Source organism: Streptomyces panaciradicis (genome assembly GCF_023516615.1).
Taxonomy (GTDB): Bacteria; Actinomycetota; Actinomycetes; order Streptomycetales; family Streptomycetaceae; genus Streptomyces; species Streptomyces panaciradicis.
On record NZ_JAMGBF010000129.1, the window covers coordinates 1 to 54,340 of the forward strand.

At 73.1% G+C, this 54,340-nt stretch carries 47 protein-coding genes and 1 pseudogene; 28 read left to right on the forward strand and 20 right to left on the reverse strand.

Going from position 1 to position 54,340, the window contains the following annotated elements; all coding sequences use genetic code 11:
* The 17 genes and pseudogenes from M8J74_RS33550 to M8J74_RS33630 form a co-directional block, all read left to right on the forward strand.
* Positions 1–255, forward strand: a pseudogene (locus M8J74_RS33550) (DUF1963 domain-containing protein); the annotation flags it as partial.
* A gap of 728 nt (positions 256–983) precedes the next feature.
* On the forward strand, positions 984–2,309 hold the full coding sequence (locus M8J74_RS33555) for a tryptophan 2,3-dioxygenase (protein WP_249840044.1): 1,326 nt from the start codon (positions 984–986) through the stop codon (positions 2,307–2,309).
* Between the two features lie 57 nt (positions 2,310–2,366).
* On the forward strand, positions 2,367–3,230 hold the full coding sequence (locus M8J74_RS33560) for a hypothetical protein (RefSeq protein ID WP_249840045.1): 864 nt from the start codon (positions 2,367–2,369) through the stop codon (positions 3,228–3,230).
* Between the two features lie 79 nt (positions 3,231–3,309).
* A complete protein-coding gene (locus M8J74_RS33565) occupies positions 3,310–3,597 on the forward strand; it encodes an acyl carrier protein (RefSeq protein WP_249840046.1) in 288 nt (95 codons plus the stop codon).
* A complete protein-coding gene (locus M8J74_RS33570) occupies positions 3,594–8,045 on the forward strand; it encodes a non-ribosomal peptide synthetase (RefSeq protein WP_249840047.1) in 4,452 nt (1,483 codons plus the stop codon). Before M8J74_RS33565 ends, M8J74_RS33570 begins: the two co-directional genes overlap by 4 nt.
* Positions 8,046–8,183: 138 nt before the next feature.
* Positions 8,184–9,500: a CurL C-terminal domain-containing protein gene (locus M8J74_RS33575; RefSeq protein WP_249840048.1), complete on the forward strand. Its 1,317-nt coding sequence runs from the start codon at positions 8,184–8,186 to the stop codon at positions 9,498–9,500.
* A 47-nt stretch (positions 9,501–9,547) separates the two neighbouring features.
* Entirely contained in the window at positions 9,548–10,630 is a 1,083-nt protein-coding gene (locus M8J74_RS33580; RefSeq protein WP_249840049.1) for a class I SAM-dependent methyltransferase, read from the forward strand.
* The gene (locus tag M8J74_RS33585; protein ID WP_249840050.1) at positions 10,627–12,015 is read left to right on the forward strand and encodes an MFS transporter; all 1,389 of its coding nucleotides are present in this window, start codon (positions 10,627–10,629) and stop codon (positions 12,013–12,015) included. Before M8J74_RS33580 ends, M8J74_RS33585 begins: the two co-directional genes overlap by 4 nt.
* A 72-nt stretch (positions 12,016–12,087) precedes the next feature.
* Positions 12,088–12,831 (forward strand): GNAT family N-acetyltransferase, encoded by a 744-nt coding sequence (locus M8J74_RS33590; protein ID WP_308406150.1) that lies wholly within the window; start codon positions 12,088–12,090, stop codon positions 12,829–12,831.
* A gap of 9 nt (positions 12,832–12,840) precedes the next feature.
* Positions 12,841–14,253 carry an ATP-grasp domain-containing protein gene (locus M8J74_RS33595; RefSeq protein ID WP_249840051.1) on the forward strand — a complete coding sequence of 471 codons (1,413 nt, stop codon included), beginning with the start codon at positions 12,841–12,843 and terminating at the stop codon, positions 14,251–14,253.
* A gap of 10 nt (positions 14,254–14,263) precedes the next feature.
* Positions 14,264–14,686: a cupin domain-containing protein gene (locus M8J74_RS33600; protein ID WP_249840052.1), complete on the forward strand. Its 423-nt coding sequence runs from the start codon at positions 14,264–14,266 to the stop codon at positions 14,684–14,686.
* Positions 14,683–15,753 carry a pyridoxal phosphate-dependent aminotransferase gene (locus tag M8J74_RS33605; RefSeq protein ID WP_249840053.1) on the forward strand — a complete coding sequence of 357 codons (1,071 nt, stop codon included), beginning with the start codon at positions 14,683–14,685 and terminating at the stop codon, positions 15,751–15,753. The genes M8J74_RS33600 and M8J74_RS33605 overlap by 4 nt, the downstream gene beginning before the upstream one ends.
* A 78-nt stretch (positions 15,754–15,831) precedes the next feature.
* Positions 15,832–16,455, forward strand: coding sequence for a GNAT family N-acetyltransferase (locus M8J74_RS33610; protein WP_249840054.1), 624 nt, complete (start codon positions 15,832–15,834; stop codon positions 16,453–16,455).
* Positions 16,456–16,570: 115 nt separating this feature from the next.
* Complete coding sequence (locus tag M8J74_RS33615) at positions 16,571–18,004, forward strand: KamA family radical SAM protein (protein ID WP_249840055.1); 1,434 nt, start codon at positions 16,571–16,573, stop codon at positions 18,002–18,004.
* Positions 18,001–20,808, forward strand: coding sequence for a lysine 5,6-aminomutase subunit alpha (gene kamD, locus M8J74_RS33620; RefSeq protein WP_249840056.1), 2,808 nt, complete (start codon positions 18,001–18,003; stop codon positions 20,806–20,808). The genes M8J74_RS33615 and kamD overlap by 4 nt, the downstream gene beginning before the upstream one ends.
* Positions 20,805–21,620, forward strand: a complete 816-nt coding sequence (kamE, locus tag M8J74_RS33625) for a lysine 5,6-aminomutase subunit beta (RefSeq protein WP_249840057.1) — start codon at positions 20,805–20,807, stop codon at positions 21,618–21,620. Before kamD ends, kamE begins: the two co-directional genes overlap by 4 nt.
* The gene (locus M8J74_RS33630) at positions 21,617–23,224 is read left to right on the forward strand and encodes an amino acid adenylation domain-containing protein (RefSeq protein WP_249840058.1); all 1,608 of its coding nucleotides are present in this window, start codon (positions 21,617–21,619) and stop codon (positions 23,222–23,224) included. The genes kamE and M8J74_RS33630 overlap by 4 nt, the downstream gene beginning before the upstream one ends.
* 23 nt (positions 23,225–23,247) lie before the next feature.
* Here M8J74_RS33630 and M8J74_RS33635 read toward each other — a convergent pair whose 3' ends face one another.
* Both M8J74_RS33635 and M8J74_RS33640 read right to left on the reverse strand, forming a co-directional pair.
* Positions 23,248–23,490 carry a response regulator transcription factor gene (locus M8J74_RS33635; RefSeq protein WP_249840059.1) on the reverse strand — a complete coding sequence of 81 codons (243 nt, stop codon included), beginning with the start codon at positions 23,488–23,490 and terminating at the stop codon, positions 23,248–23,250.
* Between the two features lie 254 nt (positions 23,491–23,744).
* On the reverse strand, positions 23,745–24,155 hold the full coding sequence (locus tag M8J74_RS33640; RefSeq protein ID WP_249840060.1) for a hypothetical protein: 411 nt from the start codon (positions 24,153–24,155) through the stop codon (positions 23,745–23,747).
* Positions 24,156–24,379: 224 nt separating this feature from the next.
* On the opposite strand from M8J74_RS33640, the gene M8J74_RS33645 reads away from it, so the two are divergent.
* From M8J74_RS33645 to M8J74_RS33655, 3 genes are all read left to right on the forward strand, one after another.
* Entirely contained in the window at positions 24,380–25,336 is a 957-nt protein-coding gene (locus M8J74_RS33645) for a helix-turn-helix transcriptional regulator (protein WP_249840061.1), read from the forward strand.
* A 338-nt stretch (positions 25,337–25,674) separates the two neighbouring features.
* Positions 25,675–26,214, forward strand: a complete 540-nt coding sequence (locus tag M8J74_RS33650) for a hypothetical protein (RefSeq protein ID WP_249840062.1) — start codon at positions 25,675–25,677, stop codon at positions 26,212–26,214.
* Positions 26,215–26,316: 102 nt separating this feature from the next.
* Positions 26,317–27,159, forward strand: a complete 843-nt coding sequence (locus M8J74_RS33655; RefSeq protein WP_249840063.1) for an AfsR/SARP family transcriptional regulator — start codon at positions 26,317–26,319, stop codon at positions 27,157–27,159.
* Here the strand turns inward: M8J74_RS33655 and M8J74_RS33660 are convergent.
* The 17 genes from M8J74_RS33660 to M8J74_RS33740 form a co-directional block, all read right to left on the reverse strand.
* Positions 27,146–27,964, reverse strand: coding sequence for a thioesterase II family protein (locus M8J74_RS33660; protein ID WP_249840064.1), 819 nt, complete (start codon positions 27,962–27,964; stop codon positions 27,146–27,148). The two genes, M8J74_RS33655 and M8J74_RS33660, sit on opposite strands and share 14 nt — an antisense overlap.
* Positions 27,961–29,250, reverse strand: a complete 1,290-nt coding sequence (locus M8J74_RS33665) for an MFS transporter (RefSeq protein WP_249840065.1) — start codon at positions 29,248–29,250, stop codon at positions 27,961–27,963. Before M8J74_RS33665 ends, M8J74_RS33660 begins: the two co-directional genes overlap by 4 nt.
* Positions 29,247–29,783 carry a flavin reductase family protein gene (locus M8J74_RS33670; protein WP_249840066.1) on the reverse strand — a complete coding sequence of 179 codons (537 nt, stop codon included), beginning with the start codon at positions 29,781–29,783 and terminating at the stop codon, positions 29,247–29,249. Before M8J74_RS33670 ends, M8J74_RS33665 begins: the two co-directional genes overlap by 4 nt.
* A 49-nt stretch (positions 29,784–29,832) precedes the next feature.
* Positions 29,833–31,440 carry an amino acid adenylation domain-containing protein gene (locus M8J74_RS33675; protein WP_249840067.1) on the reverse strand — a complete coding sequence of 536 codons (1,608 nt, stop codon included), beginning with the start codon at positions 31,438–31,440 and terminating at the stop codon, positions 29,833–29,835.
* On the reverse strand, positions 31,430–32,380 hold the full coding sequence (locus M8J74_RS33680) for a hypothetical protein (RefSeq protein WP_249840068.1): 951 nt from the start codon (positions 32,378–32,380) through the stop codon (positions 31,430–31,432). Before M8J74_RS33680 ends, M8J74_RS33675 begins: the two co-directional genes overlap by 11 nt.
* Positions 32,377–33,066, reverse strand: a complete 690-nt coding sequence (locus tag M8J74_RS33685) for a 4'-phosphopantetheinyl transferase family protein (protein WP_249840069.1) — start codon at positions 33,064–33,066, stop codon at positions 32,377–32,379. The genes M8J74_RS33680 and M8J74_RS33685 overlap by 4 nt, the downstream gene beginning before the upstream one ends.
* On the reverse strand, positions 33,063–34,157 hold the full coding sequence (locus tag M8J74_RS33690) for an acyl-CoA dehydrogenase family protein (protein WP_249840070.1): 1,095 nt from the start codon (positions 34,155–34,157) through the stop codon (positions 33,063–33,065). The genes M8J74_RS33685 and M8J74_RS33690 overlap by 4 nt, the downstream gene beginning before the upstream one ends.
* Positions 34,150–35,361, reverse strand: a complete 1,212-nt coding sequence (locus M8J74_RS33695) for an acyl-CoA dehydrogenase family protein (protein ID WP_249840071.1) — start codon at positions 35,359–35,361, stop codon at positions 34,150–34,152. The genes M8J74_RS33690 and M8J74_RS33695 overlap by 8 nt, the downstream gene beginning before the upstream one ends.
* Entirely contained in the window at positions 35,358–35,624 is a 267-nt protein-coding gene (locus tag M8J74_RS33700; protein WP_249840072.1) for an acyl carrier protein, read from the reverse strand. The genes M8J74_RS33695 and M8J74_RS33700 overlap by 4 nt, the downstream gene beginning before the upstream one ends.
* A 43-nt stretch (positions 35,625–35,667) precedes the next feature.
* Positions 35,668–36,858: an acyl carrier protein gene (locus M8J74_RS33705; protein ID WP_249840073.1), complete on the reverse strand. Its 1,191-nt coding sequence runs from the start codon at positions 36,856–36,858 to the stop codon at positions 35,668–35,670.
* Complete coding sequence (locus M8J74_RS33710; protein ID WP_249840074.1) at positions 36,855–38,261, reverse strand: TrpB-like pyridoxal phosphate-dependent enzyme; 1,407 nt, start codon at positions 38,259–38,261, stop codon at positions 36,855–36,857. Before M8J74_RS33710 ends, M8J74_RS33705 begins: the two co-directional genes overlap by 4 nt.
* A complete protein-coding gene (locus tag M8J74_RS33715; protein ID WP_249840075.1) occupies positions 38,258–38,572 on the reverse strand; it encodes an acyl carrier protein in 315 nt (104 codons plus the stop codon). Before M8J74_RS33715 ends, M8J74_RS33710 begins: the two co-directional genes overlap by 4 nt.
* 77 nt (positions 38,573–38,649) lie before the next feature.
* Positions 38,650–39,924, reverse strand: a complete 1,275-nt coding sequence (locus M8J74_RS33720) for a glutamate-5-semialdehyde dehydrogenase (RefSeq protein WP_249840076.1) — start codon at positions 39,922–39,924, stop codon at positions 38,650–38,652.
* Between the two features lie 6 nt (positions 39,925–39,930).
* On the reverse strand, positions 39,931–40,704 hold the full coding sequence (locus M8J74_RS33725) for an SDR family NAD(P)-dependent oxidoreductase (protein WP_249840077.1): 774 nt from the start codon (positions 40,702–40,704) through the stop codon (positions 39,931–39,933).
* On the reverse strand, positions 40,701–42,251 hold the full coding sequence (locus M8J74_RS33730; RefSeq protein ID WP_249840078.1) for an amino acid adenylation domain-containing protein: 1,551 nt from the start codon (positions 42,249–42,251) through the stop codon (positions 40,701–40,703). The genes M8J74_RS33725 and M8J74_RS33730 overlap by 4 nt, the downstream gene beginning before the upstream one ends.
* A gap of 3 nt (positions 42,252–42,254) precedes the next feature.
* Entirely contained in the window at positions 42,255–45,491 is a 3,237-nt protein-coding gene (locus M8J74_RS33735; RefSeq protein WP_249840079.1) for a non-ribosomal peptide synthetase, read from the reverse strand.
* The gene (locus tag M8J74_RS33740; protein ID WP_249840080.1) at positions 45,488–45,724 is read right to left on the reverse strand and encodes an acyl carrier protein; all 237 of its coding nucleotides are present in this window, start codon (positions 45,722–45,724) and stop codon (positions 45,488–45,490) included. The genes M8J74_RS33735 and M8J74_RS33740 overlap by 4 nt, the downstream gene beginning before the upstream one ends.
* Positions 45,725–45,995: 271 nt before the next feature.
* On the opposite strand from M8J74_RS33740, the gene M8J74_RS33745 reads away from it, so the two are divergent.
* The 8 genes from M8J74_RS33745 (at position 45,996) to M8J74_RS33780 (ending at position 53,763) form a co-directional block, all read left to right on the forward strand.
* Positions 45,996–47,543 carry an AMP-binding protein gene (locus tag M8J74_RS33745; RefSeq protein WP_372500347.1) on the forward strand — a complete coding sequence of 516 codons (1,548 nt, stop codon included), beginning with the start codon at positions 45,996–45,998 and terminating at the stop codon, positions 47,541–47,543.
* Entirely contained in the window at positions 47,540–48,790 is a 1,251-nt protein-coding gene (locus M8J74_RS33750; protein ID WP_249840081.1) for a type III PLP-dependent enzyme domain-containing protein, read from the forward strand. Before M8J74_RS33745 ends, M8J74_RS33750 begins: the two co-directional genes overlap by 4 nt.
* On the forward strand, positions 48,783–49,328 hold the full coding sequence (locus M8J74_RS33755; RefSeq protein ID WP_249840082.1) for a cobalamin B12-binding domain-containing protein: 546 nt from the start codon (positions 48,783–48,785) through the stop codon (positions 49,326–49,328). Before M8J74_RS33750 ends, M8J74_RS33755 begins: the two co-directional genes overlap by 8 nt.
* A complete protein-coding gene (locus tag M8J74_RS33760) occupies positions 49,325–50,743 on the forward strand; it encodes a methylaspartate mutase (RefSeq protein WP_283948926.1) in 1,419 nt (472 codons plus the stop codon). Before M8J74_RS33755 ends, M8J74_RS33760 begins: the two co-directional genes overlap by 4 nt.
* Positions 50,744–50,818: 75 nt before the next feature.
* Positions 50,819–51,652 (forward strand): DUF4397 domain-containing protein, encoded by an 834-nt coding sequence (locus tag M8J74_RS33765; RefSeq protein WP_249840084.1) that lies wholly within the window; start codon positions 50,819–50,821, stop codon positions 51,650–51,652.
* A gap of 77 nt (positions 51,653–51,729) precedes the next feature.
* Positions 51,730–52,422 (forward strand): class F sortase, encoded by a 693-nt coding sequence (locus M8J74_RS33770; protein WP_249840085.1) that lies wholly within the window; start codon positions 51,730–51,732, stop codon positions 52,420–52,422.
* A gap of 47 nt (positions 52,423–52,469) precedes the next feature.
* Positions 52,470–53,027 (forward strand): sigma-70 family RNA polymerase sigma factor, encoded by a 558-nt coding sequence (locus M8J74_RS33775; RefSeq protein WP_249840086.1) that lies wholly within the window; start codon positions 52,470–52,472, stop codon positions 53,025–53,027.
* A gap of 319 nt (positions 53,028–53,346) precedes the next feature.
* Positions 53,347–53,763 carry an anti-sigma factor gene (locus tag M8J74_RS33780; protein ID WP_372500349.1) on the forward strand — a complete coding sequence of 139 codons (417 nt, stop codon included), beginning with the start codon at positions 53,347–53,349 and terminating at the stop codon, positions 53,761–53,763.
* Between the two features lie 27 nt (positions 53,764–53,790).
* Here M8J74_RS33780 and M8J74_RS33785 read toward each other — a convergent pair whose 3' ends face one another.
* Positions 53,791–54,321 (reverse strand): NUDIX domain-containing protein, encoded by a 531-nt coding sequence (locus M8J74_RS33785; RefSeq protein WP_249840087.1) that lies wholly within the window; start codon positions 54,319–54,321, stop codon positions 53,791–53,793.
* Between the last annotated feature and the right edge of the window lie 19 nt (positions 54,322–54,340).

Consider the following 54,340-nt stretch of genomic DNA (forward strand, 5'->3'; position numbering starts at 1 on the left):
GACATCCTGGACCGTTTCGAGGATGCCGCCCGGGACGCGGCAGCAGGCGGCGCTTCGCACGGAGTCTCCATCCAACTCGGCGGCTGCTCGAGCCCCTGGCAGTTGGCACCGGACGAGGGCGACCTCGTTCTCCTGGCCCAGATCCACGGCCAGTCCATCGACTCAAACGTCTACACCCAGACCCTGATCGTCGGCACCCGCGAGGACATCGCAGAGCGCCGGTACGAAGCCCTGGAGTACGCGCAGCAGGTGTGAGCAGCCCCTGGTTTGCTCCCTGCGGTGTGTTAACAGCCTTCAAGTGACAGCGCCATGCCGACCGGTGGCAAGAGGGGCCGAAGCCCCCGGCTTTGTCGCCCCTGGCAACGGCAAAGGCCCCGCGGAAGCTCGGGGCACCACCGCCACATGGGATGCAGCGGGATGGGCCAGGAAGTCCTCAACCTCTTCGCTCCAGGGGACCGGATGGGAGCCGTGCGGTAGGCCGGGGGGCTCGCCGACAAGCGCACACGGACGTCACCCGCCGGCCGGCATGTCGGCCACCGTCCGCAAGTGAAATCCGTGCAACCGTCCCGACGAAGCCACCGCGCATCAAGCAGGGCAGATGCGCCAGATGGACCCGGCAGGAACCATGCTCTTCCACCTCCACGGGACGTAGCGACAGAGCAGCTGGAGGGCGCAAGGTCTGCGGAAAAGGGCGTAGTCGACGAACCGACCTTCACCGTCAAGCCCGCCGAGGGGCCTGGTCGTCAGCCTGGTAGGGCGGGCCCGGCACGTCGGCACGTCCCGCTCGTCACGCGGTTCCGTGACCGAAAAGCGGTGACTGTTTCAGGCTCTGTGACGGGTGGAGGATCGGTGGCGCACAAGGAGATCAGCGCCGGGCCCCTCGGAGAGGGCCCCTGGTCTTCGAGTGCCACCGCCTGCCTTCCTGAGAGAGGCCCACCCATGCCCGTCAGCCCTTCCGTTCGCGATCCCGAGAGGACCGGACGATGACTTCGGTGCCCGCCGTCACGGCGCCCGCACCGACGGACTCACTCGCCGACACCATGCGCGCGCTCGACCTCTGGCAGCGCACCGCCGAACCCCACGCCTTCCCCTACCTCACGCTCCTGGGCCATCTGCGCGCCGTGGGCAAGCACTTCCTGGCCGAGGAACTGCTCGAGCAACTGGCCCTGTTACGTGGCACCCTGCCTCGCGTCGCGTCCCTGGACGCTTCTGCGTCGGGCGGCACGGCCCAGGAGAGGCAGCCCTCAGGCCGATTCCTGCGCACCTTCCTCGACGTCGTCCTGGACAAACACGACCACCGCTACGACTACCCCAGCTACATAGCCCTGCCGCTGCTCGCCCGGCCCTCGGCCGTCCCCTGGCAAGAGGCGCGCCGGCTGCGCGACGAGACGCTGCTTCTGCTCCTCGCCGACCTCGTGCACTTCGAGCAGCAGGCCCTGGGCGACGATCCCGCAGCTCCTCACGGCATGCCGCCCGGGGCGGACCTCGTGGCCAAGCGCATCCGGCTGGCCGTCCGTGTCATGGAGCCGGCGGCGCTGCGCATCCTGCCCCCAGGGGTCGTGGACCCGGCAGCGGTGGCGGCCGTGCCGGGCCGCAGTCCGGGGTTGCCCCTGGCCCGCGCCGTACTGCGCACCGCCACGGCACACGACGAACTGATGCTCTCGGCCACCATGCAGCCGGTGTACGTGCTGCACGACGAGTACCTCTTCCTGCGGACCCTGCAGTCCTTCGAGACGACGTTCTCGTTCATGTCGGCTTCCCTGGCCGCGGCCGTGCGCTGCCTCGGCGAGAACCGTCCCGAGCAGGCCGCTGCCCGCGTCGGCGCGGTGGCCGACGTACTCAAGGAATCCCTGCCGCTGTTCTCCCTGCTCGCCACCATGCGCCCGGAGGCCTTCCGCACGTTCCGCGACTTCACCGAGGGCGCCAGCGCCATCCAGTCCGCGGGCTACAAGACCTTCGAGTCCCTCTGCTCCACCCCGGCCGCCGCCCGCCTGGACTCGCCCGCCTTCACCTCCGTGCCCTCCGTGCGCGCCCGCGTGCTGCACGGTCGGCCCACCGTGCAGGGCACCTGGTCCGACCTCGCGGCCGCGCACCGGCTGACGCCGGAGGCGGAGACGGCACTGGACACCGCCGCCGCCCGGCTGGAAGCGGTGCACCAGCGGTGGAAGCAGACGCACTACCGCCTGGCCGTGCGGATGCTCGGGGAACGCACCGGCACCGGCTACACCCAGGGCGTGCCGTACCTCGCGTCGGTCCTGGACAACCGTCTCTTCCCTGCCGGCGACCGCGACAGCGCCCTGGTCGGCTGATCTCTCCTCCCCCCGACCCCTCCTCCCCACGACCCCTCACCCGGAGCGTCCACCACCATGAGCAAGCGTGCCCAGATCGGGCGGCCCGGGCCGGCCCGCCGACTGATGAATCCCGGCGAGGAGGACCCGCTCTTCCGGTACGAGTACGACCGCGGCAGCAACTACGAACAGGACACCCGGCTCACCGAGGCCCTGTCCGCGCTGCTCCCGGAACGATCCCTGGTCCATCCGGACCAGCGGCTCTTCCAGACGATCCACCTGATCACCGAGTACGCCTGGTGTGCCATGCACTACGAGATGCGGCGCGCCGCCGCCTCGCTGCGCGCCGACGACGACCTGCTCGCCGCCCAGCTCCTGGAGCGCGCCGCATCCCTCGGAGAGGTCACGGTGCGCGCGGTGCGCATTCTTCAGGACCACCTGCCCCAGGAGAGCCTGCTGACGATGCGTGAGACGTTCCCGGAGAACACCACGGGGCTGGACTCACCCGGAGCTCGCAACCTGCGCCGTGCGGCTACCGCGCTGTGGCGGGAGGTGGAGGCGGCCGTCGCCCGGGCAGGCCTCCGCCCGCGCGAACTCGTCTCGGCTCAGGGCCGTCTCGCTCCTCCCACAGACGGGGACCGCGCGCCCGCCCTCGCGTTGGTCCGCCAGGCGCTGCTGCGTCTGGACGACTCCGTCGCCGCCTGGAAGCACCACCATCTGCGGATGGTCTGGTCGCAGCTCGGCGGCCACCCGGAGGCCACCTCGCCGACGGCCGGCTCCACCCCTGCGCGCCCGGACCTCGCGCAGGCACGTGACGACCTGCCCAAGAGCCTGCGTGGGCAGTCCACGGCCGGTGTGCGGGCCATGGCCGACCGCAGTCTGTTCCCGCGGCTCTGGGACGCCGTGGACGAGACCTACCGCGACCTCGTCGGCGAGGGATAGCCCCTCGTCGCCGCGGCGGACCGGCCCCGGCCCGCCCGCACCCGCCTCCCCCCCTCGACCGAAGGACATGACTGCTGTTATGGCGACCGAAGCAGCGGCGCACGGAACCGACGCACTCATCGCACTGGTGCACCAGGCCTGGGCCGACGTACTCGGCCATGAGGAGTTCACCGACGAGGACCACTTCTTCCAGATCGGCGGGAACTCCCTGGACGCCGTCCAGATCATGGGCCGGCTCGGCACCGCCCTCGACCGGCGGCTGCCGGTACGGCTCCTGCTGCGCCATCCCACCGTGCACTCCCTGGCCGCCGTGCTCGCCGCGCCGGAACCGCACGCCCCCGCCGCGGCTCAGGAGGCCGGCGCATGAACGCCATTCCTGCGGTACCGGTCTCGGCCGCCCAGACCGAGATATGGCTGGCCGACCGCTGCGAGCCGGAATCCGGCCGCTACAACGTTCCCGTGGCCCTGCGTTTCGAGGGCACCCTGGACCTCCCCGTGCTACGCCGCGCGCTGGCCGACCTCCTCGTGCGCCACCCGATCCTGGCCGGCCGGTTCGACGCCGAGGAGGGCGAGCTGCGCTTCGTGCCCGAGCCCGCGGCGGTCGTACCGCTCGGCAGCTTCACCTGCCCGGGGCCCGTGCGCTCCGACGCCGCGCGCCGCGCGGCCGTCGAGGCGGCGCAGCGCCCTCTCGACCCGGCGGCCGGCCCGCTGGTGCGTGCTGATGTCCTCCACCACGACGACGGAGCCGTCGTCGTCCTGACGACCCATCACATCGTGGCCGACGGGCGAACCCTGGAGGTGCTGGCCGACGACGTGCTGGCCGCCTACCGGGCCCGTCACGCGGGCCAGGAGCCACCGGCGGCTCGGCCCGCCCCGATGTCCCCGGCCACCGTGCCCGCCGAGCCGACGGCGTACTGGGAGCACCTGCTGGACGACGAGCCCGTCGCCCTGGCGCCGCTGCCCGACCTGGTGCGCGCCGAGAGCCGGCTGCGCGGCACGGCGGCCTGGACCGAGCGGACCTTGTCCGAGCAGCGACTCACCGCTGTGCGACGTATCGCCGTACGCGACGGCGTCACCCCGGCCACGGTCCTGCTGGCCGCCTGGACCCTGCTGCTGCACGCCTGGTCCGGAGAGCAGGACGGCGTCCTCGGCATGCCGTTCGCCGGACGCCATGCCCCGGGCACCCAGGACGCGGTCGGCCTGTTCACCCGTGTCCTGCCGGTGCGCAGCCGCCTGGACGGCGCCGAATCCTTCGACGGGTACGCCGCGCGCCTGGGTGAGCAGGTCTGGGACACCATGGAGGCGTTCGCCGAGGCGGGCGAGCCGGCCGCCGCGACGGCCCCCCGCTACGCGGCGGTGTTCCTCCACCAGCCGCGCGCCGACCGTCCGCAGCAGGTCTCCGGCGCCACCGTGCACATCACCCCACTGGACACCGCCTCCGCAAAGTACGACCTGGCGCTGGCCGCCCAGGAACACCCCGACCGCCTGGTGCTGCGCGTCGACTACGACGCGGCCCTGTACACCCCCGCCTCGGCACAGCTGATGGTCCGCCAGCTCGACGCCCTCCTCGCCGCCGCCGAACGGCCGGGAGCCCGCTGCCTCGACCTGATCACGGCACTGGCGGACGCGCCCGCCGCCGACGGCGGATCGACCGCCCGGCCACGGCACCTGCCGGCATCCAGCGTCCCCGCCCTGGTCCTGACCCAGGCGAGCAGCCGGCCCGACGCGGTCGCCGTGGTCCACGGCGACCGGCAGATCACCTACGGCGCCCTGGTGCGCGACGCGGCCCGTGCCGCCCACTGGATGCACCGGGAAGCCGGCGTCGCCGAGGGCGACGTGGTGGCGCTGCTGCTGGAGCCCGGGATCCGCACCGTCGCGCTGATGCTCGCCGTGACCCTGGCCGGCGCGGCCTACCTACCGCTCGACCCCGCCTACCCCGACGCCCAGCTCCACCGCATCCTCGACGACGCCCGCCCCCGGCTGCTGGTCACCGAACAGTCCGCGACCCACCGCGCCCCGCGGGACCTGCCGGTGCACGGTGCCGACGACCTCGAACTCCTGGCCTCCGGCCTGCCGGACACCCCTCCCGCCACCGCCCTGGGCCCGCGAAGCCCCCTCAACGTGCTGTACACCTCCGGCTCCACCGGCCGGCCCAAGGGCGTCCTGCTGCACCACGGCGGCGTACTGCGGCTGATGCACCAGCCCGACTTCCTGCCCCTCGGGACCGACGACACCGTCTCCCACCTCTCCCCGCTCAACTTCGACGGCGCCACCTACGAGATCTGGGGCGCCCTGACACACGGGGCACGGCTCGTGGTCCTGGACAAGGAGCTGGTGCTGGACCCGGTGTCCCTGCGCGGGGCCGTGCGCGCCCACGGCGTCACCACACTGCTGGTCACCACCCCGCTGCTCAACCGCATCATCGAAGACGCCCCGGACCTGCTGCAGTCGATGCGCCGGGTGTACTTCGGCGGCGAGCTGGTCTCCGTACCGCACCTGCGCAAAGCCCTGCGCTGGGCCCGGCCGGGCACCCTCCTGCACAGCTACGGCCCCACCGAGAACTCCTTCACCTCCACCTGGCACCCCGTCGAGGAGATCCCGGAAGGTGCCCGGACCGTGCCGATCGGACAACCGGTGCCGGGGACCCGCCTGTACGTCGTGCTCGACACGTCGGACGGCTCCCTGGTCCCGGCCCCGGCCTACGCCCCCGGAGAACTGCTGCTCGGCGGCGAGGGAGTGGCCCTGGAGTACCTCGGCGATCGCCGGCGCACCGCCGAGCGCTTCGTCCCCGACCCCTTCGTCCCCGAACCCGAGGCCAGGCTGTACCGCACGGGTGACCGGGTGCGGTGGAACGCCCAGGGACAGCTGGAGTTCATCGGCCGCGACGACAACCAGATCAAGATCCGCAGCCAGCGCGTCGAACTGGGCGAGGTGGAGTCCGCGCTGCGTGCGCACTCCCGAGTCACCGCCGCGTTCGTCACCAGCCGCCGCAACGACCGCGACGAGAAGGAGATCATCGCCTACGCCGTCTTCGACCGGCCCGACGCGCACGCCGAAGTACTGCAGTACCTGCGCGCCTGTCTTCCGCCGTTCGCCGTTCCCGCGCATCTGGTGGCCGTGGACCGGCTCCCCCTGACCGCCAACGGCAAGATCGACCGCCGGCGGCTGCCGCAACCCGAGGACGCGGCCCCCGCCCCGGGGCCGTCCGCCCCCGCCGCCGTCGCGGCCCCCGCGGTGCCCTCGCATGTCGGACCTCAGCCCGAGCAGGCGGTGCACGCCGCCTGGCGCGAGGTGCTCGGGAACCGCCCGTTCGGACCCGACGACAACTTCTTCGACGTCGGCGGCCACTCGCTGCTGCTCGTCCGGCTCCAGGCAGCCCTGCGACGCGCGACCGGCACCCGGCCTTCCATGGCCGACCTGCTGCGCCACACCACCGTGCGCGCCCAGTCCCGGCTGCTGGGCGGCACCGACCCCACCGCTCCCCCTCGGACCGGCACGCGCCGACCGCCGGGCGACCGGCCGGGCGCAGGTCCGGACGCCATCGCCGTGGTCGGCATGGCGGCCCGGTTCGCCGGCGCCCTGGACCTGGAGGCCTTCTGGGACAACCTGCGCAACGGCCGCGACTGCTTCACCGAAGGCCCCGGCCCGCTGATCACCGAACTGCCCGGCGGAGAACGGCGCGTCGCCCGCTGGGGCATGACCGCCGGCGGCCCCGCCTACGACCCCGACCTGCTCGGCTTCAGCGAAGACGACCTGCACCACGGCGACCCCCAGCAGGGCCTGCTGCACGAGGCGCTGTGGTCGGCGGTCGAGGACGCCTCCCTGCGGCTGTCCGACATCGCCGCCCGCACCAGCCTGTACGCCGGGTGTGCCAAGGTCGTCGGCACCGACCCGCAGGCCCGGGTGGACGACGTGGTCAACGCCGATCCCACCTTCGTCGCCTCCCGCTTCGCCTACCTGCACGACCTGTGGGGCGAGGCCCTGATGCTGGACACGGCCTGCTCCACCGGCCTGTACGCGATCCACCTGGCGTGCCGCAGCCTGCTCAGCGGCGACAGCGACTACGCGCTGGCCGGAGCGGTGTCGCTCGACGCTGCCTCGGACGGCAGCTACCGCTACCGGCCGGGCTTCCTCTACACCGACGACGGCGTCTGCCGGCCCTTCGACCGGCGCGCCTCGGGCACCGTCGGCGGCTTCGGCGCCGGAGCGGTGCTCCTGCGACGCCTCGCCGACGCCGAACGCGACGAGGACCCGGTGTACGCGGTGCTGCGCGGCAGCGCCGTGAACAACGACGGCGCCGCCCGCATCGGCTATTCCGCCCCCGGCATCGAGGGCCAGGCGCGGGTGATCCGCGACGCGCTCAACGCGGCCGGGCTCGACGGAACGGACCTCGGCTACGTGGAGGCCCACGGCACCGGGACCCGGCTCGGCGACGCCATCGAGATCACGGCACTGGCCGAGGCGCTCGGCACGGACGGGCCCCCCGTGGCGGTGGGCTCTGTGAAGGCGTCCATCGGGCACTGCGACACCGCCGCCGGTATGGCCGGCTTCATCAAGGCCGTGCTCGCCGTGCACCACGGGCACCTGCCGGCGACCCCCAACGTGGCCGAGCCCATCGAGGAACTCGACGCCGCCGGCGGCCGGTTCTCGCTGCTGCCCCAGGGCCGGCCCTGGGCCGAGGAGAACGGACGCCCGCGCAGCGCGGGGGTCAGTTCCTTCGGCGTCGGTGGCACCAACGCACACGTCGTCGTCCAGGAGTACCGGCCGGCCACCCGGTCCGTCTCCGCCGGGCGCCGCGATCTCGAAAGGGTGTGACGCCCCATGGCCGCTTTCGCGACTTCTCCGTCATCCACCACCCCCTCCGCTTCCACCAGCACCCCGCCTTCCCCGGCCGATCCGGCCGGCCAGGGGTCCGCAGCGACCGTGCAGGGGCCGGTCCTCCCCTCGCCGTCGGTGCCCCACGTCCTGGCCCTGTCCGCCCGGGACGCCCGCTCCCTGACCGCCCTGTCCGAGCGGCTGGCGGACCGCTTGGCCCAGGCACCGGACACCGACCCCGACGACGTGGCCCTGACCCTGGACACCGGCCGCGAACGCTTCCCCTGCCGCCATGCCGTGGTCGGCGAGGACCTCGCCGCACTCGTCCGTCGACTGCGCGAACCCCTGCCCGCCGCAGCCGAAGCCCCCGCACCCCGGACGGACCGCACGAGCGCCGACGTCGTCCTGCTCCTGGACGGCTCGGGCGTCGACGGCCCGCCGGCCGACCTGCCCGGCACCGCCGACCTGCCGCGCCTGGGCGAGGACATCGCCCGGCACGCCGAGGACGCCCCCGCGGCGCGCGCCGTCGCCACCCTGTACAGCGCCGGCCGCTGGCTGCTGGACCGCCGCCTCACGCCGGTCGCCGTGCGAGGCGAGGACCGCATCGGCGCCCTGGCCGCCGCCGCACTGCGCGGCACGGTCTCACCGGCCGACGCACTGCGGACGGCCGCTGCCGGTCTCTGCGCACCCACGGCCGAAGACCCGCCCAGTCCGCGCGACGCGGTCGTGGTGAGGATCGGCCGCGCCACCCGGAACGGTCCTGCCCCCGGGCCGGAGGAACCGCTGACGTTCGACCCCGCCGACGGGGCGTCCGCTGCCCGGCTGCTCGCGCGGCTGTGGTGTCTCGGTCTGGACGTGGACACCACGCTCGGCCGTCCCGGGCGCAGGCTGCGGCTGCCCGGCCACCCCATGTGGCGCCGCGCCTCCGGCGAGCACCGCACGCAGGACACCGGCCGCCCGCTCACCCCTTACGAGCAGCGCCTGCTCTTCTACGACCTGGTGCGCCGCGGGACCTCCGGTGACCACGCCGTGGTCTGCGCCCGCGCCGTCGCGGGAGCAGCGCCGGAACAGGCCGCGCTGGCAACCGCGTTCGCCGAGCTGCAGCGCCGCCACCCCGCCCTGCGCACCGTCTTCGGCGAGCGCGGCGGGCGGTGGCGGGCGACGGTGCTGCCCCGGCCCCAGGCCGGCCCGGATCTGCTGCCCGCGGATCCGGCCGGCGCCCCCGAACGCCTGGCAGAGGCCGTCCGCACCTCCGCCGCCCGGCCCTTCGTCCTGCGCGACACCCCCTTGGTGCACTGCTGTGTCCAGGAGGGGCCGACGCACTGGGCGCTGGCCCTGGCCGTCTACGAGCCTCTGACCGCCTCCGTCACACCTGAGAACCTCACCGCCGAACTGCTGGGCCTGCTCGAGGAGATGGCGCCATCGACCGGTGCCGCCCTCACCCGCCCCTCCTGAACCGCCCCGCCGGGCGCTGCGCGCCCTCTCTACCGAACGGAACCCCGATGACACTGCTGCACACCGCTCCGGCCGTACCCGGCGAGGCGGCCGTCCTGCCCGCCGACTGGTACGGCGCCGCGCCCTCACCCATCGGCGTGGACCAGGCCTTCAACGGATTCGTCGCCGCCACCGTCGTTCACACCCTGGACCGGCTGGGCATCTGGGACCGCTTCGCCCAAAGCCCCTGCCTGGACGTGCCCGCCTTCGTCCGCGGCGCCGGGCCCGCGGTGCGCGAACGCATCGTGCGCGAAGTCCTGCGCGCCGCCGCCGTGTGCGGCTGGGTGCGCCTGGAGGACGGTGGGGACGCCGCCGTCCTCACCGACGCCGGCCGCGAGACGCTGCGCATGCGCGGCTACTTCACCTGGGCCGTCGGCGGTTACAGCGACGTCTTCTCCCGCGCCTTCCAACTGGCCTCCGGTGAGGCGTCGTTCGGCACGGACGTGCTGCGCGACGAGGCGATGGTCGCTCTCGGCTCCGGACAGAACGACCGCAACTTCATGTCCGCCACCCTCGACGAGGTACTCGCCGACGTCGACTTCGGCACCCTCGCGGATCTCGGCAGTGGCATGTCCGCCCGGGTCAGCCGCGTCGTCGCGGGCCGCCCCGGCACCCGCGGTCTCGGCCTGGACATCAGCGGGCCCGCCACCGAACTGGCCCACCGCACGATCGCCGAGGCAGGCCTGGAGGACCGGGTCCGGGCCGTCCAGGCCGACGTCCTGGACGTCTGCCACCGCGAGGCACACCGTGAGGCCATCAGTGAGGTGGACACGGTGATGAGCTTCTTCCTGCTGCACGACCTGCTCGCCGACCCGGCCACCCGGCCGCAGTTGTTCACCCGGCTGCGTGAGGCGTTCCCCGCCGCCCGCACCTTCGTGCTCGCCGACACCATGCTGCGGCCCGACGCCGAGAACGCGGCCACACTGCCGGTCTTCTCCCTGGGCTACGAACTCGCGCACGCGCTGATGGGCGTGCCCCTGCACACCAAGGAGACCTACGAGGAACTGTTCGCCGCCGCCGGTCTGCACCCGGTGCGCACCGTGCCCTTCGGCACCCCGCACTCGTGGCTGTACGTCCTGGAGGCACGGTGACCCTCCGCATCGTCGCCACCGTGCGGGAGTTCTCGCCACGCACCCGTGCCGTCCTGGCCGTCAACGCGGTCAACTCCTTCGGCGGCGGCCTGGTCCTGCCGTTCCTGTGGATCTACCTGGGCCAGGTGCGCGGCCTGCCCTCCTGGGTGCCCGCCGCGACCCTGGCCGTACAGGCGGCCACCGCCGTCGTCGGCGGCCTCGTCTGGGGCGCGGTTCTCGACCGGGTCGCCCCGCGGCCCGTCGTCACCCTGGTGATGTGCGTGGCGGGCGCCGGCACCGCGCTGTACGCGGTCGCGGTCTCCGCGCCCGCCGCGCTCACCGCCGCACTCGTCTACGGGCTGGGGATCAGCGGTGTGGGCACCGTCCTGCGCTTCCTGTACGCCGGTGCCGCCACCGCCCGGGAGCGCGGGCTGGCCTTCTCGGCCGACTACGCCGTCTTCAACGCGATGACGGGCCTGGGCGTGCTCGTCGGCGGCCTGGTCGCGGCCGGGGGGCCGGGAAGCGACGCGGCCCGCTTCGCCGCGCTCTACCTCGCCGACGGAACGACGTTCCTGCTGGCCGGGCTCGCCTTCCTGGTGCTGCTGCCGCGCATCGACGACCGCACCCCCGAGTCCCCCGCCCAGGCAGGGGAAGACCGCACCGTCACGGGGTATGGCGAGGTGCTCCGCCGGCCCGTACTCGCCGTGCTGTTCGCCACGCTGGCGCTGTGTTCCCTGGTGTCCTACGGCCAGCTCCGGTCGGGGCTGCCCGGCTATCTGACCGGCCACGGCGCCGTCGGGCCCGAGGGGTTGTCCGGCACGTTCGCGGTGAACATCGTCGTCGCCGTCCTCACCCAGGTGCTGCTCGGCGAGCGCATCCAGCGCGTGCGTCGCAGCGTCGTGCTGTCGGCCACCGGCGCGCTGTGGGCCGCCGCCTGGCTGCTGGTCCTGGCAGCAGGCCGCCAGCACGGCGCGCCGGCCACGGTGTCGGCCATGCTCGGAGTGCTGTTGCTGTCGGTGGGCGAGGCCCTGGTCTTCCCTGTGCTGACCGGGCTGATCAACGACCTCGCCGAGGAGCGGGTGCGCGGCCGGGTCAACGCGATGCTGTCGGTGGCGATCTCGGCCGGATCGGTGGCCGGTCCGCTGCTCGCCGGCGCGACCCTGCCGCTGGCCGGGGGTGCCGTACTGATCGTCGCCCTGGCCGGGGTGTGCGTCGGTGTCGTCCTGGTCGGCACGGCCCTGCGGCGCACCCTGCCCCGCGCGGCCGACCTTCCGGCACCGGAGGGCGACGCGGTGAACCCGACGGACCCGGCCGAAGCCGCAGAGGCGGCCGACAAGGCCGAGACGGCCGTCAGGACCGCGGTGACCGACGCCGCCGACACGGCCCCGGCCGCCCCCCTCTCGTAGGTCGTCACAACAGGCCCGTCCGCCGGCGCCACCGGCCCAGACCTCACCAGCAGTCGAAGGAGACACGCCGCCATGAACAACTGGCCGCTGAGCGCCCTGCGCGTGACCACACCACTCGTGGAGCTGCGCTGGCCCACTTCGGAGGATCTCGACGCCCTCGCCGACCGCGCCGCGGAGGGGGTGCACGCACCCGGCTTCATGCCCTTCTTCTCGCAGTGGACGGACGGCGACCGCGACACCGTCGCGCTTCGCGTCCTGCAGCGGCACTGGCGGGCGGCGGCCGAGTGGCGCCCGGACGACTGGACGCTCTACCTGGCCGTACTGCACGACGGTGAGGTCGTGGGCTCGCAGTCCCTGGGCGCACGGGACTTCGCGGTGACCCGTGAGGTCCTGCTGACCTCCTGGCTGGGGCTGCGCCACCAGGGACGGGGGCTGGGGGGCCATGCCCGTGCCGCCGTGCTGGAGCTCGCCTTCACCGGCCTCGGCGCGCTCGACGCGTTCTCCGTGGTGCGCCGCGGCAATGCCAACTCCCAGGCCGTGTGCCGCAAGTTCGGTTTCACACCGGACGGGACGCAGGTCAACGCGGTGCGCGGCGAGCGCGCCGTCAGCGACCGCTACCGCCTGGACAGGGCTGCCTGGCAGGCGTCGCGCAGCATCCCCGTGCAGATCACCGGCGTGGACGAGGCCCTGAAGATGTTCGGCCTCCCCTCCGCCCCGGCGCCCACCGCCCCACCGGGCCGGGGCGCGCGATCGGACCTCGCCGCCCTGCTGTCCGGAGTGCACTACGCGCCCGCCCCCGACCACGCCGACACCTGAGAGGCCGTCATGTCACGCCCCGTCATCGCCGTCGTCTACGACTTCGGCTCCGTCTCGCCCGTCGAAGCCGTCGAACGCCTCGAACCGCTCGGGGACGTCGTCTTCGCGGTCGTCGACTCCCCGCACACGGCGGACATCGGCCCCCTCCTCGCCGAACTGGCGCCCGGGGTCCGCGTGGACGCCTCCACCGAGCACGGTCTCGACGCGGCCGCGGCCGAGCTGCGCCGCCACGCGCCCACCGCTCTCCTCACCTTCAGCGAACGCCGTCTGGACACCACGGCCGCCCTGGCGGCCCGGCTGGGCCTGCCGGGCCACACACCGGAGACCGTGCGGCTGCTCACCGACAAGCACGCCCAGCGCCGCCGGCTCGCCGAGCGTGGCGTGGACCGGGTTCGCTCCCATCTGCTGCGCTCCCCGGCGGACTGGACGGCCGCCGTCGCGGCGGTGGGCCTGCCGGCCGTCCTGAAACCCGTGCGCGGTGAGGGCAGCCGCAGCACACATCTCGTACGCGAGGCCGCCGCCGGTGCCGCCCTGGCGCAGAGCCTGCTGGCCGTGGCGCCGGACCAGGGCGGCGAGACGGGCCTGGTCCTGGAGGAGTACCTGGCCGGTACCGGCCGGGGGCCCTTCGGCGATCACGTCTCGGTGGAGAGTGCCGTCGTGGACGGTCGCGTCACGCACTGGGCGGTGACCGGCAAGTTCCCCCTGGTCCCGCCGTTCCGGGAGGCCGGCCACTTCTGGCCCGCCCCGCTGGACGCGGACGAGCGTGCCGCGGTCCTCGACCTGGCCGCTCGTGCGGTGCGCGCGCTGGACGTGCGCACCGGCATCACTCACACCGAGCTGAAGCTGACGCCTCACGGCCCTCGCGTCATCGAGGTCAACGGCAGGCTGGGCGCCTGCCTCGGCGGCCTGAGCCTGCTGGCCGGCGGCCCGGACTGCATCGCGCTGGCCGCCCGGGTGGCCCTCGGCGAGGACCCGTTCGACGCGGACCCGCATCCCGCGCCCCCCGCCCGGGACGTCACCGCCGCATGGATGCCGCAGGACCGCGTGGTCTACGCGCGGGCCGTACCGACCCCGGTCGACGGCGGTCTGCTCACGCGCGTGAACGGCATCCGCGACGTCCTGGGCCTTCCCGGTGTGCAGACCTACGACAGCCGGGTGCGGCCCGGCTCCCGGGTGTCACCCGATGTGCGCACCGCCGAACTGGCGCTGCTGTGGGGAACGGCCGGCGACCACGCCGAGATGGTCGAGGTGCTGGACCGGGCCCTCACCACCCTCACCTACACCTTCGACGACCCGGCGACGGGCGCGCCCGGACGCACGCTGTGCGCCCACGACCTCGGCGAGGCCCCGACCGCGCGGCGCGCCACCGCAGGCTCCCCCGACAGCCCGGCGGCCGCCGGTTCCCCGCACCACCGACGTTGAGAGGCATCCCGTGAGCACCGACAGGACACCCACCGCACCGGCCGCCGCACCGCTCTCGCGGCACGCACCGGCCGAGGTCCGTACCGACATCCCCCGCTTCCTGCCCGTGGCCGGACACCACGACCCAGCCCCCTTCTACCTGACCTCCGACATGTTCGGCGGCGTCCCCGTGCAGGTGGCGGGCGGCCCCATCGACCACCTCGTCGGCAGGCCGGTCGCCGATCCGCACCGGCACGACGTCGACGAGATCTACTTCCTCGTCTCGCCGCACCCGAAAGGCGCCCGCATCGAGGTCCGCGTCGACGGCATCCGGCACGAACTCACCTCCCCCGCGCTGCTGCGCGTCCCGGCGGGCGCCGAGCACTGCTTCCTCACCCTGGAGGCCGAGCCCGGCAGCTACTGCTTCGGCCTGCTGATGGGAGAGCGGCCGTGACCGTCGCCCCGCCCCCCACGGTCGCCCCGCCCGGCCCCGTACGCCTGCACCTGAGCGAGAGCCCCTACGGGCCGAGCCCGCTCGCCCTGGCGGCGGCGCACGAGGCCGTGGACGCCACCGGCACCTACCCCGACCCCCACCGGTCAGCGCCCGCCCGGGCCGTCGCGGACCTGCTGGGCGTGACGGCCGAGCAGGTCGTCGTCGCCAACGGAAGCGACGAGCTGGTCCTGCTCAGCGCCCTCGCTCTGGGCGACGTGGACCGTCCCGGCGTCACCACCGCCGGCACCTTCCCCGGCTACCGGATCTGCCTGGAGAACGTGCGCCGCGGCTGCCGTGAGATCCCCCTGGCCGGCACCCGGCCCGACGCCGCCGGGCTCGCCGACGCCCTGGGGCGGGCCGGCGTCGGCTACGTCTGCAACCCGCACAACCCCACCGGGGATGCGCTGACACGAGCGGCCTTCGACCGACTCGTCGAGCGGTCCGCCGCCACCGGAACCCCCCTGGTGGTGGACGAGGCCTACCTCGATTTCGCTCCGCCCGGCACCCCCGGGGTGCTCGACTACCTGGACAGCGGCGCGCCGGTGGTGGCGCTGCGTACTTTCTCCAAGGCGCACGGCCTGGCCGGACTGCGCATCGGCTACGCCGTGGGCGAGGCCGGCGCGATCGCCCGGCTGCGGGCCGTGCAGGGCAGCATGCCGTTCAGCGTGAACCGGGCCGCCCAGGCCGCCGCCGTCGCCTCCCTCTCCGACCGGGGCCACCTGGAGCGGGTCCGCGCGGCCAACGCGGCGGCCCGCGAGGAGTTCCGGGCCGCCCTGGCCGCCCGGGGACGCCGTGCTCTGCCGTCGGTGACCAACTTCCTCGCCGTGCCCGTGGAGGACTCCGCGACCGCCGAACTGCTGCTGGAGCGCGACCACGGCATCCTCGTGCGCGACGCGGGACGCTTCGGACTCCCCGGGCACCTGCGGATCTCCGTGGGACACCCCGGTGAACTGACCCGGCTGCTGGACGCCCTGGACGTCGTCGCCCCCACGCGGGTCGTGAGCGGCGCGGCCCGATCCGGCACCTGACGACCCCTCAACTCCCGTCTGTCTCAGCCTCTTTCCCCCCTTCGTCCGACCGACTCCCGTACCACAGGAGCAACAGCAGTGACCCATCTGATCGCCGTCGACCCCAAGGACGCCTTCGTCGTCCTTCCCGCCGGAGAACCCCTCCCCCGCGACTGGCGCCTCACCGGCTGGTCCGGGAACGAGGACTCCTGCCGCCGGCAGGTGGCCGAACACCCTTGTGCCCGCATCGAATCCGACCGGCTGCGGCTGCGCGAGGTCACTCCGGCTGAAGCGGCCGAGCTGCGCGCCGGGCGCGACGCGGGCTTCGCCTGGCTGGGCGGCGACCCCGGCGACGGCTCCCGCGAGGCCGCCGGGATGCTCGTCCGCGCCCACGAGGCCGGCCTGCACCGCCCGGGCTGGGGCATGTACGTCCTGATCCGCGCCGAGGACGGCCGCGCCGTCGGCGGCATGGGCTTCCACGGCCCCTCGGACCACGGCAGCGCCGAGATCGGCTTCGACCTGCACCCCGAGGCCCGTGGCCATGGCTACGCCACCGAGGCGCTCATCGCCCTGTCCCGCTGGGCCCTGACCGACCCCGGCACCGACACGGTGATCGCCACGACCACGCCCGACAACACCCCCTCTCAGCGCGTGATGGAACGCGCCGGCTTCGCCCGGCGCCCCGACCGGGAGGGCATGTACGTCTACGCCTTCACCGGCTGACACCCCGCACGCCCCGCCTTCCCGCCTCTTCGGACACCGCCCGATCCGGCGCCGTCCGTGCCCGCCCCTCAAGCCCACTCGCCCCGCCGCCTGGCCGGGAGAAACGAGACACCTGGTGAAGACCGCATCCCTTCCCGGCCCCCGGCTGGTGGGCGAACCGCTCGCCCCACCGATCACCGGGCCCGACCGGGCCGAGCCGGCTCCCGCCCAGCCCTACGTCTACCGCCGGCACGAGCCGCAGGAGCCCGACTGGCGCCGCTTTCCCGGGTGGCGCGAGGTGACCGCCGCCCAGTGGCGCGACCCTCAGTGGCAGCGAGCCCACTGCGTGAAGAACTCCGCCCAGCTGCGCCAGGTCGTCGGCACCGGTGTCGACGACGCCTTCTTCGCGGACCTGGAGGCCGACCAGCGGCACCACGCGACGATGCCCGTGCTGCTCACCCCGCAGGTGCTCAACACCGTCGCCCCGCACAGCGAACCCACGACCGCCGCCTTCTACGCCGACCCGGTCCGCCGCTACATGCTGCCCGTCGCCACCGACCGGCACCCGCGCTGGCCGAGCCACCCCCTGGCCTCGCGCGACTCCCTGCACGAGGCGGAGATGTGGGCCGTGGAGGGGCTCACCCACCGCTATCCGACGAAGGTCCTGGCCGAACTGGTCACCACCTGCCCGCAGTACTGCGGGCACTGCACCCGCATGGACCTGGTCGGCACCTCCACGCCGCAGGTCGACAAGTACCGCTTCGTGCTGCGCCCCGCCGACCGCCTCGACCGCATGATCGCCTACCTGAGGGACACTCCCGCCGTCCGGGACGTGGTGGTCTCCGGCGGCGATGTCGCCAACGTGCCCTGGCCCCGGCTGAAGTCCTTCGTCGACCGGCTCCTGGACATCGACTCCGTGCGCGACATCCGGCTGGCGAGCAAGGGGCTCATCGGACTCCCGCAGCACTGGATGGCGCCGGACGTGCTGGAAGGGATGGCCGACCTGGCCGCCAAGGCGTCCGCGCGCGGCGTCTCGCTCGCCCTGCACACCCACGCCAACGCCGCCCAGCAGGTCACCCCGCTGGTCGCCGAGGCCGCCCGGGGGCTGCTCGCGGCGGGACTGCGCGACGTGCGCAACCAGGGCGTGCTTCTGGCCGGCGTCAACGACACCCCCGAGGCCCTGCTCGACCTGTGCTTCACCCTGCTCGACACGGCGGGGATCATGCCGTACTACTTCTACCTCTGCGACATCGTCCCCGGCGCCGAGCACTGGCGCCTGCCGCTGGAGCGCGCGCAGCGACTGCAGCACGCGATCATGGGCTATCTGCCCGGTTTCGCGACACCGCGCCTGGTGTGCGACGTGCCGTACGTCGGCAAGCGATGGGTGCACCAGGCCGATGCCTACGACCGGGAACGCGGCATCTCCGACTGGTCGAAGAACTACCTCACCTCCGTCGAGCACGGCGACCCCGAGGCCCTGCGCCGCGTCTACCACTACTACGACCCCCTGCACACGCTGGGCGAGGCCGGGCAGGCGTACTGGGCCGATCGCATGCGGGAGGAGCGGTGACGGCGCCCACGCAGAGCTCGCCGTTGGGGCTGCACCGCGTGGTCGCACCCCGCGGGGTGCTGCCCCAGGCGGCCCACCGGCTCGACCCCGACCCGCGGCTGCGGGAGGACGAGGTGCGCGTCGACATCGAGTGCCTCAACCTGGACGCCGCCTCCTACCGCCAGCTGCGCGAGGAGCACCACGGCGACGGCGACGCCATCCGGGAGGCGGTGTGCCGGATCGTGCGGGAACGCGGCAAGATGCACAACCCGGTCACCGGTTCCGGCGGCATGCTCATCGGCACCGTCGCCGAGACGGGCCCGTGCGCCCCTCTCGGACTGCGCCCCGGCGACCGGGTCGCGAGTCTGGTGTCGCTCACCCTCACGCCCCTGGAGCTGACCGACCGGCTGCGCTCCTGGGACGGCCTGAGCGAACGCGTCCCCGCCCGCGGGCACGCCATCCTCTTCGGCCGGTCGGCGGCCACGGTCCTGCCCCCCGACCTGCCCGACGCGCTGTGCCTCGCCGTCCTCGACGTCTGCGGGGCGCCCGCCCTCGCCGCCCGCATCGTCGCCGAGGCCGTCGCCCGCACCGGAAGGGCGCCGTCGGTCGCGGTGCTCGGCGCGTCCGGCAAGTCGGGCGTGCTGACCCTGGCCGCGGCGCGCCGAGCGGGCGCCGCGCGGCTGGTGGGGGTGGTCCCGGACGCCGCCGAGGAGTCCGCGCTCGCCGCGGAGGGCCTGGCCGACGCCGTGCTGCTGGCCGACGCCCGCGACGCGGTGGGACTGAGCGAGGCCTTGACGGGGTGCGGCGGACCGGCCGACGTCACCGTCGTCTGCACCGACGTCCCGGGCTGCGAGCACGCGGCGATCCTGGCCACCCGTGACGGCGGCACGGTCGTCTTCTTCTCCATGGCGACGTCCTTCCCGACCGCGGCCCTGGGCGCCGAGGGCCTCGGGGCGGACGTCACCATGATCATCGGCAACGGCTACCAGCCCGGACACGCCGAGGCCGCCCTGGACCTCGTACGCACTGTGCCGTCCGTACGCCGCCTGCTGGAACGCCGCCTCGGAACGGCTTCCGCCCCCGCGGAAGCGACATCCGCGCCGGTCGAGGCCGCGCCCGACGACGCCTCGGCGCCCACCCCGCCCGCCGGCCCGGACGGGTCCCTCGAACGCGCCACCTCGGGTGCCCTCTGCTCCCCCCGCCCGGCACGCCTCGGGCTCGACCCCGTCCTGGTGCGAAGGGCCCGGGCGCTGGCCGCCCGGGCCGGGCGGCCGGTGGTCGACATGGCGCGCACGCACACCACCGCCGCCGTGGAACGTGCCGCCCTGCGGCTGGCCGGGCTGTCGGGAGCCGACCCCGAAGGCATCCCCTGGGCGAACCGGCTGGTGGACGCGGTGCGCGACCAGGTGGGGCTGGCGCACGGAGTGGCTCTGCCGGTCTGGCACGCGCTGCGCGAGGGCGCCGCGCCGGACCTCGCCGGTCTGGCCGCCCGCGCCACCGCCCGCGACGTCGTCTTCCGCATCCCCGAAGGCCGCGACGCCGAGCGCGCCGTGCGGGACGCCCGGCGCGCCATGGCGCAGGGTGTCGCCGTCATCGACGCCCAGCGCCTGAAGCGGGAGCGGCTGATCCGGCGCTGGGGCAGGCCGCCCGGGCCGCTGATCTACCTGATCGTGGCCACCGGGGACATCCACGAGGACATCCGCCAGGCGGTGGCGGCGGCCCGCGGCGGCGCCGACGTCATCGCGGTCATCCGCTCCACGGGGCAGTCCCTGCTGGACTACGTGCCCGAAGGCGCCACCCGTGAGGGCTTCGCCGGCACCTACGCCACTCAGGAGAACTTCCGCCTGATGCGGGCCGCCCTGGACGACGTCTCGGCCGAACTGAACCGCTACATCCGGCTGACCAACTACGCCTCCGGGCTGTGCATGCCGGAGATCGCGGTCCTGGCCGGCCTGGAGCGGCTGGACATGATGCTCAACGACTCCATGTACGGCATCCTCTTCCGCGACATCAATCCGGTACGCACCTTCGTCGACCAGCGCTTCTCGCGCCAGCTGCACGCGCGTGCCGGCATCGTCATCAACACCGGCGAGGACAACTACCTCACCACCGCCGACGCCATGAGCGCAGCCCACACGGTGACGGCCAGTCAGCTGCTGAACGAGTACTTCGGCAAGGAGGCCGGACTCACCGACGGCCAGCTGGGCCTCGGGCACGCCTTCGAGATCGACCCCGAGCTGCCGGACTCCTTCCGCATGGAGCTGGCACACGCGCTGCTGGCTCGCGAGCTGTTCCCCGACGCGCCGTTGAAGTGGATGCCGCCGACCAAGCACATGACCGGCGACATCTTCCGCGGTTACCTCCTCAACGGCTTCTTCAACCTGGCAGGGGCACTGACCGGGCAGGACATCCTGCTCGTCGGCATGATGACCGAGGCCGTCGTCACCCCCTTCCTGTCCGACCGCGACCTCGCCCTGCAGAACGTCCGGTACGTGATGCGGGCGGCAGGCGCCCTCGAGGAGGACTTCCGCCCCGCACCCGGCGGCACCATCGCGCGCCGTGCGGAGTCCGTTCTGCGGGAGGCCATCGCCCTGCTGGAACGCATCTGCGACCGAGGCCTGCTCGACGCCATCGCCGCCGGCACGTTCGGCGGAACGCACCGACCCGCGGACGGCGGCCGGGGCCGTGACGGGGTCGCCGAACGCGCCCCCGGATACCGCAATCCAGCGATCGAGCTGCTGGAGAGCCCCACGGCCCACTCCCCGGCCGCCGGATCCACGGCCGCGCCCCACACCGTCCGACCGCAAGGAGCCAACCGGACATGACCCTTTTCGAAGCCGACCCCGAGCAGCGACCGAGGGTGATCCGCCCCTACGGCGACACCACCGACGACGGCATGGTGCAACTGTCGTTCACACTCCCCCTGCCCCACGGCCCCCTGGCCGAGGGCGCGGCCCTGCGCATGGCCGCCCTCATGGGCGTGCAGCGCCCCCTGCTGGTGCACGCCCGACCCGTGGGCACCGAGTTCAGCTTCTTCGTCGTGTACGGCGCGGTCGTCCACGGCGTGGACCTCGACGCGGTGGAGGTGGTGGAGCGTGAGTACCCGCTGCTGTCCGCCCAGGAGGTGGACGACGCGATCCGCGAGGGACTCGGCCGCGATCTGGTCGTCGTCGGCGCCTGCGTCGGCACCGACGCCCACACGGTGGGCATCGACGCCATCTTGAACGTCAAGGGCTTCGCGGGCCACAAGGGCCTGGAGTACTACCACGGCATGCGGGTGGTGAACCTCGGCGCGCAGATCGCCGTGGACGTCCTGGCCCGGCGCGCCCTGGAGGAGGACGCCGACGCGGTTCTCGTCTCCCAGGCCGTCACTCAGCGCGACGCTCACCTGACCAACGTGCGGGAGCTGTGCGCCGAACTCGACGCGGTCTTCGCGGACCGTGGCCGACGGCCTCTGCTCGTCGTCGGCGGGCCCCGTTTCGATCCCCAAATGGCCGCGGAACTCGGCGTGAACCGCGTCTTCGGGCGGGGTACCACCCCGAACGACGTGGCCAGCTACCTGGTGCACGCGCTCACCGCCGGTCGTCGCCCGGCCGCGGTGGACGCCTGTGCCGCGAGCGAGCGGAGCACGGTATGAACGCCCTGGACGTCTTCGGTGCGGCCCCCGCCGTCACCCGGCCGGCCGCTACCGCGAGGCTCGACGGCGCCGGGTCCCGCGAACGGCTCGACGTACGCTTCCACCGGATGGCCGCCCGGTACCCGCAGCGGCCCGCGCTCACCGACGCCGACGGCACGGTCAGTTACGGGTGGCTGGCGGAGCGGGCGCGGGCCGTGACAGCGGCGCTGCGCGGCAGGGTCGCACGCGGTGCCCCCGTCGCGCTGCGGGCCACCGCCTCCCGGCACGCACTGGCCGCAATGATCGGCATCCTGGGCGCGGGAGCCTGCTATGTGCCGGTGGATCCGTCCTACCCCGCCGAACGGCGGCGGCATCTGCTCGAGGATTCGCGTGCCGCCCTCGTCCTGGCGCAGGACGCACCGGACCTGGAGGCCGGCGAGCGGATCGTGGACCGGGTGGGCGGCCTGGTGCTGACCGCCCGGCCGGATGCCGGTGCCGCGCACGAGATGCCCGAGGACGCCGCCTACGTCATCTACACCTCCGGCTCCACCGGCACGCCCAAGGGTTGTGTCGTCGGGCACGCCCATGTCCTCGCTCTGCTGGACACCGCTCTGCCGCTGTACACGGCAGGACCCGACGACGTGTGGACGCTGTTCCACTCCTGGAGCTTCGACTTCAGCGTCTGGGAGATCTGGGGGGCGCTGCTGACCGGCGCCCGCGCGGTGATCGTCGACCGGTCGGTCGCCGCCGACCCCGAGTCGTTCGCCGGGCTGCTCGCCGAGGAGCGGGTCACCATCCTCAACCAGGTGCCCTCCGCCTTCGGCGCCCTGGTGACCGAGGCCGCCGCCACCGGGCTGCGGCTGCCCGCCCTGCGGCATGTCGTCCTCGGTGGGGAAGCTCTCGTCCCCGACGACGTACGCCGCTGGTGGCGGGCGGACATCGCCCCGGGAGCCGCCGTCACCAACATGTACGGCATCACCGAGACCACCGTCCACGTCACCCACGGCCGGCTCACGTCCGCCGTGCTGGACGAGTGCGCCGCCGGGCGCACTCCGATCGGTCGTCCGCTGGCCCATCTGACGGTGGAGCTGCGCGACGAGCAGGGCCGGCCGGTCGTACCGGGCGAACCGGGCGAGCTGTGGGTGGGAGGTGCCGGCGTCAGCCACGGCTACCTGGCCCGCCCCGAGCTGACCGCGGCCCGGTTCCCCACCGGGCCCGACGGCCGCCGCTATTACCGCAGCGGCGACTGGGCCGTGGCAGGCGAGGACGGCCGGATGCACTACGTGGGACGCATGGACGGGCAGGTCAAACTGCGCGGCTTCCGCATCGAACTCGGCGAGATCGAGGCGCACTTGCGCACGGTCGAGGGAGTGAGCCAGGCGGCCTGCCTGGTGGAGGCCGCACGTACGGGCGGTGCGGAGCAGCTGACGGCCTGTCTGGTGGCCGATCGCACGATCGCTCCGCCCCGGGCGGTGCGCGAGGCGCTCGCCGCCCGGCTGCCCGCCCATATGCTGCCGAGACACCTGATCTACCTCGACCGGCTCCCGCTGACCGCCCACGGCAAACTCGATCGGCGGGCCCTGGCGGCGCGGTCGTCCGCAGAGGGGAGGCCGGGCAGCGACTGACCGGGCCCGCACGTGACGCGGTCTCACCTCTGGAACAGGTCGGGGCCCGAGGTCCGGGACACCTCGAGGGCGAGGATCATCAGATGGGCCCGGTTGTTGATCCCCGTCTTCCCGCGGATCCTGCGCAGGTAGGTGTCCACGGTGTGAGGGCTCAGGTTGAGCCGGCGGGCGATGGCGAGGTAGGTGTACCCCTCCGCCAGGTAGGACAGCACCTGGCGTTCGCGGTCACTGAGGGTTTCCAGGACTTCACCGACGATGGGACTCACGAGGGGGGCCTTTCGTGGGAGGAGGGGGCCGCGCGGCGCGGCGGTGCGACACTTCGGGCCCGGGCCGGCCGCCTCAACCGGCAAATCCACGGCCCGAGTTAAGGTATGAGGGTTTGGTGAACGTCGACCGAGGGGCGGACTGACACGTGAAGGCCTGTCCCCTTGGTGAGCGCTGCCCGGCCGGCCTCCGCAGGATTTCGGCGGCACCCCTGCGGAGGCGCCGGGCGATGGCCGGCCAGACATCGTGCGTCGGATCAGGCCCAGCCGCTGACAGCGTTGTCGTCACCGGCTTCGGCCACCGTCGCGGCGGTGATCCCTCGGCCCCAGCCACTGTCGCCGTCGTCAACGGAGGCAGTCGCCCGACGACCCCAGCCGCTGTCGCCGTCGTCACCCGCGGCAGTCGCCTTGTGGCCCCAGCCGCTGTCACCGTCGCCGCCGGCGGCGGTCACCTTGTGACCCCACCCGCTGTCGTCGTCGCCACCGGCGGCGGTCACCTTGCGTCCCCAGCCACTGTCACCGTCGTCACCGGCCCGGACGACCGACGCGGTCGGTACCGAGCCCGGCAGGCCCGCCGGGGCGGAAGAGGCGTGCATTCCGCAGATTCCGACGGCGAAGATCGCGCTCAGCGGGGCGACGACGGCGAGGTAGGAACGTACAGATCTCATCGGGGCACTCCTGACGCACTGTTGGTGAACCGGCGGTGCGGTTCCACTGATCTCCGGTGCTTCAAGATTGCCGCGACGCAGGGGTCACCACCATGGGCGACGGTGCTCACCAAGCTGTCCGACAGCAAAGCGAACAGGGGCCAGACATGTTCATAACGGGCGAAAGCCACTCATTCAAACCTCCGATACAACCGAACGACCGGGAAGCGACCCTCTACCGCTGGGTGACCCGCAACCAGCGTCTGGAACCCGATCGTGCCGCGCGTGAGCTGGGGCTCAACAGGGAGGAGGTGGACGCCGCTCTGGTGTCCCTGACGGGCATGGGACTGCTCAAGGCCGACGCCGAGGACCCCGCCCGGTTACGGCCGGTCGACCCGGACCTGGTGGGCGCCGCCCTCACCGGCCGCCTGGAGTCCGAAATACGCACCCAGCAGACCGAGTTGAACCGGATCCGAGAACGGTTCTCCGATCTGCGCGGGCACTACATGGACAGTCTCAGCCACGCCTCCGCCGACGTGGAGGTCGTACCGCGCGTGGAGGAGGTACGCGCCGCCCTCAACCGCGCCTCCACCGAGTGCACGGAGGAGCTGCTGACCAGCCAGCCCGGCGGTCAGCGTGACCCCGCGGTACTGCAGGAGGCTCTGGGCCGGGACACCGGTCTTCTCGCCCGGGGCGTACGCATGCGCACGCTCTACCACCACACCGCCCGCTTCAACGGCCCCAGCCAGGCCTACGTGGCCACGGTGTCCGCGCTCGGCGCCGAATACCGCACGGCCCACCAGCTGTTCGGCCGGCTCATCGTCTTCGACCGCAAGATCGCCTTCGTGCCCGACCAGGGTGATTCGGCCGGCGCCGTGGTGGTGCGCGAACCCTCCCTCGTGCACTACCTGTGCGAAGTCTTCGAACAGACGTGGAGCCTCGCCGAGCCGTTCTCGGACGCCGCCGTCGACGGGCTCGAGGTCGTCGCCAAGGACATCGACCGGACCATCGTGCGGCTCCTCGCCGCCGGGCTGAAGGACGAGACCATCGCCCGCCGCACCGGCATGTCGCTGCGCACCGCGCGCAAGCACATCGCGGACATCATGGAGACCCTCGGAGCGGAGAGCCGGTTTCAGGCCGGCGTGCTGGCCGCCCGGAACGGCCTGCTCCCCGCCGCGGAGCCCGGCCTTCGCGAAAGCTGAACGTACGCACACCGGGGGCGCCACCCGCACGCGCTCCCGGTACCGTGAGTTCGGGACTACCGCGACGCGCCCTCACGTTGCAGAGTGTCCAGCACGCCACACCGGTGTGCCGGAGCAAAGGTTCGCACACGACTGCGGCCGCGTGCGGAAGGGGTATGAGCAGGTCCCCTTCCCCCCGTAAGCGCCTCACGCTCTCAGGCGGACGCGCGAGCACGCCCCCTTGGGCGGCCGAGTCCGCCCGGCGACAGGCGAGCCGCCGCCCGTGTGCTTCGACGGGACTCGTCGTGGCCTGCGGTTCGGCGGTGGAAGACGCGACGAGGGGGAAGCAGAACGTGGACATGGAATCGGCTCCGGTCACCGGCAGATCCGCGGTGGATCTGTTCGCACGGGACCTGGCGATGTGCCTGTCGGTCCATCGCGACCGCGGGCCGGCCCTCGTCTGGTCGGACGGAGCGGAGACCTTCGTGGCCGAGCCCTCCATGGCCGGCCTCCCGCAGACCACCCTTACGGCCGAGCAGCCCGGCTCCGCGCCGGTCGTGCCGTCCAGTCCCGCCCGCGCCGGTGAACTCGCCGAGGAGCTGGGCCGTCTGCTGGGCTGCGAAGCGCGCAGCACCTTGTTGCTGCTGCCGGTCGGCAGGGAACGCCCCGACAACAAGGCCGCCACCGACCTGGTGCTGCTTCCCGTGGAGGGCGGCTGCGACTGCCGGGTCGATCTGGAAGCCGCCACCGACAGTGCCCGCGGTCAGGATGCGACGCTGAACCTGCGGCTGCGCGTCGGCGAGGCTCTCTACGTCCCCCGCGGACTGACCTACACCCTCGGCGGGGTGCACGCCCCGTGCATCCTTCAGGTGATCTCGCTGCACGACTCCTCCTGGTGACCGCCGTGCCGGGGCGCCGGTCCCGTCGGGGACCGTGAACCCGTGACTACCCACCGGCCCGTCCGGCGACGACGATCGCTGTCGTCACGAAAGGTGGGTCGCATGAAGTTCACCGTCCTTGGACCACTCACGCTGAGCGATGGCGGCTGCCTCCGGGTGCTGCCCACGGCGCCGAAAACCCGCAGCCTCCTGGCGCTCCTCCTGCTCCACGCCGGCCAGCCGGTGCCTCGGGCGGTCTGCCAGGAGGAACTCTGGCCCGACGAGATGCCGCCCACCGCCGTGCAGAGTCTGCACACCCGGATCCTGCACCTGCGCAGGGCTCTGGCGGACGTGCCGTCGGTGGGCTCGCTGCGCGCCGCCAAGCAGATCCTGGTGACCGAACCCGGCGGATACGCGCTGCGGCTCGGCGAGAACACGGTGGACCTGCAGGACCTGTCGCACCGCCTGCGACTCGCCCGCCAGGCCGAGTTGGCCCGCGACGACCGCAAGTTGTCGTTCGCGTTACGCGAAGCCCTGGGCCTGTGGCGCGGACCCGTCCTCGGCGACACCCACGCGGGCCCGCGCATCCAGGCCCACGTCGCGAGCCTGGAGGAACAGCGCGTCACCCTGCTGGAGAAGTGCGTCGAGGCGGAGCTGCGCCTCGGCCTGCACCACGAACTGCTGCCCGAACTCCGCAGTCTGACGACGTACTTCGCCACGCACGAGAACCTGCACGCCCAGTACATGATCGCCCTCTACCGGTCCGGCCGCGTGGCCCAGTGCCTGGAGGTCTACCGTCGCCTTCGCGATCACCTGGTGACGCAGATCGGCGTCGAACCCTCCCCGCGCCTGCGCGAACTGCACGCGGCCGTCCTGGCGGAGAGCCCCGAACTGGCCACGCCCGGCCCCGGACCGAGCGACCGGCTCGCCCCCCTGCACGGTTCGCGGCTGCTCAGCGCGGGCTGAACGCGACCGGCCGCACCTCGTGTCCGGCCCCTCGCACCGAGGCGAGGACGCGCCGCTCCACGTCCGCCACCAGCGTCCCCAGAACATCCTGGAGGTAGAAGTGCCCGCCGGGGAAGCCGATGACCTCGGTGGGGCCCGTGGTGTGGCGCGCCCACGCGGCGGCCGCCTCGGCCGAGACGTCCTTGTCCTGCCGTCCGTGATAGACGGTCACCGGGGCGTCCAGGGCTCGGTCCGCACCCGTGAACGCGTACGTCTCCATCAGCCGGTAGTCCCCGCGGATCGCGGGGAGGAGGAAGGCACGGAACTCCTCGTCGGCCAGCAGCGCCGCGTCCGTGCCGCCTTGCTCCAGGATGTCGGCCACCAGCGCCTCGTCCCCCTCGACGTGGCGGCGTCCCGGTGGCACCAGATGCGGCGGCACCATCCCCGACGCGAACAGGTGGACGACATTCCTTCCGTGCCGGTGGCGCAGCAGCCGAGCCACCTCATAGCCCAGGGCGGCTCCCATGCTGTGCCCGAAGAGGGCCAACGGCCGGTTGGTCAGGGGCAGTAGTGCGGCGGCGACCTCCTCGGCCAGGGTGTCCATGCGGGTGATGCACGGCTCGTCGAAGCGGTCCTGACGGCCCGGATAGCACACGGAGACGACATCGAGGGAGTCCGCCAGCCGCTCCGCCCACGGGCGGAAGAACGTCGGCGCTCCGCCGGCGTGCGGCAGGCAGACCAGGGTCGCCGCCGGCTGTCCCGCGGCCGGGACGTAGCGACGCAGCCACGGGCCGGGGCCGGGTTCTTTCCCGGGGTGCACGCTCATGCTCGGTCCTTCGCTTCCGTGGAGGGTTGCGCGGTCAGTTCCCCGGCGGGCATCCACCGGAGGAACGGAAGAATGAGAAGGGCCGCGGCCAGCGCGAACACCGCGAAGGCGACGGACAGGCCGGCTGCCTGGGCGAGCGCGCCCGCCAGGGCCGAGCCCAGCGGCAGCGCGCCCCAGCTGAACATGCGCAAGGCTGCGGTGTAGCGGCCCAGGAGCGCGTCGGGCACCAGGGACTGGCCGATGGTCCGGGAGTTCACCGACCACAGGACTCCGCCCATCCCGCCCAGGAACGCCGCCCCCGTGTTGAGCACCAGCGACGACGTCAGCCACGGGGTGGCGACCAGGATCAGGGTGCCGACCAGGTCGGCGAACATCGCCCCTTTGCGTCCCAGCAGCCGGTTCACGAGGCCGACGGTCAGCGCGCCGACCACCCCGCCAAGCCCGAGGGCACTCATCAGCACCCCGTACCGGCCGTCGTCGGCGCCCATGGAGCGGGTGGCGGCCAGCGGGATCAGCGCCATCCAGGCGCCCCAGCAGGCGCACATCACGGTCAGGGTGAGCGCCATGGTGCGCAGCACCTGGTTGCCCCATAAGAAGGCGAGCCCGGCGCGGATGTCGCCGTGCACCGAGCGGACCGTGCCGCCCTGGCCGGCGTCCGCTCGGAACCGGCCCGCCAGCGGAACGAGCGGGAGCAGGATCAGCGTGCCCAGGACGTAGGTGGCGGCCGTGGCGCCGAGCGCCGTCGCGGATCCGGCGACCAGCAGCGCGGCACCCACCAGGGGTCCGGCGAACTGGTTGCAGACGGTTTCCGCGCCCGCCATCCAGGCGTTGGCCCGCTCTCTGCCGGCACTCGCCACGGCGGCCGGCACCAGGGACGACGCGGCGGTGAGGGCCACCACCTCGGCGATGCCGAGCACCGAGCCGCAGGTGAACAGCAACGGCACGCCCGCGCCGCCGTGGGTCACCGCGGCCACCAGGACGAGCACCGAACAGGCCCGCACCCCGTCGGCCAGCCACAGCAGCACGCGCCGGTCGAACCGGTCGACCAGGACGCCGACGTGCAGCGAGGTGAGCAGCCACGGCAGGGTCAGCGACAGGGTGACGGCGGAGACCGCCATGGGCGAGTCGGTGACATGGGCGGCCATCAGCGGAATGACCAGTTTCGTGACACCGTCGGCGAGGTTGGTGACGGCGGTGAAGACCGTGAGCAGCCAGGTGTTGCGCCGGCTGGCCCCTTGCGGGGGCGCGGCCGTCTCGGCGTCGGCGCGGACGGGGATGTCGGTCATACGGGGAACTCCAGGGTCGAGGGCCGGCGAGCGAAGTGCACCAGGGGTGTCGCGCCGTCGTGAGTGAGGGTGTGCAGGACCCGGCCGGACACCAGGACGTGGTCGTCCAGGGGAACGCAGTCCGCCACCCGGCACACCACAGCGGTCACGGTCCCCTCCAGCACGGGAGCGCCGTGCACCATGTGGTGGGGGACCTGGTCGAAGCGCAGCGCGGCGGGCAGCGTCGAAAACCGGTCGACCAGGTCGCGTTGCTGCCACGACAGCACGTTGACCGCGAAGGTGCCGGCCGCCCGCACAGCGCTCAGCGTGCCGCTGTGCGAGGCGAGCGAGACCACCAGTGTCGGCGGGTGGTCGGTGAGGGAGAACACCGCGGTGGCGGTGCAGCCCACCGGGCGGGTCCCCGCGCGGGCGGTGATCACCGTCACGCAGGTGGCGAACCGGGTCATCGCCTGCCGGAACTCGGCGGGCTCGACCATGCCGGCCTCCCCGAGTACGGGAGTCGCCGCGGCGGTTGCCGCGGTGAGTGCGGTCATCGGCGGTTTCCTTCCGGACGGTGCCCCGAGGGGCCGGTTGCGGGCCGCGTCATCGGTTGCTTCCTCCCACCGACGGGGCCTTCGCACGCATGGCGCCGTCCGCGTTCCCGTCCCGTTGCAGGACGCGGCGCAGGGCCGTGCGGTCGGTCTTGCCGTTGGCGTTCAGGGGCAGGGTGTCCAGGACCGTGAGCGAGGCGGGGACCATGTACGCGGGCAGCCGTGAGCGCAGCGTGCCCAGCACCCGGGCGGAGTCGATGCGGTCACCGGTGCAGGCGGCGGCCAGCGCGGTCTGCCCGCCCTGGTCGGGTACGGCCAGGACGACGGCGTCCCGCACACCGGGGGCGTCGCGCAACGCCGCCTCGATCTCGCCCAGTTCCACCCGGTAGCCCTGGATCTTGACCTGTTGGTCCAGGCGGCCGAGATGGATCAGCCCCTCCTCGGACACGCGCACCCGGTCGCCGGTGCGGTAGTACAGGTCGGGTGTCGGGGGCGCGGTGTCCGTCACGACAGTGGCCTTGCCAGCCGTGTAGCGCACGAAACGGCCGCGGTTGTCCTCGGGGTCGAGGTAGCCGGGGAAGCGCTGGACGCCGCGGACGCACAACTCCCCCTCGGCGGCGGGGTGTCCGTCCGCGTCGAGCACCAGGTGCTCCAGATCCGGATAGAGCGTGCCGATCGGCACCGTGGTCCCGGGACGTGCCGCAGCGTGTGCTGCGTCGAGACGGAACTGGGTGCAGCTGAGGGTGAGTTCGGTGGGCCCGTAGAGGTTCTCCGTCACGGACTCCGGTGCCGCGGCCTGCCAGGCGGCGGCCTGGGCGCGGGTGAGGGGCTCCCCGCAGAACAGGCTCCAGCGCAACGTCGGCATGGCGTTCGGGCGCAACTGCCGCAGCCGTGCGGCGAGCGAGACGACGGAGGGCACGGAGAACCAGTGGGTGATGTTCTCCCGAGCCACGAACCGAGCCGGGGCGAGCAGATCGTGCGGGCCGGGCACCACGACGGTGCCGCCGGACGCCCACGCCCCGAACAGGTCGAAGACGGAGAGGTCGAAGGTGAGATCGAAGGTCTGGCTCAGCCGCGATCCCACGCCCAGGCCGTAGCGGGGGACGACGTGGTCGAGGTAGGCCTCCACGCTGCGGTGCTGCACGGGCACACCCTTGGGTGTGCCGGTGGACCCCGAGGTGAACAGCACGTAGCACAGGTCGTCGGGGTGCACCGGGCGGGCCGGCGGGATCGGACGGTACGCGGCGCTGTCGGTGCCGGTGTTCAGCGGCGTGACCACCGGCACCGGCAGCGCGGCCCCGGCCTGGTCGGGCTGGGCCAGGATCAGGTCGAGGCGGGCACGCAGGGCGATGTCCGCGGTGCGCGCCGGCGGGAAGCCGGGGTTCAGCGGGACGACCACCGCGCCCAGACGCTGTACGGCGAGATAGCCCGCGTACGCCGTGAGGGTGCGGGAGGCGAGCAGCCCCACGGAGCGGGGCGTTGCGCCACCGTGCGCGTCGAGCAGCAGCCGGGCCAGCCGGCCGGCCAGCGACTCCAGCTGCCGGTAGCTGTAGGAGGTGCCCTCGACCTCCAGGGCTGTGGCGTCGGGATGGCGGCGGGCCGTGGCCGCGAACCGGCCGTACAGCCCCGTCGAGGCTTTCGTGTCGTGGTCAGCGCTCATGGCTCAGGTCCTTGGGGTGCGAGGTGGCTGTCGTCTCCAGGGCCCGCAGGGCTGCGAAGAGTTCGGTGAACGCCCGCTCCACCAGGGCAGGCCGGGGCCGGCCCCGTGCGGCGGAGGCGGTCGCGAAGCGTGCCGCACGCGGCAGTTCCGCCCAGGCGTCCGCCGTCCGCCGCACAGCCTGAGGCGGTTGCGCGCCGGTGGTCTGCGCGGCGAGCCGGTGACGCTGGTGGCGGGCTGCCGTCCACAGGTCGTCGGCGTGCGCGGCCAGGGCCTGCGGGTCGTGGCACACCCGCTCGGCGACGTGGCGCAGGGCGGCGGCGCCCTCCACCCAGACGCCCTCGCCGGCCGGTAGCCGAAGGGCTTCGGCGCGTTCCAGCCACCGGTAGTTCCGGGGGTCGGCCGGGTCTGTCTCCTCGCCCAGTGCGTAGCGGTCGCGATGGACGGCCTGCGTGCTCAGGGCGGCCGGAGGAGTCAGGGCGGCGCGCAGCTCGGTGTCGGTCAGGGTGCCCGCCCACGGGTCGTGGGCGCCGTACGGTGTCAGGGCCTGGAACGGATCCTGCACCGCCCACCGGCCGTGGGCCAGGGCCTCGACGAGCAGCCAGTGCGGCGTCTCGGTTCCGCCGTACGCGGGGGACCAGGGGAGGTACCGGGTGTTGCCGACGGCGATGGCCCGTCCGCGGCGGCTCACCTCCTCGGTCAGCGCCGCTCGTGCCGCCTCCCAGTCGGGGGCCGAGCGGTGGACGAGGCCGGTGCCGTGGGCGTCGACGTCGATGCGGGTGTGGTGGGAGAAGGCCATGCCTCCCTCGGGGAGGTCGGTGCGCACGGCCAGGCGGATCGCGGTGGCGAACTCGGCGTGCACGTCCGGGCGTTCGCTCTCCAGGTAGGGCAGCAGGGCGGCTGTGTAGCAGCTCAGTTCCGGTGCGGCGGCTTGGGTGGTCATGTGCTCTCCGGTACGCGGGTTCGGTCCGGCAGGGGGGTGTAGGCGACGGACAGGGGGACGGTCGTGCGGCCGCGCAGGGTGACCCAGTGGTGGGGGCCCCAGGTGCCGCGGAGGGCGGGCAGCGGGACGTCGATGGCCCAGGGCCGGCCGGCCAGGCCGGTACCCGCGGCCTTCACGCATGCCTCCTGCACCGTCCACAGCCAGGCGAACTCCCGGGCGCGCAGACGCTCCGGCAGTCGCCTCAGCGCCTCGGCGCGTCCGCGCGCGCAGCGGCGCAGCAGGCTGTCCGTGACGGACGGCGGCGGGTGCTGCACGTCCAGCCCGACCGCATGGCCGAGGGCCGCGCACGCGGCAACGGCATCGCCCTCGTGGCTGACGCTGATGCCGATGTCGGGCCGGCCCGCGAGAGCGGGGCGCCCGTGCTGGGAGTACACCACGTCGGCGTCCTGTGCCTCGGGGAAGCGAGCGGCGAGCAGTCCGCGCAACGCCCGCCGCGCAGCGAGGCGTTCGGCGGCACGGCGCGGGGAGAGCGCGGCGGCGTCGGCGAGATCTGCGTCGGTGAGGTGGCCCCGGGGCGGGCAGCCGTCGGCGAGCACCACCCACACCCCGGGTGCCGCCTCGGTGCACAGCCGCCCGCGGGTGCGGGCAGCCCGCGGCGCGGCGGGGCGCACCACGGTGCCGTTCATGCGGCCAGTCCCTCCACCAGAGGCACCAGGCGGTCGGCCACGGTGTCCAGGACCACCTCGGTCGCTCCCCCACCGATGCCGAACAGGGCCGCTTCGGCACGCAGTTGCTGGATGCCGCCGGCGGTGAACCCGTCCGCGCCCCAGAGCTGGGCGCAGGCCGACAGGACGTGCTCCACGGTGGCGCCCGACGCCGCCTTGAGCACCGCGGCCGCGGTGGCGTCCCGCTCGCCCGTGATCCGCTCGTGCGAGGCGTGCCACAGCGCGTCCAGTGCGCTGACGCGCACGGCGCACTCCGCGAGCCGCTGCCGTACGGCGGGGTTGCGGTCCAGTGGGGTGCCGTCGATGGTCCGCCCGGCGAGCCGCTCGGCCGTTTCGGAGAGCACCCGGCGGCACAGTTCGGTGCCCCAGGCGGCCGAGGCGAGTCGTTCGACGGCGATGTTCCGCGCGAACAGGGCCAGACCGCGGCCCGGCCGCCCCAGCAGGTGGCCGCGGTCCAGCCGGCACCGCGTGAAGGTGAGGTGGCCGACGCCGGACGCGGCGAACAGGTCGGTGTCGGCCGGGCGGACCGTCACGCCCGGGGCGCCGAGCGGCACAAGGAGCCAGGTGAAGCTGGTGAAGTGACGGCCGGGGCGGTGCCGGGCGAGGACCAGGGCGTGATCGGCGGTGGTGGCCGAGGTGACCCAGCGCTTGGTGCCGTCGAGGACGACGGCGCCGTCCTCGCCGTCGGCCACCGTGAGATCCACGCGGGTGGCCAGGGCGGCGAGGTCGGAGCCGGCCTGCTCGTCGGTGGCCGCGAGCGCCAGCAGCGCCTGCCCCTCGAGCGCCGCGCGCAGCGCCTTCTCCGCCACGGGCGTCGACGCGGTCTGCGCCAGCAGCGGCAGCGCGGTGGCCAGTTGGACGAGCAGGGCCAGCACCAGCCCCTGCGGGCCCCGGGCGTCGGCAGCGCTCAGCAGGCGCCGCAGCAGCACGGCGTCGATCCTCACGGCGGGGCCGTCGGGATACAGCCGTTCGAAGCCGCCCTCGCGGGCCAGGCCGGCCAGCACCTCCCGGGCGTCCCGGCCGGGCGGCAGGATGCCGGGTGTCTCAGGCATAGCGCACCTCCTGGTCGAGCAGGGTGAGTCTGCCGTCGGCCAGGTGCAGGCGGTCGTTGCTGTAGTTCAGCGCGGCCGACCTCAGGTCGCGCAGGGCGCGTTCCAGGCCGGTGGGCGAGTCCTTGAGGTAGCCGTGCCGCATGCCGAGCGCCGTCACCAGATCGTCGATCGCCCGGTGGCACTGCTCGGAGGCGGTCAGCTTCAGGGCGTTGACGAGCAGCTGGTGGCGAGGGTGCGACAGGTCGGCGTCCTCCTCCACGGCCCGGCGGACCGCGCCCGCGGTGTACCGCACCATCGCGTGCACCGTGTCCAGGCGCTGGCGTGCCGTGGAGAGCCGGGTGAGCAGCAGTTCGGAGGAGAAGTCCGAGCGGCTGCGCTCCGGGCCGCGCAGCACGGACACCACGCGTGCCAGGGCGCCGCTGGCGGTTCCCAGCCATGCCGCCGACCAGCCCAGGTGGGCCAGCGGACCGAAGGTGTTCATGGCGATCCGGCGGAACGCCCCGTGTTCCCCGATGACCTGATCCTCGGGGACCCGGCCGGTCAGCTGCAGGGCGATGCTGTGGCTGGCGCGCATGCCCAGCGGGTTCCAGGTGCCGCGCTGTGCCACCTCCACCTGGTCGCGGCGGGCGAACACCAGGGAGATCTCGCCGTCGGAGCGGGCCTGCGGGCTGCGCATGGTGATGAGGTAGCCATCGGCATGCAGCCCGCCGGTCACCACCGGGGCGAACCGGTCGATCTCCAGCAGTCCGTCGCGCGCGCCGAGTTCGGCTCGCGCCGACATCAGATGACCGCCCTTGCCGGCCTCGGTGGTGACCGAGGCCAGGTACATCCGTCCCGCGGCGATCTCCGGCAGGAGCTCCGCTGCCAGACGGGGGCCGGCGTGCCCGGCGATGGCGGCGACCTGCTGGCAGTGCATGGCGAACACCATGGCTGTGGACATGTCGGCGCGGCCCAGTTCGATGGTGACGTCGACCAGGTCGTCGACGCTGCCGCCGGGGCCCCCGTACCGGGTCGGCACCAGCAGTCCGAGCAGCCGCGGCCGCAGGGCGTCGAGGACGGCGAGGGGGAATTCGGCCCGGTCGTCGTGGTCCGTGGCGTGACGGGCCGCCAGGGCGGCCACCTGGTCGACCTCGGCGCGCAATGAGGCGGAGAGGGCGGACGAGAACCCGGCCGGGGCGGGCGCGGCCTGGGCGGGGGCGCTCACACCGACTCCGTGCCGGCCGTGACGGCGTCGGCGCCCTGCGCGGCCCGGGTGGCCGCCCACAGGTTGCCGGCCGTGGCGAAGGTCTCCTCGACCAGAGCCTCGTCGGGCAGGGAGACGCCCAGACTGTCCTCCAGCGCGAACATCAGCTCGATGGCCTGCATGGAGTCCAGGCCGTAGGTGCGCAGGGGCGTGTCCTCGGTGATCGTCTCGCCGTGCAGGAAGGGCAGGAACGGAGTGAGCGTCTCGACGAAGCGTGCGTCCATCGTGATCAATGCCTTTCTTGACAGTCAACGTGAGGGGGATTGCTCAGGCGGAGTCGGGCGGTGCGGGGGACGAGCGGCGGATGAGGGCGCACAGGTCGTCGACGCGGTGCAGGTTCTCCGGCACCAGGTCCTCGGGGGTGAACTCCACGGCGAAGCGCTGCTCCAGCCGTTCCACGATCTCGACCATGCGAAGGGAGCCGAACTCCGCCAGTCGGCTGAGGTCGCCGTCGAAGCCTTCGGTCCCGACGACCAGGACGTCCTCGCCGACGTGCAGCACCTGCGCGACGACCGAGCGCACCTCGTCCTCCAGGGTCCGCACCGGCCGCGCACCGAACACGGCGGCGTCCGCGCGTATCGCCTCGCCGGCCCGCTCGAACAGTCCGGCGGGCTCCGCCCGTCCGCGTGCCGCGCGGCGGTAGGCGAGATAGGCATGTTCGACCACGCCGTCCCAGCGAGCCAGGTGCGCGCGCACCGCCTCGTCCTGGGCGCCGCCGGCCGGGCCGGCGAGGTATGCGGCGTGCAGTTTCCGGGCGCGGGCCAGCAGCCAGGTCTCCAGGGTGAACCGCTCAAGGGCCAGGACGCGGTCCTCGTGGTCGGCGTAGGCACGCACGTAGGCGTCGATCACCGCCTCGTCGGCGGGGATGTGCGCCGGCGCCGGGGCGGGACCCGGTGTCCGCGGGGACAGCCGCACGGCGACGGTCGTCTCGGGCAGGGCCGCGAGCAGGGCGTCGGCCTCGTGGCGGCGACAGGACAGGCGCAGCGGGCGGGCCCTGCCCCAGGGAGTGTCGTTGTGGTAGGCGTCGGTGACCGTCACGCCGGCGGCGTCCGGTTCGAGCAGGAAGCTGTGCTCGACGTGCTTGTGTTCGTGATACGGCACCCACGGCAGGTGGAAGGCGTCGGTGACGACGTACAGCGGCTGTGCGGACGTGTCGGGCGCCGCGGCGGGCCGGCCGGTCGCCAGGTCGGTGACGGTCAGGCCCAGTCGTTCCGTGGCGGCGGCGAGTTGCGCCTCGACGGTGGGTTCGACAGTGGGCAGGCCGCCGGGTCCGTGCGGGGCCGGGGCGAAGCGCAGGGTGGCGCCCAGGCGCAGGTGGGTGTCGCGGCCGTGGTGGCGGTCGGCGAGCACAGCGAGGTTGGCCTGGAGGCAGTCGAGCAGCTCCGCCCGCACCTCCGGTGCCTCCTGCGCGCTCGGTCCCGCCGTCGGGGCGGCGCCCTGGGGGGTGAGCGTGGTCATGCCCTGCCTCCCGTCCCACCGGCCGCGTGCGGTCCGTCGTCGATGCGGACCAGCCCCCGCACCGCCTCCCGCAGTCCCGCCGGGTCGGGTGCGCTGTCCGCCAGTTCGCCGGCCAGCAGTTGCTGGTAGGCGCCGAGGTCGAGGTAGCCGTGGCCGCTGAGGCAGACCAGCACGCCCTGGGGAAGGCGGTCCGCCTCGTCCCCGGAGGCGAGCCGGGCGGCCACGGCGAGGGCGTGCCCCGATTCGGGGGCGGGCAGCACCGCCTCCGACAGGGTGAACCGGCGGCCCGCCTCCAGGGCCTGCACCTGTCCGACGGCCATCGCCTCCACCTCGCCGGAGTGCCGGAGCGCCGAGACGAGCTTGGCGGCGCCGTGGTAGCGCAGTCCGCCGGAGTGGGAGTCGGGGATGCGGTAGTCGCTGCCGATGGTGTACATCGCCTCGCGCGGGCCGGTGCCCGTGGCGTCGGTCTTGTCGTAGGCGTACACGCCCCGGCTCAGTTTCGGGGAGGCGGCGGACTCGGCCGCCACCAGGCGCGGCGCGGTGGTGCCGGCCGCCCGGGAGGAGGCGAGGAAGGGCAGGGCGATGCCTCCGAAGTTGGAGCCGGCGCCGACGGCGCCCACCACGGCGTCCACCGATGTGCCCGCGGCGGCGAGCTGTTCCTCGCTCTCCAGACCGATGACAGACTGGTGCAGGATGCTGTACGTCTCGCCGCTGCCGATGCAGAACGCTGCGCCGTCGTGGGTCTGTGCGTACTCCACGGCCTCACCGATGGCCAGCGAGAGGCTGTTGCCCTGGCTGCCGTCGTCGGCGGCGGCCACCTCGGTCAGCTTGCTGGGACTGGCGTGCACCTGCGCGCCGAGCATCCGCATCAACACGCCCCGGTAGGGCTTCTTGGCCAGGCTGGAACCCACCATGAACACCGTGCAGCGCAGGCCGAACATGGCGCAGGCCGCGGCCATCGCGGTCCCCCACTGGCCGGCGCCGGTGCCGGTGACCAGCTCGGTCACCCCGGCCCGCTTGTAGTAATAGGCCTGGGCGAGCGCCGTGTTGAGCTTGTGGCTGCCGGAGATGTTGCCGCCCTCGTACTTGACCCAGACCGGGACGCGGGCGCCGATCGCCCGCTCGAAGCCGTGGGCCCGCCACAGCGGCGTGGGCCTGAAGGAGCGGTAGGCCTCGGCCACCTCCGGGGGTATGTCCCAGAACTCCTTGGGCAGCAGGCTCTGCCGCATCAGCTCCAGCGGCAGGTTGATGTGGATGCCGGAGCCGGACGCGGACTTCTCCGGCGGCAGGTCGGCCGGCAGTGGGGTGCCCAGGTGCGGCAGGACGCTGCGCCAGCGTCCAGGCGCGGGAATCCCGGGGGCGGTCGGGGGCGCGGTGACGCGCTCGGTGACGGGCGCGTTCATCGGGGGGTCTCCGTCGCGGAGGCGACCAGGTCGATCAGGTCACGCACGGTGGCGAACTTGCGGCCCACGAACAGATCGTCCGGCAGGGCCACTTGGAGGTCGTCCTCCAGGCGGATGAGCATGCCCAGAAACCCCAGGGAGTTGACCTTGAGCAGAGGCCCGTCGAGCGGTTCGTCCTCGGCGATCGTGGCGGGGTCCACGGACAGCCGTGACTCGGTGACGACGAGACGCCGTACGGCGGCGGCGATGCGGTCGTGGTCCGGCGCGGTGGACGCGGGCGGCTGGGTGGGCACTGACGTTTCGCTGGACATGGTACGGATGAGCCCTTCTCAGCCCTGACGGTGCAAGGGCCGGATGACGGAGGGAAGTTGGGTGGAATGGCGCACGGTCAGGTGCGCAGGGCGCCCTGCGCCTGGACCACCCACTGGGTGGTCAGCAGCGCGCCGAGGGCGACCGGGCCGCGCACGTGCAGCCGGCCGGTGGAGATGGACAGTTCGGGTCCCAGACCCATGGTCGGGCCGTCGTGCAGGCGCAGGGAGCCGTTGACGATCAGCGCGGCGGCGTCCACGGCGCCGATGTAGGCGTCGACGGCCGCCTCGTCGGTGGCGACGATGCCCTCGGTGTGCCCCGAGCCGTGGCGGCGCACGTGTTCCACCGCCGCGTCCAGGCCGTCGACGACGTGGACCCCGATCGCGGGCTCCAGCACCTCGCGGCCGAAGTCGTGCTCGGCCAGCGGCTCCTCCCGCAGACCGTCGGCTGCCACCTGCCCGGGGTCTGCCAGGGACGGCAGGACCGGGTCGACGCGCAGCGTCACCGGCCCCGCCCAGCGGCGCGCCGCCGTGCGCAGGTGCTCCACGAATCGCTCGGCCACCGAGCGCTCGACCAGGACCAGTTCGAGGGCGTTGCACGCGGTGGGCTCGGTCATCTTGCTGTTGAGGGCGACCGACGCGGCCAGCGGCAGGTCGGCGCTGGCGTGCACGAACAGGTGGTTGACCCCGCCACCGCTGGCGATGACCGGCAGGGTGCTCGCGGTGCGGCAGTAGTCCACCAGCGACGGTCCGCCCCGGGGGACGAGGACGTCCACGGCGTCCGGCCGTGCCAGCAGCCACCGCAGCTGGGAGCGGTCGGGGTCGTCCAGCACGGTGGCCAGTGCCTGGGGCAGTCCGGCCTGGGCGCAGGCGGCGCGGATCGCCTCACCCAGTTCGGCGTTGGTCGCCGCGATCTCCTTGCCGCCGCGCAGGAGCACGGCGTTGCCGGTGGCGACGCACAGCAGGGCGCCCTCGACGGTGGCCGTCGGCCGCGCCTCGTACACCATGAGGACGACGCCGAGGGGCTTGCGGACCTGCCTGCGGCTGCCCCAGCCGGCCACGGAGGTCTCCGGGCCGGGGGCGGTGACCTCCGGCAGCGCCTCGTGCACCTGCTCGGTCAGCCGGGTCAGGAGCTCCAGGTGGGCGTCGCGCAGGCGCAGCCGGTCCACCAGCGTGGGCGGCATGCCTCGGCGCTCGGCTGCGGCGACGTCCTCCTCGTTGGCGTTGCGGATCCGGGGCCAGCGCAGGCGCAGCTGCTCACCCAGGCGCAGGCAGTACTGCCGGTAGGCGGGGGCGCCGACGGGGGGCGCCTGCACGCAGGCCTCACGCGCCGCTCGGGCGACTTCTTCGATCATGACTCCCTACCACATGAATTGGCCGCCGTCGACGATCAGCTTCTGCCCGGTGATGTAGGAGCTGCGGGAGTCCACGAGGAACTCCAGGGCGTCGGCGATCTCGGCGGTGGAGGCGATTCGTCCTTGGGGGATGTGACGCAGCACGGCCTCGCGTGCCGCGTCGTCGTCGAGACGGAACCGGCCGACGACCTCGTCGGTCCAGGTGAAGCCCGGGATCAGGCAGTTCACCCGGACCACCGGCGCGAGTTCCAGGGCCAGGCACTTGGTCAGGTGCAGCAGGGCTGCCTTGGCGGCGCAGTAGGCGGCGCCGTCGGTGCGCGGGCGCAGGCCGGTCGTCGCACCGATGTTGACGATGCTGCCGCCGGGCCGGTCCAGCATGTGCGGGGCGCACGCGTGGGTGAGGTTCAGGGCGCCGAAGAGGCTGGTGCCGATCACCGTGTGCCACTCGGCGGGGGTGCTCTGCAGGAAGGGCTTGTCGATGTTGACCCCCGCGTTGTTCACCACGACCCTCGGCGGCCCGTACCGCTCCACCGCGTCGGCCACGACGCCGGCCACGGCATCCGGGTCGGTGACATCGGCGCGCACGGCGCGCACGGCGGGGCCGAGGTCGGCCTCGGTGGCACGGGCGGCCGCCTCGTCGGCCCGGTAGAGGGCGATCACCTGGTGGCCGCGGCGGACCAGGCGCTCGGACAGGGCGCGTCCGATGCCCCGGGTACCGCCGCTGACAAGAGCCAGGGAACCGGTTCCGGTGAGCTCATCGCGGGCCGTGGCCGTGCTCATGCTCCTCCCGTCCGCGCCAGCACCTTCGTCCGGTCGACCTTGCCGGTGGCGCCCAACGGCAGTTCGTCCAGGACCCTGATCACGTCGGGAACCATGTAGACGGGCAGCCGTTCGCGCAGAGCACGGCGCACCTCTGCGGTGAAGACGTCCGCCGGCACCGCGCGGTCCTCCGGTACGACGTGTGCCTCCAGCCGGTCCCGGCCCGCGGGGCTCCTGCCGACGCCGACCACCGCGCCGCGCACCTGCTCCAGGCCGCGCAGTACGACCTCGATCTCCTCCGGTTCGATCCGGAACCCGCGGATCTTCACCTGCCGGTCGACGCGTCCCAGGAACACCAGGTCCTCGCCGTCCTGGAACACCAGGTCACCGGTGCGGTAGTACACGCCGTCGTGTCCGGGGAGCCGTACGAAGCGCTGGGCCGTCAGGTCCGGGCGGTTGAGGTAGCCGCGCGCCACGCACCGGCCGCCCAGATACAGCTCACCGCTGTCCCCCGGGGTCACCTCGCGGCCGTCGCCGTCGAGGACCACGGCCTCGTGGCCCGGCACGCAGGTGCCGATCGGCACCTGGTCGCCGCCGTCCCAGCCCTGCCGGATCCAGTAGCGGGTGGCGGCGATCACCGCCTCCGTGGGGCCGTAGCCATTGCACAGCGGTACGTGGCCCAGCGGTCCGGCCAGCCAGCGCCGCACCACGGCGGCGCTGGGCGCCTCCCCGCCGAAGAAGACGGCACGCAGCCCGCGGAGCAACTCCACGTCGCGCTCGGTCAGTTCCTCACCGAAGAACGTCTCGAAGTAGGCGGTGGTGCACCCCACGTAGGTGACGTCGTGCTCGTGGACCCGGGCGAACAGCTGGGGACCGGTCCACAGAGCGGAGCCGCGCAGCAGTACGGTTCCGCCGGCCACCAGGCCGGCCCACATCTCCATGACGGTGGCGTCGAAGGCGGGCGCCGAGAAGGACAGCAGGACGTCGTCGTCGGCGAGCTGGTAGGCCTGCACCGCACCCGCCAGGTGCGCGGCGAGGGCCCCGTGGTCCACGCACACGCCTTTCGGGCTGCCCGTCGAACCGGATGTGTAGATCACGTACGCCTGGTCGTCGGGGCCGGGGCGGTCCGTGGCCTCGCCGTCGTCCGGTGTGCCGGACACGGCGGCGACCGCCTCGGCCACGGCCAGGACAGGGGCGCCGTGCAGCCGGCCGGGCGCGGCCGATGCGCCGTCGGTGGCCAGGACCAGGGGTGCGCCGGTGTCGGTGAGCACGTGCCGCCGCCGCTCCTCGGGCCAGGCCGGATCGAGCGGCGTCCAGGACGCCCCGGCCAGCCAGCAGCCCAGGACGGCGGTCATGAAGTGCTCGTTGCCCGGGCCCAGCACCCCCACCACCGAGCCGCGCACCGGGCCGTGTGCGGTCAGGGCCCGTGCCACGGCCCGTGCGCCGTTCCACAGCTGGCGGTAACCGAGCCTGGATTTCGCGCAGATGACCGCCGTACGGTCCGGGGTGCGCCGCACCCGCTCCTCGATGACGTCCAGGATCGTCGTCACGTCCGTCTGTCCTCCCATCGCTCAGGCACCCCCGTCCAGGTGGGCGGCGAGCGCCCGGACGGTCGGCCGGCGGAAGAAGTCGCTGACCGTCGGGGCGCGGTCCGTGTTCTCCCGCAGCGCGGCGATCAGCTTCAGCACGTCGAAGGAGTTGCCGCCCAGCGCGAAGAAGGAGTCGTCGGGGCCGCTCGGCGCGGTGCCGAGCAGCGCCGTCCACAGGTCGCGCACCATGCGTTCGGTCCCGGCCGGCTCCCAGCCGGAGCCCTCCTCGGCCGGCTGGGCGGTGCGCAGCCGGCCCGCTCCGAGCGCGCTCGTCAGGGCTGTGCGATCGACCTTGCCGTTCGGAGTCAACGGCACCGCGTCGATCAGCCGTACGTACCTCGGGAGCATGTAGGAGGGCAGGATCTGCTCCAGGTGGGCCCGGACGGCCGACTCCTTCGGCTGCGCCGGACCGGTCGGCCGCAGGAACAGGCACAGGGCGGCCTGTTCCCCGGTGCCCGTCACCGCCGCGACGGCCTCGCCCACGTCGGGCAGGCGCTCGGCGGCGGACTCCAGCTCGCCGAGCTCCACCCGGTGCCCGCGCACCTTGACCTGCGCGTCGCGGCGGCCGAGGAACACCAGGGCGCCGTGCTCCGCGAGCAGAGCCAGGTCGCCGGTGCGATAGACCCGGGCGGTGGAGCCCTCCGGCGCACCGGGTGCCGGCAGGAACGCCGCCGCGGTGTGCTCGGGGTCGTTGACGTAGCCCACCGCCGGGCAGACTCCGCCCAGGTACAGTTCGCCCACCGCGCCGGGCGGCACGTCACGGCCGTCGGGGCCGAGCAGGTAGGCGTCGACGCCCGGCACCGGACGGCCCACCGGAACGTGGTCGTGGGCGGGCAGGTCGTCGCCGCGCACCACGTGCCAGGTGACCGCGGTGGTCTCGGTCGGGCCGTACAGGTTGACCAGTTCACGCTCGGGGTCCCGTGCCAGCAGCCGCCGCAGCCTCTCGTCCAGGTTCAGCTGCTCCCCCGACACGCAGATGTGGCGCACGGTGGGCAGGCTCAGCCCGGCACTCTCCACCGCTCCGGCGAACGCACCGGCCACCGCGACCGGCAGATAGAGGTGAGTCAGCTCCTCCTGCTCCGCCAGCCGGGCCACGGCCGTCAGGTCCCTGCGGTCCAGCGCGCCGAGTCCGACCACCGTGCCCCCGCAGGCGAGCGTGGGGAAGATCTCCTGGTAGGAGACGTCGAAGCCGAGGGGCGCGTACTGCAGGAACCTGCTGTCCGGACCCATGCGCAGCTCGCGCAGCTGCCAGTGCAGCAGGTTCAGCAGGGGGCCCTGGCCCATGTGCACGCCCTTGGGGCGGCCGGTGGAGCCGGAGGTGAACATGATGTACACGGGGTCCGTGCCGTCCGCCGCCGGAGGTGCGTCGGCCGCGCCGGCCTCGGCCTCCAGCTGCGCGGGGGTGGCGCGCGGCGGTCCGTCCGCATCCGCACCAGGCAGGCCGATGACCAACCGGCACCCGGACTGCTCGATCATGTAGGTGAGCCGTTCGGCGGGCAGTGCGGTGTCCAGCGGCAGGTACGCCGCCCCGCACCACAGGACGGCGAGCATCGCCACCACCGTCTCCACCAGGTCGCCCGGGACGACTGCCACGGCGTCACCACGGCTCACACCGCGCCCGGCCAGACCGGTGGCGGTCCGCTCGGTGCGGCGCAGCAGTTCCGCGTAACTGACCTCGGAGCCGGACGGTTGCCGGACGGCGACGGCATCGGGGTGGCGGCGCGCGGCCTCGCGCACCAGGCCGAGCAGCCCGCCCGGTGCGTCGGGACGGCCGTCGGCGCCCCGGCGCAGGACCCGCCGCATCATGCCGCGCCGTGCGCCGAGTCCGGCCAGCAGGCTCCCGGTGCCCGCCGAGGGCGTCTCGACCGCTTGCAGCAGCAGCTCGCGGTACTCGGCGAGGAAGCGGCGCGCATAGGACTCCGGCAGCAGGTCCTGGTCGTAGTCGAGTTCGATGCGCAGACCGTCCTCCACGGCGGTCGCCCCGAGCCACAGGTCGAACTTGGCCGAGCCGTTCTCCAGGATCTCGATGCGGCCCTCGCTCCACGGCGTCAGCGCCACGCGGGTGCGCAGCTCGTCCTGCATGGCGAACATGCACTGGAAGACCGGGTTGCGGTTGCCGGCGCGCTCCGGGGCCAGGCGCGTGACCAGGGCGTCGAAGGGCACCGACTGCCGGGCCCGGGTCTCGCGCACTGTCGCCGACACCTCACGGCAGTGTGCCTCGAACGGCATGTCGCGGGCGGGCAGCGCCATGGGCAGGGTGTTGACGAAGAACCCGCAGAGCTGGTGCGAGGCCACCGTGCGGCGGGTCGCGAAGGGGCTGCCGACCAGGACGTCGTCACTGCCGGCGTAGTCGCCGAGCAGCAGTGCGTAGCACGCCAGCAGCAGTTCGTACGGTGTCGTGCCGAGGTTCCGGGCGGCTCGCTCCACGCTCGTGCGCTGTGGCCGATCGAGCAGCAGCCGCAGCCGCTCGGCCCGGTGGGAGGTGTCCTGGGGACGCCCGGGCACCGGGTACAGCGTGGTGGGGGCCACGCCCGCCAGGAGTGCGGCGAGGGTGTCGGCCTCGCCGGCGTCCACCGCCGTCCGAGCCGCCGCGCACTGTGCCGCCAGTTCCGCGCGCAAGCTGCTCTCGCGCTTGCGGGCCAGCGCCGCGGGGTCCTCCTGCCCGTCGGCCACCGCGCGCCCCAGGGCCTGCCGGTATCCGGCACAGATCTCGTCGACGAGGACCCGGACGGAGACTCCGTCGCTGACGGTGTGGTGCACCGTCACCAGCAGGGCCGAGCGGGCGGGCGCGTCCGGCGCGGACACCAGCAGCCGGAACCGGCACAGCGGGGCGCGGGACAGGTCCAGCGGCAGCCGGACGAACTCCTCGGTCTGCTCGTCGAGCCAGGTCTCCCACGCTGCCGCGCCGTCGTGCCCGGCCGTCTCCCAGGGCAGCGTGACCTCCCTCGCGAGGCGGGCCTCGGGTCCCTCGGGGCCGGCACGGAAGACGGTGCGCAGTGCCGGCTGCACCAGCACCAGCCGCTCCAGAGCGCTGCGCATGGCCTCGGCGTCCAGTGCGCTGTCGAAGACGATGCGGAAGCTGTTGTTGTACAGGTCCTTGCGGGCGGCGGCTTCCTGGATGAACAGCAGGCTGCGCTGGGCGTCGGTCACGGGAAGCACGTCCGCGTGCTCCTCGGGGTGCGCCGCGGGTGTGTGCTGCCGCAGGTGGAGGGCGGTCACGGGCGCGGCCCCCCGTTCCACCGGTCGACGAACTCCGCCAGGTCGCCGACGGTGACGAGCCGCGCCAGGTCGTGCGGCTCGATCTCCTGCGTCTCGCTCGCCGCCAGGTCGGTGATGATGCGCAGCAGCACCAGGGAGTCCACGCCCAGGTCGGTCAACTCGCTGGTCTCGCTCATCGGTTGGTCGCCGACCCGGCGGGTGATGCAGGCCAGGACGTCTTCAGTGGTCGTCATGCGGAGCAACCGCCCTTTCTGCGGAATCCGGCGTCGGTGACCAGCACAGCAGTCGGTCCTAACGATCCGGTTGTCGTCGGCTACCGGCGGGCCGGCCACCGTCGCCGACGTGCGTCATTAGTGATCCGGTAGCCGCCGGTGAGCCGAACGTCAGGGGCCGGTGGTCAGCTGGGTGCATCCCAGGGGCGGTTGCGCGGCCCATGCCCGCTCGCGGCAGGCCACGTCCGCTCCTCGCACAGACCCGCCGGGCCGGAGAACGGAGAGCGGAGCATTGGCAACCCCACAGGATCTGATCGAACGACGCACCCTGCCCCCGGAGTCGGGCGGTCGGACGGTGCACGGCCTCTTGGACGCGGCCGTGGCCGACAGCCCGCACCGGCCCGCCGTGCGGGACGCGACCGGCGTCTGGAGCTATGCCCGACTGGCCGAGGAGGCCGCCCGGTTGACCGCGTGGCTGGCGGCCCGCGGTGTCGGCCACGGCGACCGTGTCCTGCTGCAACTGCCCACCGGCCGGCAGCTGGCGGCCCTGTTCTACGCCACGGTGCGGCTCGGGGCGGTCTTCGTGCCCGTGCATCAGGCCATGAAGCCGTTCCACCTGCGGTCCGTCGCCGCCGACGCCGCACCCGCCCTCGTACTGACCGACGCTGAGGGCCTCCGGCGCCTGCGTCCCCTGACCGAGGCCCCCGTCCACGACATCGCCGACGTCCTCGCCGAGGCGGCGGCATCACAGCCCGGGCCCTCCACGTCCACTCCGGAGGTGTCCGGCGACGACCTGGCCGCCCTCATCTACACCTCTGGCAGCACCGCCGCCCCGAAGGCCGTGGCCTGCCCGCACGCCGCGGTGGTGTTCGCCTCCACCGCCCTGGTCCGGGCCCTGGGCTACCGCTCCGACGACGTCGTCTTCTGCCGGTTCCCGATGTCGTGGGACTACGGCCTGTACAAGGTCCTGATGACCTGCCTGGCCCGTTGCGAGATCGTCCTCGCCGACGGCGACTCGGACTTCACCGTGCTGCGCCGCATGTACGAGACGGGCACGACCGTGGTGCCGCTGGTCCCCTCCTACGCCACGATGATCGTCTCCCTCGCCCGGCGCCACCCCGAACAGCGGCCCCCCGTACGGATGTTCACCAACACCGGCGCCGCCCTGCCCACCGCCACGGCCGACGCCCTGCGCGCCCTTTTCCCCGGCGCCCGCGTGGTGCGGCAGTACGGGCAGACGGAGGCCAAGCGGATCACCGTCATGCCGCCCGAGCAGGAGCACGAGCGACCGCACAGCGTCGGCCGAGCCCTGCCCGGAACCCGCGTGCTGATCTGCGACCCCGACGGCGCTCCCCTGCCACCGGGCGCCGTCGGAGAGATCGTCGCCGTCGGCCCGCACGTGATGCGCGGCTACTGGCGCAACCCCGAGGCCACCGCACGCAGCTTCCGTCCCGACCCCGCAGACCCGACCGTCGTCCGGCTGCACACCGGCGACTACGGACACCTCGACGAGGACGGCTACCTCTATTTCGAGGGCCGCCGCGACGACATGTTCAAGCGCAAGGGCATCCGCATGAGCACCGTGGAGATCGAGACCGCGGCCCTGGACATCCCCGGTGTGCGGGCTGCCGCAGCACTGCCCCCGGACGACCGCCACGATCTCACCCTGTTCGTCGAGAGCGACCTGGACGAGCGCACGGTCGTACGGGAACTGATGGAACGCCTGGAGACCGCGAAGATGCCCGCCCGCTGCAGGGTCCTGACCACGTTCCCGCTCACCCTGCACGGCAAGAACGCCCGGCGGGAACTTGCCGCCCTGATGGACGGAGAGCGCCCGTGAGCGTCAGCCACCGCCACCGCGACCTCGCCCAGCGGTACGGCACCCCGCTGTACGTCTACGACCTGACCCGGGTCCGCGCCGCGCGCCGCGACCTGTTCGGCTTCCTGCCCGAGGGCGTGGAGGTGTACTACGCCTTCAAGGCCAACCCGCACCCCGACCTGGTGCGCGCACTGCGCACCGGCGACGGGCCGGCCTGCAAGGCGGAGATCAGCTCCACCGGCGAGCTGGCCACCGCGCTGCGGGCGGGCTACCGGGGCGCGGACATCCTCTACACGGGGCCGGGCAAGACGGCCGGCGAACTCGACGAGGCCATGCGGGGCGGCGTGGGCCTGTTCTCCGCCGAGTCCCTCGGCGACCTGGAGCACATAGGCCGCGCTGCCCTGGCCCACGGCACCACCGCCCAGTGCCTGCTGCGCATCAACAGCGTGACGGCGAGTGCCGCCAGCGGGGTGCGCATGACCGGCAAGCCCACCCAGTTCGGCATCGACAGTGAGACGGTCCGCGAGAGCGCCGCGGCGCTGACGTCCGTGCCGGGCACGTCCGTTGCGGGGCTGCACCTGTTCTCGCAGAGCAACGCCCGCGACGAGGAGAGCCTGCTGGCGGAGTTCCGGCACACGCTGGAGACCGCTGCCCGCATCCAGGACGAACTGGGCGTGGACCTGCGCGTGCTGGACATCGGCGGCGGCTTCTCCGTGCCCTACGGCCGCACCGGCGAACGCGCCATGTACCCCAAGCTCCGCGGCGAACTCGCCGCCGCACTGGACGTGTTCTTCCCCGGCTGGCGTCAGGGCCTGCCGCGGATCGCCGTGGAGTCCGGCCGCTACCTCGTCGGTGACAGCGGCCATCTCCTCACCTCGGTGGGCAACCTCAAGACCGGGCGCGGCCACACCTTCGCCGTGCTGGACGCGGGCATCAACGTCTTCGGCGGGATGTCGGGCCTCGGCCGGCTGCTGCCCGTCTCCGTGGAGATCCCGGTGGATCAGGACAGCCGTCAGGTCACGCTGGCCGGCCCGCTGTGCACCCCGGGCGACGTCCTGGGCCGCGACGTCACCGTCCCGGCCGATCTGGCGCCCGGCGACCTCCTTGCGATACCCAACACCGGCGCCTACGGGCCCACGGCCAGCCTGCTGATGTTCCTGGGCCGGCCCAGTCCGGTGGAGGTCGTCGTCGACGGTGAGACCACCGTCTCCGCCACCCGCATCGAACGCACCCGGGTCGCCCATGACGCGGAGCACACGCATGGCTGACCTGTCCCGGCCGGCCGACACCGCCGCCGACCGCGCCCACACCCCGGCCCGGGCCACGGTCGTCGTCACCACCGTGGCCTCCGACTCCCACACCTGGAACCTGGTCTACCTGCAGCTCCTGCTGGAAGAACTCGGTTACGAGGTCGTCAATCTGGGCCCGTGCGTCCCCGACGAACTGCTGGTGCACCACTGCCGGGAGATCCGCCCGTCAGCGGTGGTCATCAGCAGCGTCAACGGTCACGGTGCCCAGGACGGGCTGCGGGTGATCCGCGCGCTCCGTGAGGACGAGCTGACCGCCACCCTGCCCGTCGCGATCGGCGGCAAACTCGGTGTGGACGGCGGCGCCACCTCCCACACCGAGCGGCTCCTGGCCGCCGGTTTCGACGCCGTCTTCGAGGACGGTGCGGACACCCTGACCGCCTTCCGCCGCTTCCTCGACGAGCTGGGCCCCGGAGCGGACCGCGCGCTGGAGAGCGGCGCGGAGCGCGCCGCCGTGCAACGGCGCCATGCCGACGAGCAGATGAGCGTCTCCGTATGAGGTCGCCTGTGCCGGACAAATCACCAGTGCCGGACAAGTTGTCGGTGCCGGACACGTTGCCGGGCCACCGCCCCGGCTGTGTCCCGTCCGGGTCGGCTGCGCGCGGCTTCGGCGACTTCGTCCGCGCCCACGGCGGAAACGGCCGGCTGGTGGTCCAGCCCCGCATGGGTTTCAGCGACCCCGCCGCCATGCGTGCCGGCCTGGCCGCCACCCGAGCGTCCGCCGCTCGAACCGTCGGCACCATCACCCTGGACGCCCACACCCGGGTCGGCCACCTCCAAGCCGCCGCCGCGGCTCTGCGCGAGGGCACGGCCCTCAACGGCTATCCCGTCGTCACCCACCCCCCGGCCACCACGGCGCGGGTGCTCGACGGCATTCAGGGCCCCGGTTTCCCCGTCCAGGTCCGGCACGGCTCGGCCCGGCCGGTCGGCATCTTCCGGGCCCTGGCCGCCCTCGGCCTGGACGCCAGCGAAGGCGGACCCGTCTCCTACTGTCTGCCCTACGGCAGGACTCCCCTGGCCGAATCCGTCAGCCAGTGGGCCGCCGCCTGCGAACTGTTCGCCTCCCTGCGCGAGGCCGGCCGCGAACCCCATCTGGAGACCTTCGGCGGCTGCATGCTCGGCCAACTGTGCCCGCCGAGCCTGCTGGTCGCCCTCAGCGTTCTGGAAGCCCTGTTCTTCCTGCGACACGGCATACGCAGCCTGTCCGTCAGCTACGCCCAGCAGACCAACCCCGAACAGGACACCGAGGCGATCGCGGCCCTGCGCCGCCTGTGCGCGGAGCTCCTGCCGACGGACGACTGGCACGTGGTCGTCTACACCTACATGGGTGTCTTCCCGCAGACCGAGCATGGCGCCCGGCGGCTGCTGGAGAGCTCTGCCGAACTCGCCGTGCGGACCGGAGCGGAACGACTCATCGTCAAGACGGTCGCCGAGTCACAGCGCATCCCCACGATCCAGGAGAACGTCGACGCCCTGGAACTGGCGGCGGCCGCCGCGGAGTCGGCGGCACGCACCGCCCCGGCCCCGCTTCACCACCCGGCCGACAGCCCCACGTACCAACAGGCGGCCGCCCTCGTGCACGCCGTGCTCGACCTGCACCCCGACCTGTCCCAGGCCCTGCTGCGCGCCTTCCGCCGCGGCTACCTCGACGTCCCCTACTGTCTCCACCCCGACAACCGGGGTCTGACCCGCAGCTTCATCGACCCGGCCGGCCGGCTGTGCTGGGCCTCCGTCGGCAACCTCCCCATCGGCCATCTGGTACGCCCGCGCAGTACCACCCGCCTCACCTCCGCCACGCTCCTCACCGACCTCACGCGCGTCCGCAACCGCTTCGACGCACCCGCGCCCCCCGCGCTCGCCGCTTCTCGCCGGCCGCCGGCCCGTGACGCCCCAAAAAGATGTGCCACCGGGTGAAACCATCCTCCGCCCGTCGACGGAATGCCTTGCCACGAAGGTTCAAGCGGGTCTCGATCGAAAGGGAAGACCGTCATGAACACACGTGTTGCGGGCGCCACCGTGGCCGTCGCCATTGCCGTCACCCTGTCCGTCACTGCCGGGGCCTCCGCGTCGGCTCAGCCGCGGGCCGCTGGTGATCAGGCCATGGTGTCGGTGCTGCACGCCGTGCCCGGCCTCACCGTCGACGTCTACGCCGGGGACAAGGAGCTGATCCCGGACTTCAAACCGGGCACGCTCACCGACCCGATGAAGCTGGACGCCGGCTCCTACGACATAAAGATCTTCAAGGAAGGTGAGGGTCCGAACGGCACCCCGGCCATCGAGAAGAAGGTGGACGTGCCCGCGGGCGCGAACGCGACGCTGGTCGCCCACCTCACGGCGGACGGCAAGCCCACGCTGGACGCGTACGTCAACGACATGTCCAAGATCCCCGCCGGGAAGGCCCGGCTGACGGTACGGCACGTGGCCGCAGCGCCCGCGGTCGACGTCCGGGCCAACGGGACGCCCGTCTTCAAGGACCTGGTGAACCCCAAGGAGGCCAAGGGCGAGGTCGCCGCCGGCACCGTCTCCGCCGACGTGGTCCTTGCCGGCACCGACACCGTGGCCATCGGACCCGCCAAGCTGAACCTGGCCGAGGGCACCAACACGGTGGTCTACGCCTGGGGCAGTGCCGCCGACAAGAACCTGCAGCTCAAGACGCAGTCCCTCACCGGAATGCACTCGGCACCGAGCGGCGTCCCGGCCGGCGAGACCGGTGCGGCCGCCGCTCACAACGAGGGTGTTCCGCTCGGTGCTCTGTCCCTGGGCGCGGTGTCGGCGCTGACCGCCGCGGGACTTCTCGTGCGGCTGCGCCGTACCGCGCGTTGAGGCCCACGCCCATCGGGGTGCCGCCACTGCCGGTCCGGCGGCACCCCGCCCTTCTCCCGGAGAAGAGGTAACGCTGCATGAGCAAGCCCTCGTCACGGCTTCTGCTGCTCACGGGACTGTCCGCTGCCCTGGTGGGGCTCATCGTCTCCGCGCTGCTTCTCGTCGATGCCCGGCTCGGGGGCCCGGCGGCCGGTGCCCGGGACTTCGGTCCGACGTCGGGCGCGGGCCCCGTCTCCTCCCCTCGGACACCGCGGGTTACGACGAAGGAGCCGTCCGCCGCCATGGCGCGCGGTGACGAAGCGCCGAGGCAGGCGAGGACGAGCGAACCGTCGTCACTGGTCCTGCCCCGCCTCGACGTGCGGGCGGCCGTCAAGGCGGTGGGTGTCGCAGCCGACGGTCAGATCGAGATACCCGCCAACCCCAAGCAGGTCGGGTGGTACCGCTACTCGCCGGAACCCGGCTCCCCGAAAGGCTCGACGGTCATCGTGGGCCACGTCGACTCGAAGGGGCGCGGACTGGGGGTGCTGGTCGCCCTCGACGACGTCCGCGCGGGTGACCGGGTGCTCGTACGGCAGAAGGACGGCGGCGAGGTGCAGTACCGCGTCAGCTCGCGCCGCACCATCGGCAAACGGGACCTGGCAGCGTCCGGAGCGTTCCGCCGAGACGGGCCGGCGGTCCTGACCCTGATCACCTGTGCGGGCCCCTACCTCGCGGACAAGGGCGGCTATCAGAACAACCTTGTCGTCACTGCTGTGGAGGCGCCGACGTGACGACGGGATGGGGCGGCTCCCAGGTACTTGCGGCTACTGTTGCCGTCATGAGCACCCGCTCGGACGAGGAGCTCGGCCAGGGATTCGCCGACGGCGACGAATCCTGCCTCAACGAGGCCTACCGCCGCTGGGGTGCGCTGATCTTCACCGTGGCGACGAAGCGACTGGGAGACACCGAGGAGGCGAAGGACGTCACTCAGCAGGTCTTCGTCGGTGCGTGGCGCGGTCGCAAGAGTTACGATCCGCAGCGTGGTTCCCTCAAGACCTGGCTGATGGGCATCACCCACAAAAAGGTGGCCGACGCGCTGATCCGTCGCTCCCGGCATCAAAGAGACATCGAAGCGGTCACCGTGGCAGGCGCCGCGGAAGTGACCCGGCAGGATGCCCCGACGGATTCCGTGGTCGACTTCGTGGTGCTGGCGGACGAACTGGACCGCCTTCCCCAACACCAGCGGACCGTCCTGGAGATGGCGTTCTACGAGGATCTCACCCAGGCGCAGATCGCCCAGCGCACCGGACTTCCGCTGGGGACCGTCAAAAGCAACACACGGCGCGGGCTGATGCGCATGAAGAAGCGATTGGAGGTGGACGGTGGAGCACACTGACGAAGAAGCACTGGCGCTCATGGCGATCGGAGAGAATCCGTCCCCTCCGGACGAAGAGCACGTGCGTACGTGTGCGCACTGCGCGCGTGAGCTCGACGCCCTGCGCCACGTCGTCCTGACCATGAAGGGACAGCCTCTCCAGGAGGGTGAGCTGCTCCCGCCTCCAGCCGACGTCTGGGATTCCATCGCAAGCGAGCTGGACCTCCCTCATCAGCATGAGGGCGCAGGAGGCAACGTCGGCGAGCAGGACCGGACCGGCGGCCAGGCCCCCTCGCCGACGCCCGCCCGGACAAGGTCCCGGCGCCTGAGCCGCCTGAGCGTGACACTTGCCGCTTGCGCCGCCCTTCTGGGCGCCGCCGCAGGCAGCACCATCACCTGGTGGGTCACCCGGGACGGCACGACGGTGTCCGTCGCCGACGGCAGGCGGCTGGATTCTCTGCAGGCGAACTCGGCCGGGTACGCACGGCTCAACGGCGCCAGCGGGCACCGCACTCTCACCGTGACGGTCAAGGGCCTGCCGCGCACGTCCGGCTACTTCGAGGTGTGGCTCATGGACCGCACCCACACCAAGCTCGTGTCGATGGGCGTCCTGGACTCCAAAGGCCGGGCGACCCTGCCCGTGCCCAACAACATCGACCTGCGCGAGTACTCCGTGGTCGACGTCTCCGTCCAGCCCTACAACGGCAAGCCCGACCACTCCGGAGACAGCATCGTCCGCGGCCAGTACGCCGGCTGACACCGCCCCCAATGGGACCTTGGGCCGTCAGCCGGTGATCCGGCAGAGCACCGGCCGGCTCTCCGGCGTCAGCACCCCCGCGGCGCACAGCGTTCTGGCAGCTCCGACGGAATGCCAGCTGACCTGCACGATCTCGCGGTCATCGGCAACGATGGAAGTCGCCGGGACCTGGCACTCGTAGAGCCCCATCCAGTGGGGGGTCGGGCTGTCCAGGTTGAGGAACCTGTCCACACGCCGCGCCGCGACTCGTACCCCGAGTTCCTCGAGCACTTCGCGAGCAGCCGCCTCCTCGTAGGACTCCCCCGCTTTCACCGCGCCCGCGACGAAGGCCTCCAGGCGCCCCGGAAAGCGCGGATGGCGCGGGGAGCGTCTCACCAGGAGAATTCTTCCGCTCTCGTCACGGCACACCACCGCCACGATGCGGTGCAGCCAGCCATGGCGTACGGCGTCGGCGCGGGAGGTCACGGCCATGACCTGGTCGAGAAGATCGACCCGGTCCACCAGCTCCCCGCGCCGCTTCGCCGCGGCCTCGCCGAGACGTTCGCCGGCCTCGGTCACGCGTAGGGGCTGTCGGCGC

What these genes read in the sequence shown, in the direction of transcription:
- M8J74_RS33650 (WP_249840062.1), top strand. Translation starts at nt 25,675, where the DNA reads ATGGAATCGGCTCCGGTCACCGGCAGATCCGCGGTGGATCTGTTCGCA.
- M8J74_RS33665 (WP_249840065.1), bottom strand. Translation starts at nt 29,250, where the DNA reads ATGACCGACATCCCCGTCCGCGCCGACGCCGAGACGGCCGCGCCCCCG.
- M8J74_RS33560 (WP_249840045.1), top strand. Translation starts at nt 2,367, where the DNA reads ATGAGCAAGCGTGCCCAGATCGGGCGGCCCGGGCCGGCCCGCCGACTG.
- M8J74_RS33570 (WP_249840047.1), top strand. Translation starts at nt 3,594, where the DNA reads ATGAACGCCATTCCTGCGGTACCGGTCTCGGCCGCCCAGACCGAGATA.
- M8J74_RS33595 (WP_249840051.1), top strand. Translation starts at nt 12,841, where the DNA reads ATGTCACGCCCCGTCATCGCCGTCGTCTACGACTTCGGCTCCGTCTCG.
- M8J74_RS33630 (WP_249840058.1), top strand. Translation starts at nt 21,617, where the DNA reads ATGAACGCCCTGGACGTCTTCGGTGCGGCCCCCGCCGTCACCCGGCCG.
- M8J74_RS33655 (WP_249840063.1), top strand. Translation starts at nt 26,317, where the DNA reads ATGAAGTTCACCGTCCTTGGACCACTCACGCTGAGCGATGGCGGCTGC.
- M8J74_RS33565 (WP_249840046.1), top strand. Translation starts at nt 3,310, where the DNA reads ATGGCGACCGAAGCAGCGGCGCACGGAACCGACGCACTCATCGCACTG.
- M8J74_RS33715 (WP_249840075.1), bottom strand. Translation starts at nt 38,572, where the DNA reads ATGTCCAGCGAAACGTCAGTGCCCACCCAGCCGCCCGCGTCCACCGCG.
- M8J74_RS33640 (WP_249840060.1), bottom strand. Translation starts at nt 24,155, where the DNA reads ATGAGATCTGTACGTTCCTACCTCGCCGTCGTCGCCCCGCTGAGCGCG.
- M8J74_RS33710 (WP_249840074.1), bottom strand. Translation starts at nt 38,261, where the DNA reads ATGAACGCGCCCGTCACCGAGCGCGTCACCGCGCCCCCGACCGCCCCC.
- M8J74_RS33775 (WP_249840086.1), top strand. Translation starts at nt 52,470, where the DNA reads ATGAGCACCCGCTCGGACGAGGAGCTCGGCCAGGGATTCGCCGACGGC.
- M8J74_RS33555 (WP_249840044.1), top strand. Translation starts at nt 984, where the DNA reads ATGACTTCGGTGCCCGCCGTCACGGCGCCCGCACCGACGGACTCACTC.
- M8J74_RS33725 (WP_249840077.1), bottom strand. Translation starts at nt 40,704, where the DNA reads ATGAGCACGGCCACGGCCCGCGATGAGCTCACCGGAACCGGTTCCCTG.
- M8J74_RS33760 (WP_283948926.1), top strand. Translation starts at nt 49,325, where the DNA reads ATGAGGTCGCCTGTGCCGGACAAATCACCAGTGCCGGACAAGTTGTCG.
- M8J74_RS33755 (WP_249840082.1), top strand. Translation starts at nt 48,783, where the DNA reads ATGGCTGACCTGTCCCGGCCGGCCGACACCGCCGCCGACCGCGCCCAC.
- M8J74_RS33675 (WP_249840067.1), bottom strand. Translation starts at nt 31,440, where the DNA reads ATGAGCGCTGACCACGACACGAAAGCCTCGACGGGGCTGTACGGCCGG.
- M8J74_RS33765 (WP_249840084.1), top strand. Translation starts at nt 50,819, where the DNA reads ATGAACACACGTGTTGCGGGCGCCACCGTGGCCGTCGCCATTGCCGTC.
- M8J74_RS33770 (WP_249840085.1), top strand. Translation starts at nt 51,730, where the DNA reads ATGAGCAAGCCCTCGTCACGGCTTCTGCTGCTCACGGGACTGTCCGCT.
- M8J74_RS33680 (WP_249840068.1), bottom strand. Translation starts at nt 32,380, where the DNA reads ATGACCACCCAAGCCGCCGCACCGGAACTGAGCTGCTACACAGCCGCC.
- M8J74_RS33590 (WP_308406150.1), top strand. Translation starts at nt 12,088, where the DNA reads ATGAACAACTGGCCGCTGAGCGCCCTGCGCGTGACCACACCACTCGTG.
- M8J74_RS33670 (WP_249840066.1), bottom strand. Translation starts at nt 29,783, where the DNA reads ATGACCGCACTCACCGCGGCAACCGCCGCGGCGACTCCCGTACTCGGG.
- M8J74_RS33685 (WP_249840069.1), bottom strand. Translation starts at nt 33,066, where the DNA reads ATGAACGGCACCGTGGTGCGCCCCGCCGCGCCGCGGGCTGCCCGCACC.
- M8J74_RS33730 (WP_249840078.1), bottom strand. Translation starts at nt 42,251, where the DNA reads ATGGGAGGACAGACGGACGTGACGACGATCCTGGACGTCATCGAGGAG.
- M8J74_RS33580 (WP_249840049.1), top strand. Translation starts at nt 9,548, where the DNA reads ATGACACTGCTGCACACCGCTCCGGCCGTACCCGGCGAGGCGGCCGTC.
- M8J74_RS33690 (WP_249840070.1), bottom strand. Translation starts at nt 34,157, where the DNA reads ATGCCTGAGACACCCGGCATCCTGCCGCCCGGCCGGGACGCCCGGGAG.
- M8J74_RS33705 (WP_249840073.1), bottom strand. Translation starts at nt 36,858, where the DNA reads ATGACCACGCTCACCCCCCAGGGCGCCGCCCCGACGGCGGGACCGAGC.
- M8J74_RS33700 (WP_249840072.1), bottom strand. Translation starts at nt 35,624, where the DNA reads ATGGACGCACGCTTCGTCGAGACGCTCACTCCGTTCCTGCCCTTCCTG.
- M8J74_RS33740 (WP_249840080.1), bottom strand. Translation starts at nt 45,724, where the DNA reads ATGACGACCACTGAAGACGTCCTGGCCTGCATCACCCGCCGGGTCGGC.
- M8J74_RS33720 (WP_249840076.1), bottom strand. Translation starts at nt 39,924, where the DNA reads ATGATCGAAGAAGTCGCCCGAGCGGCGCGTGAGGCCTGCGTGCAGGCG.
- kamE (WP_249840057.1), top strand. Translation starts at nt 20,805, where the DNA reads ATGACCCTTTTCGAAGCCGACCCCGAGCAGCGACCGAGGGTGATCCGC.
- M8J74_RS33660 (WP_249840064.1), bottom strand. Translation starts at nt 27,964, where the DNA reads ATGAGCGTGCACCCCGGGAAAGAACCCGGCCCCGGCCCGTGGCTGCGT.